A 57,671-nucleotide genomic window follows, 5' to 3' on the forward strand; every position below is an offset into this window, starting at 1 on the left:
CCAATCCTTGTGGTGCTGGTATGCGGCCGCCATCAGTTGTGTGATCTACACGCAGTTGATGTTTGGTGCGCAGTTGTACATGGAATCGGCTCTGCAACTCATATACGTGGCCTTGGCCGCGTATGGCTGGTGGCAATGGCGGTACGGCCATGGTCAGGATGATGCGACCGAGGTACAGGAGTACAGCTGGCAGTGGCACCTGCAATGGCTCGTGGGCCTGGCGGTGGTCGCTGCCGGCATTGCCTACCTGTTGCAGACTTATACGGACGCCGATGCCGTTTGGCTCGACAGTTACACCACGGTCTATTCACTCTTTGCGACCTGGCTGTTAACCCGCAAGCAGTTCGCCAACTGGTGGTACTGGCTGGTCATCGATGCTATCTATGTTTACCTGTATAGTAGTAAAGGCTTCGTGGTTACTGGAGGTCTGTACTTTGTTTATCTTATACTGGTCGTGTATGCGATGCGGCAATGGCAAACAACACAGGTGGATAGTAAACAATGCGAGAACAGTGGTTAGAAAGTTTACCCATTCGTGGTGTCATTAAAACCGAGCCGCTACTGCGCGGTGTCGCCAACAATGTCTATAAAATAACCACCACGCAAGCCAAATACATTCTCAAACAGTTTCGTTTCGACCATCCCTACGGCCTCGATCGTGAGCAGGAAGTGCGCGTTCAGCAGCAACTTGCTCAGTATCAGCTGGCGCCGGAGGTGATTCATTACGACGCGCCTCAGGGACTTGTCCTGCAGAGCTTCCTGGAAGAGCCTGATCTTGCCCATACTAAACTGCCGATGGCGGATAAATTAAGAGAGTTGGCGGATGTATCGGCACATATCCACCGCTTGTCTGTGGATGTTCCGGTCTGGTCTTTGCGCGAGCGCTTGCAGCGTTACTGTCTGCAGCTTGCCGAGTTTGATGCCGAGCGAGCACAGCACTTCAGTACGCGACTGGAGTTGTTCCGTAAGTTGTTAGACAGCTTCGCCGCGCGTCCGGTGTTTTGCCATAACGACCTGGGCATGCATCATATCTTTATAACACCTACCCTGCGAGTCATCGACTGGGAGTACGCCGGCTTGGGCGAACGTTATTTCGATCTAGCCAATACTATGGCCGTTAATGAATTGGACCTGCCGCAACGTAATGCGTTTATCAATGCCTATGAATCCGCTGCAGGCTTTGCAGTCGATCGACCAACCCTGGAGAACTGGCGCGAGCTGGTTGCTCTGGTGAATCAACTCTGGTACGAATTACATCACTATCTACAACGCATCACAGATTAGGGAGCGGGTATGAGCCGCAGCAGTTCAGAGCGTGATTTAACGGAACAAGTGTACGGTTATCTGGCAGAGGACGAAGATGCCAGAGTTTGTAAAGATATTCCGGAGGCCGCCTGCAACGATCAACCGAAGGCATTTGTTGCCCATTTGATCGCACTGAGTATGACCAAACTTGGTGACTCACTGGTCAGCGCGCGCCTGGTTCTGCCCTGGATTCTTGCGTCACTTGGAACCTCTTCTGTCTTTATCAGTGCTCTGGTGCCGTTGCGCGAGTCGTTAGCGCTGTTACCGCAGCTTATTATTGCTCAGCAAATGCGGGAAACCCCGGTACGTAAGTGGTTCTGGGTGTTTGGTAGTGTCGGCCAGGCATTATCTCTGGTGGGCATGTTACTCAGTGTCATCACGCTGCGCGGCAGTGCTTTAGGCTGGGCCATTGTCATCCTGCTAACGATTTTTAGTATTTCGCGGGGGGTCTGTTCGGTATCCATTAAAGATGTGCAGGGCAAGACCATTTCCAAAACACGCCGCGGGCGGCTCTCCGGCATCGCGGCCTCGGTTGCAGGTCTTTTATCAGTGTTGACGGCATTGGTAGTGCTCATGGCACCGACGTTGTTAGGCGGTACCTTGGAGCAGGGCAACGTGCTGATTTTCTCTGGCTTATTAGGTACAGCAGCGGTGTTATGGCTGGCTGCCGCGGCGACCTACGCACAGGTACCGGAAGTGCCCGGCGCCACTGAGGGGGGCGGCAATGCCATGATAGAGGCGCTAAAGTCGATGCGCTTGCTCTGGCAGAACAAACAGTTTGGCAGTTTTGTTCTAACGCGCGCCTTGCTCGTTTCTTCCGCATTCGCAATTCCGTTTATCGTGGTGATGATTCAACGTAGTGGGGAAGGTAGCTTGACCAGCCTGGGCGGCCTTATGCTCGCCAACGGTATTGCCGGCATGATGGCCGGGCGGTTCTGGGGGAAATGGTCGGACTCGGCGAGTCACTATGTGATGGCGGCAGCGGCTTTTCTGGCGGTGCTGATCATGGCCAGCGCCCTTGCTCTGTATAGCTTTGCTGAAGCCTGGCTGGCCCAGCAATGGCTGGCAGGACTGCTAATCTTTGCCGCGGCGGTGGCCCATCATGGCGCCCGTGTTGGTCGGAAAACCTATCTGGTGGATATGGCAACGGCGGATAATCGCGCCCAGTTGACTGCGGTGTCGAATACTGTCATTGGCGGTGTGTTGCTGCTCGGTATCCTGCTGGGGGCGCTGGACAGCTATGCCGGCGTTGAGGCCGTTATGGTGACCCTGATCGTATTGGGTAGCATCGCCGGAGTGCGCGCCTTGACCTTACCAAACGTGCAGCGCGATTAAATCAGAGACCTAAAAAAAGCCAACACCCTGGAGTGTTGGCTTAGCACTGTACCGTTCTCGTAAATTTCTACTTAACGACTTGCCTATTTTCTGCCGCGAACTGTGCCGTAAAGGCCCACAATAACTGCGACAACGCCGCCGATCAGATACCACATGGCGTCATCCGTGGTTTCGCCGGTGACGGCTTGCGAAACTTCTGAAGCTGGCGAGTTGTACGCCTGGTAGCCGAAGTAAAGCAAGATAATACCAACCACAAGTAAAATAATGCCGATAACTTTATTCATGAAATCGTCCTTAGGTTTATTGACTGTGTTTAGGTACTGCTGCTTTCAGCATAGCAAAGAAATCAATGAATTAGGAACCAAGATAGGATGTTAGCATCCACGCGGTTTTTTCCTGCTCTTTAATGTAGTCACTCATCAGTGCAGATGTACCTTCGTCGTCAGCGTCGCCGGCCAACCCCAGCAGTTCACGTTGCAGACGAATAGTGGTCCGATAGCTTTCCAGAATTTCACGTACACAAGCTTTGCCGTCGTGAATATCTTTCGCTTCCTGGATTTCACTGCTCTTGATGTAAGTTGAATAGGCGTGCAAGGGGCGCTGGCCCAACGTCAGAATGCGCTCGGCAATTTCATCAATTTTCATGAGCAAGTCGTTGTAGGTTTCTTCGAATTTGGCGTGCAGCTCAAAGAATTCCTGACCTTTCACATTCCAGTGAAAGCCGCGCACGTTCATGTAGAACACTTGATAGTTGGAAAGCAGCTGATTCAATTTCTCAGCGAGCTGTTCTGCATGTTTCTGTTCAAGACCAATAACGTTTAACTGTTGCATCTGTAAACTCCTGCCTGTGGTTCTAAATTGTTGTTTCTACAATAAGATGTAAGGGTCAGTATAGACCCTTTCAAGGCGAACAGAGAAATCGATACAAACGATTAGGGTTATCGGCTTCCTTCAACTTTTCCGTCGCGGATATGTGCTTCGCCGCGTTGTTTGGCCAGCTGAATCTGCTTTTCCCGTTCGGCAAAACGCTCTTTTTGCTCAGTTGTGGTCTGATCATAACAGTGGGGGCAACTGACGCCTTTCTGATAGTGCTCAGATTGCTTTTCAGTCTCAGTAATGGGCATGCGACAGGCATAACACTGGTCATAATCGCCCTGTTTGAGGCCGTGGCGGACAGTCACGCGCTGATCGAAAACAAAACAGTCGCCGTTCCAGGTGGTCTCTTCTTCTGGCACCTCTTCCAGGTACTTGAGGATACCGCCTTTCAGGTGATAGACGTCATTGAAGCCAAGCGACTTCAGGTAGGCTGTTGATTTCTCGCAGCGAATACCACCGGTACAAAACATGGCCACTTTTTTGTGTTGCTCAGGGTCAAGATGATCTTTCACGTAGTCAGGGAAGTCGCGGAAGCTTTCGGTTTTCGGATTCACCGCACCTGCAAAGGTACCGACTGCATACTCGTAGTCGTTACGCGTATCGATGAGCAGAACCTCAGGGTCACGGATCAGATCGTTCCAGTCTTTAGGATCCACATAGGTGCCGACCACATTTTTCGGATCGACCCAGTCGATACCCATGGTCACAATCTCTTTTTTGAGTTTGACCTTGGTGCGGTAAAACGCTTGGGTATCGCTAGGTGATTCCTTGTGCTCAATATCGGCAAATTCAGGGCGTGAGCGAATAAACGCGAGCACATTGTCAATGCCTTCACGGGTTCCGCAAATAGTACCGTTAATGCCTTCACGGGCAAGTAACAGGGTGCCTTTCACACCATTGTCGACCAGGCAGTCGTAGAGTGGGGTACGAAAGGCTTCGAAATCGTTAATTTCCACAAACTTATAGAGTGCGGCACAAATATACATGGAGCTGTCCTTCTTTTGGCGGTTCGGATCGCAAATCCGAGGTCAAAATTGCGCGCGCATTCTAGCATATATTTATTCGTTGAGCAGCTCCTCAACACGCTTGCGCAGGCTGGTCATGCCGTAACGCTCACCGATCGCCAGGGCTTCAGCGGTATCAGCACCCTGAAACCAGGCGGCGCGTAATGCCATCAGAGCTCCAACCCGATTACTACTGGCGCAATGCATAAAGATATTTTTGTCTTCATTCAGCCATAAGGTCTGATGAAACAGCTTCACATTCTCTTCCGTCAGATCGTCGGCGCCGGCGATTGGAATGTGATAATAGGCCAGGTGATTATGGGTGGCCCATTCGGCTTCATGGATGTCGGCCATCTCGGCATGACTGCGCAGGTTCACGATCATGTCGACCCCGGCATCAGCAAGCATGGCAACTTCATGTTTCTTGGGCTGTCCGCCGGTGGCATGATTTGGGGCTGGGTGAGAAAAGTTGTAAATAGTCTCAAGATTATCATTGACGGCGATACCGTCGTTGTCTGCTGGCTGACTTGCGCAACCGGCAAGGGGAATCAGCAATAGCAGGACGAGTAACAACTGTAACTTTTTCATCTTCGACTCCTCGTTTAGAGTTTCGCGCGACACTAGATGTCGTGCAGACTTGCTAGCCTAGTCGGGCATGATTGGGTAGGATGATCCTCATGCATGGAGAGGATAGCAAATGAGTGAACAAAGCGCAGGATTAATCGTCGCCCACGGGCATCGGTTAGAGGATCTTACCGAACTGGTTGTCCGGCTTACAAGGATTGCCCCTCTTGCTCCATTAGAGAGCGAATGTGTGCTGGTACAGTCGAATGGGATTGCGCAGTGGCTCAAGCTGCATCTGGCACAAGCAACTGGCATTGCGGCGATGCTGGATGTGACCTTACCGGCTCGGTTTCAGTGGCAAGCCTATCGTGCGGTGCTTGGTGAAAACCTGCCGCGCTACTCCCCTTTTGATAAAGACCGCTTAACCTGGCGTCTGCTGCGGGTGTTGCCTCGCTACCTGGGTCAACCTGAGTTTGCAGCACTGCAAAACTACATGCGTGATGACAGCGAGCAGCGCAAGTTGTATCAGCTCTGTGAACGCCTTGCCGACTTGTTTGATCAGTACCAGATGTATCGTGCCGACTGGCTTGCCGACTGGGCTGAGGGCGGTGCTACCCAAGCGGATGCAGAGAACGCCTGGCAGCCATTGCTGTGGCGTGCGTTACTTGCCGACGTCGGTAATGAACGATGGAACAACCGGGCTGAGCTACATCGCCGTTTTGTCACTGCTGCGCGCGCCCTGACACCACAACAACGGCCGCCCGGGCTGCCGCCGCGAATCATTGTGTTTGGCATTTCCAGCTTGCCGCAACAAATGATCGAGGTTTTGCATGCCTTATCATCCTGTTGTCAGGTGATTTTGTGTGTCCACAACCCCTGTAAGCATTTCTGGATGGACAGTATTGATGGTCGCGACCTGTTTAAGGAAATTAAACGCAAGCGTCAGGGGCGAAAGCCGGGGCAGGCGGAGCTTGATATTAGCAACCTGCACAGTGAAACCCATGCATTGCTGGCCTCCTGGGGGAAGCAGGGCGGCGATTACATCGGCATGCTGGACCAATTCGATGCTACTGCTGAAAAAGGCTCTCAGTTTGAGAGTGTCGCATTTGATTTGTTTGATGAGGACCTCCCGGCCCAGCCGACACAGCTGAGCCAGCTGCAGTCGGATATCTTAAATTTACGCAGCAATCAGGAAGCGCAATCGTTGTGGGGTAATTTGCCTGATAACGATGACTCGCTGCAGTTTGTCAGCTGCCATAGTCCGCAACGTGAGGTCGAGGTCTTACATGACCAACTCCTGCATTTGTTTGCCACGCACGACGATCTGAAACCCAGTGACATTATTGTCATGGTGCCTGATGTGGATGGCTATGCCCCGCACATCAGTGCTGTGTTTGGCCGTTACCAGCGTGGCGATGACCGTTCCATCCCATTTACTATTGCCGATCAGGGGATGCGTCACAGGCATCCGATACTGGTGGCATTAGAATACGTGCTGACCTTAAATCTGCAGCGCGCCACCGCCAGCGAGATCCTTGATATTTTGCAGGTCGAGGCGCTGCAACAGCGCTTTGATTTGAGCCCGCAGGATGTGGTGCAGTTACAAACCTGGTTGCAGGAAGCGGGCGTGCGCTGGGCTCTGCACGAAGAGCATCGCCAGCAACTGGGCTTGCCGCCAGCCGCGGGGCGTAATTCCTGGCTGTTTGGTTTGCGGCGTATGCTGTTGGGGTATGCCGTCGGCAGCCAGCCCGATATCGACTCGGCCTGGCAGGACGATGAACCCTATCCGGAGGTGGGGGGACTGGCTGCTAACGCTGCGGGGGCTTTACAGCAAGTGGTACAGGCCCTCAGTGACGCCTTTTCAATGACCACCGAAGCTTTGACTCCGGATGCCTGGAGTGAGCGTTTACTTACTTTGATGGGGCGTCTGTTCAAGGCAACAGATGACAGCGACGAGCTCCTACTGAATCGTTTACGTAAGCAGCTGGAAGAGTGGGTCAGTGCTGCCGATGCGGCACAATTTCACGATCAGGTGCCCCTGACGGTGGTGGTTGAAAGTTGGCTCTCACGGGTCGATGAGCATCAGCTGAACCAAAGGTTTTTGGCCGGTAGTGTGAACTTTGCGACGCTGATGCCGATGCGGGCAATCCCCTTCAAGGGGGTGTTCCTGTTGGGGATGAATGACGGTGAGTATCCACGCCAGCGCAAGCCATTTGATTTCGATCTGATGGCCAGGGACTCACGTCCCGGTGACCGTTCGCGGCGCGAGGACGATCGTTACCTGTTTCTGGAAGCCCTGTTGTCCGCGCGCAATTGGCTGTATGTCAGCTGGTGTGGGCGCAGTATTAAAGACAACACGGACAAGCCGCCATCGGTACTGGTCAGTCAATTACGTGATCACCTGCAACAGCTTGGCGCGCAGGCCCCCGTGCAACATCACTTTTTACAGCCCTTTAATCCGGCGTACTTTCGCCAGCCTCAAAGTGGTCAGAATTATTTTACCTTCGCGCGTGAGTGGCAAAGCTTACATCAACAACAACCTCAGCCTCAGCCTGTTAAAGTCCAGCCGGCTGCTGAGTCCTGGTTACCAGAAGGCGCGGTCAACCTGCGTCAGCTGTATCACTTTTACCAGGAGCCCGCTCGCTGGTTAATGAACCTGCGCTTTCAGTCCTATTTACCGACTGCCCGCGTGGAAACAAATGACGAAGAGCTTTTTACCCTCGATGGTCTGACACGCTGGGAGTTAATTACTGCCATGAGTGAGCCATTGCTGACCGCTGCCGATGAAGATGCTGACGCTGATACCTGGTTGCACTGGCTCAATGCCTATAGCGAGCGATTGCAACGAGAAGGGCGTTTAAGTGGTGGTGCAGGGGGCGAACTGCAGAAGCAGAGCCTGATACAGACCGGACAGTTACTGTGGCTGGCGGTAACTGCAGAGTGTGAGCGTTATCCCTGCGTTCTGGAGCAGGAAATGGTGCAGGCTGGCGCCAGGTTACGGGTGGCCGATACATTTACCGGTCTGCGGAAAAATGCTGCCGGCCAACGTGTGCGACTGAAGCTGTCGGCTTCCAGGCTGGTGGAAAAGTCGGGTCAGCCCAGGTACCTCAAACTGGCACAAACCTGGCTTGAGCACCTGCTGTTGAACACCAAAGCGGCCACCACCACGCAGTTGATCAGCGAGGAAAAAACGCTGAGCCTGACCGCGCTCACGCCGGAATGTGCGCAGCAACAGCTGCAGCAAATTCTGGACTGTGCCGAGCGAGGCTTACAAGAGCCGCTGCCGGTGCATCTGGAGCTGGTGCTGGAAGGCTGGAAGAAATCTCTGAGCAAAGGAGCAGCGGACTTTATTAGCGCAGGCGATTTCGCATTTTTAAACGATGCCGCCGAGCGTTTTTATGAGGAGGGGACGCGGCATAATAGTACCGGGCCGCTGCGGTTACGGGCACGATATATGAGCCGGTTCTATCCCGCGTTTACCGATTTAGCTGAGGTGGAAAATCAGTCGACGCTGCTCGCTGAGAAACTATACCTGCCCTTACTTGAATGCTTGAGCGGAGGAGCAACTAATGAATGATGTTGCCGCAAAACCTCTGGTACCACTGCATTTTCCGCTGCGTAACAGCCATTTGATTGAAGCCAGTGCGGGAACCGGAAAGACCTACACCATCGCCGCGTTGTATCTGCGGCTGGTGTTAGGACACGATGCAGCAGACCCAGGTCAGCAACATGCCGGTGCGCGGATGAGGTCGCCACGCGAGATCCTGGTCGTGACCTTTACCGAGGCCGCGACCGAGGAACTCCGGGATCGCATCCGGGCGCGCTTAACCGAAGCTGCAGCGTATTTTCGCGGTGAACTGACGGCAGTGGATAGCTTTTTACGCGAGTTGCGCAGCGAATACCCGGAGGCCGCCTGGCCATTGCAGGCGCGGGTACTCGATTTAGCGGCACAACAAATGGATGAGGCGGCGGTATCAACGATTCACGGGTGGTGCAATAGCATGCTCAGTGAGCATGCCTTCGCCAGTGGCAGTCTCTTCACGCAAACGCTGAACGCCGATAACAGTGAGCTGCGGCTGCAAGCCGCGCAGGACTACTGGCGCCACTTTATTGCTGCGACTGCAGCTCATGACCTTGCCAGCTACCAGTTAATGACGGCGACCTTTGCCAGCCCCGAAGCTATCGTGAAGCGTTGTCGCGAGCTGGTACAAACCCATGATGGTGAGTCAGGGCCAGGCGATCTTGGGGCTATTCAGCGGTATCTGGAGGCTGAGCGAGCGTTTCGCAGTGAATTTCATAATGCGGGGCTTTGGCGACAACGTCTTGCGCAATTTCGCGAGAGTTTTGTCCCTAAGCTGGGCAATAAAGCTCTTATCGATGGCCGCAAGCTGACGGCTAAGAACCTGACGAACTGGTTGGCTGATTTCGACGACTGGCTCATTGAGCTGGACAACGAAGTCGCGGACGTCGCATTATTTCCAAAACTTACGCCGGCGGCACAGCGGCGCTTGACTACCGAAGGCGTGCAAGATGCCGCTAAGGTTGAGCTGAGTACAACAGAACTGGCATTCCCGGCGCTGGTCGAAGAGGCAATGCAACGTCAACAGCAGCTGCCAGATCCTACCCCAGAATTGCTGCGCCACGCCGCCAACTGGACCCGAAGCCGCTTTCGTGAGCTGCAGCAGCAACGCGCCGAAATTGGTTTTGACGACATGCTCACGCGGCTGCGGGATGCCTTACGCGGCGAAAATGGCGAGCCGTTGGCCGCTGCCCTGCGCAAGCAGTTCCCCATCGCCATGATTGATGAATTTCAGGATACCGACCCGGTGCAGTACGAAATATTCGATCGTATTTACCGTATCGCTGAAACTGACGAAGAACAGGGTATTTTCCTGATCGGCGATCCTAAACAGGCGATCTATTCTTTTCGCAATGCGGATATTTTCACCTATCTCGCGGCGCGCCTGGCGACGCGCGGCCGTCATCATACCCTAGCGGTCAATTTTCGCTCCACGCATGCGATGGTGGGCGCGGTTAATGCCCTTTTTGCACAGGCAGAACAAGCGCCACGGGGGGCCTTTTTGTTTAAGGCCGAAGATGAAAATCCCTTGCCCTTTATTCCTGTCGCCGCCAACGGTTTAGGTTCTGATTTTGTTTGCCAGGAGCAGGTGCAGCCGGCATTGGAGTTTGATCTGGTACCTTCCACGGGCAGCACAAAAGCCAACAACCCGGAGCTCGACGCAGCTCTTGCCAACGGCTTTGCTGAGCGAATTGTAAGTCTGCTAAATGACCCGACCGCGGGTTTTCACCATCGTGAAAGCGGTGCGTTTGAGGCGCTGCAGCCGCAGCATATTGCAATTCTGGTCAGCAATGGTTTTGAAGCGCGGTTGATACGTGATGCCCTGCGGCGGCGTGCGGTGGGTAGCGTTTATCTGTCCGAGCGCGACTCAGTGTTTGGCGGCAAATTGGCGCTGGACGTTTACAGTCTTCTCGGTGCCTGCGCGAATCCGCGTGATCCAAGCCGGCTCCGGGGGGTGTTTGCCTGTGAGCTGCTGGGGCTCGACCTTGCGGAGCTGGCCAATATTACCGATCAGGAGCTGCGTTGGGACAGTTTCGCTGAACAATTTGCCAGCTATCACGATGCCTGGCAGCGCCATGGCGTGCTGGCGATGCTGCAACAATTGCTGCATGACTTTGAGGTTCCCGCACGGTTACTGGCGCAAGCCAATGGCGAGCGCCAGTTGACCGATGTGTTGCATTTAGCGGAGCTACTGCAACAGCAAGCGCAGCAGGTAGAGGGCAATCATGGTTTACTACGTTTTCTGGCCGAGCATATTGAACAGGCACAAAGCGACAATAACCGCGCCAGTAGTGCCGAGATGCAGTTGCGACTGGAAAGTGATGCCGAGCTGATTCAGGTGGTCACCATTCATAAATCAAAAGGGTTACAGTATCCATTGGTGTTTCTGCCCTTTGCGTCCCGCGCCCGCCAAGACGCCCCGGCCTACCCGCATCGCTACCATGATGCCGAAGGGAAGCTACGGGTTGCGCTGGATGGTGAGGATGCGGAAGTTGTGGAACGTATTAAGGCAGAGAACTTTGCCGAGGAGCTGCGCAAGCTTTATGTCGCGGTCACTCGCGCGCAATACGCGACGTTTATCGGGCTGGCGGATTACAAGACACGAGGCAATAGCGCCATTAACTACTTGTTTGAGCATGGCGCAGGTGGAGAGGGTGGCAAACAAGCACTACCTGAGCTGTCCGACTTTACGTTGCCTGATGTGAGCCGTACCGCAGATTTAACTGAGTTTCAGACCCTGAGCCAATTCCAGTCCGAACAGGCATCGCCTGCTGAGGTTCATGTCTGCAGGATGCCAGCAACGCACCGCTTCGAACCCTGGTGGGTAGCCAGCTACAGTGCGCTACGCTACGGCGAATGGGTGACCAGTGATGATGCTGAGGGCAGCAACGTGGTCGAAGCTATGCATGAAGATCAGACCGAGGTGGTCGAGCAACCTGTCGCAGATAGTATTCATAGCTTCCCGCGCGGCGCGACACCAGGAACCTTTTTACATAACTTGCTGGAGGATGCCGCCAACGAGGGCTTTGCCAAGGTTGTTGCTGATCCGGAAAGGTTCGGTCCGTGGGTTGCAGAACGAACGCAACTGGCGCCCTGGCATGAGCATGAAAATTTGCTCAAGGGTTGGTTGCATGAGTACCTGCACACCGATTTTGTACTGGGTGACACGGAACAGACCTGTTGTCGGCTGGTGGATCTAACGAGTTATCAGGCAGAACCGGAATTCTGGTTTCCTGCGCACCAGGTGGATGCCGAGCGTCTCGACGCGCTCGTACGTGGGTACGTGTTGCCAGAGCATGGCCGCCCGCGCGTGCTCGCGACGACCCTCAACGGCATGTTGAAAGGCTTTATCGACCTCGTGTTTGAATGGCAGGGCAAATACTATGTCGCTGATTACAAGTCGAATTACTTAGGCGCCAATGACAGTGCCTACCTACCGGCAGCAATGCGGGATAAAATTCTTGAGAGTCGCTACGACATGCAGTTTGTGATTTATACCCTGGCGCTGCACAAGTTGTTGCAGGCGCGTCTGGCTGACTATGATTATGATCGCCACGTTGGTGGCGCCTTGTACCTGTTTCTTCGGGGGCATCAGGCTCCCTCAGCGGGGGCCTTTTTCCATCGGCCCGAGCGGGCGCTTATTGAAGAGCTGGAGCAGCTGTTTGAACATCCGGAGGCGCTATGCAGTTAATCGCGAATCTAAGGGGTTGGTATGAGCAAGGCTGGTTGCGTGCTATTGATTTGAGTCTTGCCGAGTACCTGTATAGCAAGTTGGGTGCCGATGCTGAGGCTGTCGCGGTGCTGGCCGCTTTAGTCAGTCATCAGTTAGGGCATGGCCATCCATGCCTTGAGCTGAACGAGCTCTGGCAGGACCCTGAAGCCACCCTGCAAATCCCACCAGAGCACGCCTCTTATAGCAGCGTGCATCTATGTGCATCAGCCACTGAAATGGTGGCCGCGCTCGGTCCGGCCATCGTTGAACAACTGGCGCAGTCGACGGCCGTCAATACACTCAACTCGCCGCTGGTCTTGCAGGGCCAGGAGCGCTTGTACTTACGTCGTTACTGGGATTATGAGCAACAGATCAAACAGGATCTGGCGTTGCGAATGGCCCAGCAGGAGCCCATTGCGACGGACGCTCTGCGTGAGACGCTTGATGACTTATTTGGCGTTGCGACGACATTAAGCTGGCAACGGCTGGCATGCGCCATGGCAGTGCGTAGCGGCTTTACGGTAATTACCGGTGGGCCTGGAACGGGCAAAACCTATACCGTGGTGCGGTTGCTGGCCACTTTGCAAAAGCACAGAGCCGATGCCGAACCGCTTCGGATACGGCTGGCAGCGCCGACGGGGAAAGCGGCTAAGCGCATGGAGGATTCTATCAACGAAGAGCTCAAGCGCTTACCAACCGAGTACAGTGACTTGCTCACTGAGAACCAGGCGGTCACTTTGCACCGCTTGCTTGGCACCCAGTCGCGTAGTCGTGCATTTCGACACCACGCCAATAATCCCTTGCTCGCCGACGTGGTGATTATTGATGAAGCATCAATGGTTGATATTGAAATGATGGCGGCCATTACTGCAGCCCTGCCAACCACCACTAAATTAATTCTGCTGGGCGACAAAGATCAACTGGCCTCGGTTGAGGCCGGTGCAGTGCTTGGCCAACTATGCGACGAAGCTGAACAGGGGCATTATGCTGCAAATCTGGCGCAATGGCTGAATGCCACACTCACCAGCCCGGCCGTGAGCCGCGGCGATGACGTGGGTGCGCAGGAGTCAATCATGCTTGCCGACGATCTGATTGACGCCGAAGGCGCGTCACAGTGGCCTTATCTGCAGCACACCGTTATGCTCAGAGAAAGTCGCCGCTTTAAGGCCGACGAGGGCATTGGTAAGTTGGCAACAGAGATTAACCAGCAACGTACGGCCTGGTTGAGGGAATGGTTAACCCGGGCTGAAGCGCTTACCAGAGAAGATGCAAAACTGGCCAATATTCAGTTGTTACAGGTCAGCAAAAACTCAGCAGCAAGCTTCAAAGCGCTGGTGCAGCAAGGCTATCAACCCTTACAACAGCTGGTCAGCGCCGGAGCTGAAGGCTTTCATGATGATGCTGCCTGGGGCGAAGCTTTATTAGAGCAGCTTGAGCAATTTCAGATGCTGGCTGCGTTACGTCGCGGCGACTGGGGTATGCAGCGTTTAAATGAACTTGCTACGCTATGGTTGAACGGCGATCGCGTGACCAGTGAGCAATGGTTTGTTGGCCGCCCGGTGATGATTACGCAGAATGATTACAGCCTGGATCTGCGTAACGGTGATATCGGCATTGTGGTCCAGCGCCGTCCGGATGAACCCCCGCGGGTCCTTTTCCGGGGCCACAAGAAAGGCAGTTTACGCTGGCTGTTGCCGTCACGGCTGACGCATGTAGAAACAGCGTACGTAATGACCATCCATAAATCGCAAGGCTCTGAGTTTACCCATACCGTGGTGGTGGTTCCAGAACACGATACGCCATTGTTAACGAAAGAGCTTCTCTATACCGGGATCACTCGGGCACGGAAGCAGCTGACACTGGTCTGCGCTAATCCCAGGCTGGTGCTGCAGGCAACTCAGCGGCGAATTCTTCGAGGCGGGGGTTTGACATGAATACGATAAAAATCTCGCAACGTGTAGCTGTGCCGGAGAGTGAGCTAGAGTGGCAGTTCATCCGCTCCAGTGGCGCCGGTGGGCAGAACGTGAATAAGGTGGCCACTGCCGCTCAGCTGATTTTTGATATTCAGTCTTCCTCGCTGCCGGATTTCTATAAGCAGCGTTTGCTCAGTAAAAGTGACCACCGAATTACCCAAAGCGGAAAAATTATAATCAAGAGCCAGGCGACTCGCAGTCAGGCCCACAATCGCGAGCTGGCGCTGGAGCAGTTTATTGAGCTGGTGGCGAGTGCCGGCAAGGTACAGAAACGCCGAATTGCCACCAAGCCCAGCAAAGCGAGTAAGAAGCGCCGAATTGAAAAGAAGAAAAAGCGTGGTGATACCAAAAGCTTGCGACAAAAGCCATTGGTCTGATCCCACTTGCGACTCCGCGCGGGAGTGGCCATACTCTGACCGGCTAAAACAAAAAACTAACAGGTATTAAAAAAATGGCAAACTATTCTAAAAATGGCGTTTGGCGCCCATTACTGACAGCGGTGTGTGTTGCTGTACTGGCCGGTTGTGGCAGTAGCGATTCAGAGCCTGATGATAACGTCGGCACCCCGGATCCAGAACCTACAGGACTGGTCGCATTTGCACCTGATGGACAGGTCGAAGCGGATATCACCTGGACCAATTACGGCGTGCCTTACATCACCGCAGATAATCTCGAAAGTCTGGGTTATGGCGTTGGCTACGCATTTGCTCGGGATAATATTTGTATTCTTGCCGATCAGGTCGTCAAGTTTAATTCAGAACGGGCGCGTTATTTTGGCCCGGATCGTATCCCTGGTAGCGGCGACTCTGACAATATCTTAAATGACTTTGGCTATCTGGCGCTTGGTATCAGAGAAAACGCCGAACAGGGTTTTGAGCAAATCAGCGAACGTGCGCAAGCTCTGATCACCGGTTATGCAACGGGTTACAATCGCTATCTTGCAGATACCGGGGTCGATAACATTGCCCCAGCTTGTGCCGGCCAGCCGTGGGTGAAACCCATCACTCCGATCGACATCATGACCTATGCACAAGGCGTGGCTTTGTTACCGGGTGCGGCAAACTTCACCGGGCCTCTGTTCTTAGCCATTCCGCCGAATCAGGCCAGTGGCGCCACCAATAAAGAAACTGGCGAAGCCATGTCAACAGCGACCATTGCTGATTTACATGCCGATGTTCCGGATACCAACCCCACTGAGTCAGGATCCAATGGCTGGGCCATCGGTAACGATTTAAGTGCCAGCGGTCAGGGTATGCTGATTGCCAATCCGCACTTTCCGCATACGGGTAATCAACGTTTCTGGCAGTTCGGTATTGAAGTCCCGGGTGAATTGAAAGTCGTTGGCGGCTCGTTATCTGGTATGCCTGGTATTGTAAATATCGGCTTCAACGAGAATGTGGCCTGGACGCATACCTTCTCGACGGCATCGCGCTTCACCATCCACCGGCTGACTTTGGATAGCAACGATTCAGAAGGTAAAACCTACCTGCTGGATGGCGAACCTGTGGAGATGAGCAGCAAGTTCCATGAAATCGAAGTCGCTACCGGTCCGGGTACCTTTATGACGCTGCAGCGTAGCAGCTACCACAGCGAGTTTGGTCCGGTTATCGTTATTCCCAATGCTTTGCCGTGGGGAACAGATCCGGTGACGGGTCAACAAGTCGCTTATGCGCTGCATGATGCCAATTTGCCAAACTACGATTTGTTTGATCATTGGTTAGGTATGAACCTTGCGGATAGCATCGAAAGTTATAAGCAGACCTTTGTTGACTACACCGGCACGGTATTTAATAACGCCATGGCGGTTGATAAAGAGGGTAATGCCTTTTTCACCGACGGTTCTTCGGTACCTAATATTGTGCCCGAAGCGCTTGCTGCCTGGTCACAAAACCCGCTTTATCAGGGGCTAACGCAACAAGCGGGTTTGTTTATTTTCCCTGGCGACGATAGTCTTTATTTGCCACAGGGAACCATTCCTTTTGCCCAGGCACCGCAGTTAGAGCGTAGTGACTTCGTGCAAAACTCAAATAACAGTTATTGGCTAACCAATCCTGAAGCGCCTATCACCGGGGTCTCGCCACTCTGGGGGCCGGTCGGTGACCAGCAATCGTTCCGCTCACGCTTGGGGCAGAAAATGCTCGCGGAAGGCGGTTCAGTCGACGGTAAATTCAACCGCGCAGATCTGGTTGACCGACTGATAAATAATCGTACCTGGTTATCCGAAGAGGTGCTGGCGGATTTGGTGGCGCATTGTCAGGCACAGGGAACCACACCAGTAACTAGCAGCAGCGGTGCGAGTGTGGATATTTCCAGCGGCTGTGCGGCGCTGGCGCAATTTGACGGGCGCATGAATCTAAGCAGTGTGGGTGCCATGATGTTCCGTGAATTCGCATCACAGTTCCGCCGCAATCCGCAATGGCAGGTCGCTTTTGATCCGGCCCAGCCAGTGACCACGCCAAACACCCTGGCGGCGAACGCGACCGTGTTGCAACAGTTGGCTGATGCGCAGGAGCGTATTCAACAGGCAGGCCTGCAGGTGGATGCTACGCTTGCAGAAGTGCAGTTTGTTGAGCGCAGCTTGCCTGATGGCACACCATCTGGCGTTAAGTTGCCATGGGGTGGCGCGAATAATATTGAAGGTGGGTTTAACGTCTTCAGTAGCAACACCGGTAACGATGGTACCTTGTTGCCACGGCATATTTACCCGGTTCTGCCTGGCTCAGACTTGAGCGCTGCCGCTGGTGGTTATCATGTCACTTATGGTTCGAGCTGGATGTTTGCGCTGGAGTTTACTGATCAGGGACCGGTTGCAGAAGGCTTGTTGACCTATTCACAGGCGTCGGACAGTGATTCTGATCACTATCTAGATCAGACCCTGTTGTATTCGTCACAGCCGCAATTACGTCCACTGCACTTTAGCAACGATGATATCGCAAGTGCAGCGGCTGAACAGCTTACTCTGACTGAAGAGTAAAACTTCCCTCGAGGCGCTGCAGGTGATCCTCAGCGCCGCAAATCTGATAGTCTCCGGCCGTATTGTCTGCTGATGGCTTTTGCCAAAGAGCAATGTCAGCAGGCAAGGGCACGGGACGTTTGAAGGTCACATCGATACGTTGCACGGGTTTTTGATGCGCCCGCTCGAGCTCAGCCTGCGCGCGACCCGCCATGTACATGCCGTGAATGATCGGCTTTTCGAAACCAAACCACCGCGACAGCAAAGGATGCAAATGGATAGGGTTAAAATCGCCCGATAAACGCGCGTAAGAACGTCCTGCGGTCGTATCCAGCTGCCAGTGTTTCAGCTGCTGCCAATCTTCCCCTGGCGCTACTGAGACTTTTTGCTCGCGCGGTTTGCTGGATTTAGGTCCTTGCTTGGGCATCACCTGATACTGACTGACGCAAGTCACAACCTTGCTGTCGTGTTGCCAAAACTCAACAGTAAATACCGGACGTAACCGACGCGGAGAGACTTTTGGACCTCGCGCCGGTAAATCGATGGTGGCGCGAATATAAAACTCTTCCCCAAGAGTAATGGGGGCGTGTAATTCGAGCTCGTTACTGACATGCACCAAGCCGGGAGCTGGCCATGGGAAGGCTTCATCCAGCATTTGCGCAAGGTGGACGCGCTGGGCGAGACAGTACATCAGCGTCAAGGGCACATCACTGACGAAACCATCGAATGCATCTTTGTAGCGGCCAACCTGGGCCTGACTAAGCGCTGGCGCATTGAATTCATTGCATACCTGAGTTGCAGAAGCTTCGGCCTGATCATTACGCGCGACAGTAAATAGCGAGCGAAAGAACATACCGGGTAGTTTCGGTAATTGAGATGGATGCGTCATAGGCCCCTGCAAGTCCTGCATAGTCATTCCTTACGTTTGATGCTGCTACTATAACATAATTTTGACTTTTGTAGCCATGCGTCCGTAGCATCGACGTCTATGCTTAGTATACACGCAATCGAAGAAGGGAAGGACAAACCACTGCTGCAGCCCCCGCAGAAGCGAGCACAAAAAAAGCGCCTGAAGTGAAGAACACCGCAGGCGCTTGCTTGGTTAGTGGTCCGCGCGGACTTGGTCTATTTAAATACCAAAATCATCGAAGCGGATACGGTCGCGTGGCACTTTGGCGTCGGCGAGCATTTGCATGGTCGCTTTCAGCATCGGTGGTGGCCCGCAAACGTAGACATCAAGGGCGTTGACATCCTGTTCAGCCAGCCATTTGGCAACAGTTTCGTGCACGAAACCCGTTTCACCTTGCCAGTTATCCTCAGCGTCGGCTTCAGACAGAACCGGCGTGTACTCAATGCCAGATGGTTGCTCGAACTCTTCGCGATAGCACAGTTCACTGCTATGCCGGGCGCCATAAAAGAATACGCACGGACGCGGTTCGCTGGCCGCCTGCTCAGTCTGCAACAGCGCACGTAGTGGTGCGACACCAGCTCCGCCGCCGATAAATAACTGCGTGCGGGCTGAGGCTTCGGTCAAGACAAAGTCACCGAATGGACCAATGGCTTCAACCTCATCACCTACTGCCAGATTGCACAGATAGGTTGAGCCCACCCCCGGCGGAACACCTTCGCTGGGCGACGGCATCTGCCGGACGGTGAAGACAAATTGGTGCGGGTCGGGCCGCGTCGCAACTGAATAGTGACGTGACAGTACTTGTTCCTGATGTGGGATCATGAACTGCATAAACTGACCAGCGCGGTAGTCAATCGATTCTTGGCTGACGAAAGTCAGCTCCACGATAGATGGCGTCAGCTGGCGCTTGCTCTTAAGCTCAAGCGCAACGGTCGCCACCTGCTCATTGGGTAGTTCAATCTCGATCTTCTCATCAACTCGGTGCTGGCAGGAAAGTCGCAGCCCGGCACTCAGCTCAGCAGGACTGAGCATAGCTTTTTCGGCTGCCGTCGGCGCAGGTAGCTGGTCACCATGCAGGGTTACTTTGCACAAGCCACAGGTACCGCCGCCACCACAACTACTGGCAACCGGCTGATTATTTTGCTGCAAATGCTCAAGCATGGTTGGCTTACGGCGCGGATTAAAATCTCCTTGAGCCAGGTTACGGCCTAACAGAATGAGTCCCGATAATGAGAACCACAATGCCAGCAGTCCCGCACTCCAAATCAGCAGATGATTGAAGCTGCGCTCGCCGCTATAATCCATAAAGTGCAGTTTGAAGGCCCAGTCGGCCAGCGTCCATGGAGTATTACGATGCTCAACGACTTGTCCGGAGGCGGCATCAACATAAATACGAGTATTTAAATCGTCCGCCATGTCGATGCGGAAACCGGCACTGTTCCAGCCCACCACTTCATCGCTACCGCTGACAGTGGTTACCTCAGTAACGTCACCGGGGCCACTGTAGCTGGCTAACGCAATCTCGGTTGCCAACGCAGCGTCTGTGGTCCAGAGGTTGCCGTCTGCGGCATTGATATAAAGGGTACTATCCGCTGTGGTGACGACGTACTGGCCGATCCCCATGACACTGTTCAGCTGGATCGATTTCGCCGACGGGTACCGCTCATAGATAGTTTCAATACCTACCCGCGTTTCCGTATCGACCAGCATTGGCGGGTGTTGGTGCTCCATGTACTGGTGACCCGACATGCCGTGGTGACCGGTGAAGGCGAAAAAGAGGCCACTGGCTAACCAAAGCAGTACCTGAACAATCAGAATAAGGCTTACCCAACGGTGCAGCCATTGCATAAAGCGCATCATTGGTCACCTCCATGTTTCTTCTTCTTAAAGCTGATGGTGTAAACCAACAATACCGCACCGGTGATCATCAAAATAAAGGTGCCGATAATAAAGGCTTTCAGCCACCAGGTTTCGATATCAACGCGTTCGTTGTAATCCATGATGTGGGTCATCCACATAATGTCAAAGCCGCGCCAGAAGGTGTGACGCTTGACCAACATCTCACCGGTGACTTCGGAAAGGTAAAGGCTGGTATTTCCGAAATCATCGTAGTTTACTTGCCAAATCGGCAGCAACGCAGGGTTAAGTTCGGTCGGTGGGTTTTCCGTAAGATAAACCACAGACTCGATTTGTGGTGTTTCCAGCGCATAATAGCGATTCGCGAGCTCGCGAATATGTTGCTCTTCAAGAACAATAGAGTTCAGCGATTGTGCATCAACAAGCATTTCGCCTTGGTGACCATCGAGCTGATAAACAGCGGTAAGCTCGTCGTTTAACCAGCGTGTCTCAAGCGAAATGCTTGTCGTGTGCGGGTAACGCTCAAGAATTTGGTCTAGCGCGCTGGGCTTGGTCGTTGCTGGAACAGCGGTCGCTGTGTCCTGAACTAAATGGTCGCCGTGAATAAAATCGAGTTGGAAAAATACCATATAGCCACCGCTAATGGTCCAAATCACCATCTGGACACCAAATATTAACGATAGCCAGCGATGCCAAACTCGCCATTGACTGGAACGCTGATGTTGCGCCATGTCCTACCTCAAGATGTGTTTAAAAAAAAGCTGCCGCTCGACGGAGCGAGCGGCAGAAGCGCAGATTATCAGAAACTGTAACGAACTTTTAGATACAGCTGACGGCCTAGCAAGTTGTAGGTCATGGTGTCAGTGTTTGCATCGGTCCAGCTTTGGATGAAAGGTGGCTCTTTATCGAACAAGTTGTTCACGCCAGCGGTGAGGCTGAGGTTGTTGTCCATAAAGTAGGTCCCTTGCACGTTGTGGTAGAACACGCTCGGTGCGTGGTCACCAATATCGCCAGGTGAGGCGTTAATATCATCAGCACTACCAATGTATTGGATGCTGTAATGAACGCGCCAGTCGTCACGCACGAAGGTTGCGTTAGCGTTTGAGCGCCAGTGCGTGTAACTACCACGGCCACCTGTGATGTAACCCGCGTATTCGATCTCACTTGCACCTTCAAACGGCGCGAAGGTGTACTCGTCCAAGTAGCTTACATTCCAGCTGAAGTCACTTGCCCAGCCCGCCAGGTCAGTCTTATAAAAGACGGACGCATCAACACCTGAAACATTTTCTGTGGCGGCGTTGGTCGGTTGTGCTGACAAGAAGTTGATGTCGCCTGTCAGAGAGTCGCGAGTGAAATGTTCTGCGCTACAGAACGGGTGCGAAAGGTTCTCTGAGTTATAGCAAACGGACAACTTGGTTGAGCCAGGAATGGTCTGAATCGCATTCTTGATATCGATATTGTAATAATCGAATGTGAATTGCAGGTTCTCCACAAAATCGACATCCCAAACGACGCCCGCAGTAAAGGTTTCTGCATCTTCCGGCTTCAGGTTTGGGTTACCGCCGACAGTAGTAAGAACGGTCGCACCGAACTGGGTGTAGCCTGTAGGTACGCCATCTGCCTGACAGTTGGCAGCCACTGTTGGATCTGCGCCAGCTTGATCCCAGCCATCACATGGATCGGTCGTGGTTAAGTTGCCTTCAGCAACACCACCAAACAGCTCTGGGATGTTAGGGATGCGGAAGGCGGTCGATTGCGTTGCACGCAGCTTCAAAGAATCGGATACCTGCCAGTGCAGACTTGCTTTGTAGTTACCATCGCTACCGAACGTATCGTAGTCGCTGTAACGGTAAGCCAGGTCCAGACTCAGTGATTTTGCGAAATCATGATCTGCCAGCAATGGCAGTGAGGTTTCAACGTAAACTTCGTCGACCGTATAGCTACCTTCGATCGGCTCGGCCTGGTTGGTATTCATGATACCGGCCACAATCGAAGAGTCTGGGTTACGCCAACCTCTTTCTTTACGGTGCTCTACGCCAAACGCTACCGGGACCCAGCCTGCAGGGAGATCAAACAGGTCTCCGGTAATGTTTGCCGTAAGTGAACGCTGCTCATTACCACCATTATCGGTAGTGCGGAACATGATGTGATCCAAAGCTTCTTGCGATAGATCACCATAGCCAAGTAAATCGATACACGGAATACCGTTGCTACCACAAGTATTTGGATCCAAACCTTGGTTCAGACGTTGCATATTGACGATATTGGTCATGCCATCAATCGCAGTGTTGCGGCCATAGTTGTACGCGACTTCCCAGTTCCAACCCTCACCGACATAGCCACTTGCACCAACTACGGTACGGAACGTATTAACGTCCTGGAAGAAAATCCGTGGGCCGCCTTCCAATAAACGGCGACCATCTAAGCGAATGGTCTCGCCGGTTGGGTTGGTCGGATGATCGGCTTCAAACTCGATACCGCGCAATGTACCCGGTGTCGCCAGCTGCTCAGAGGTACGGTTATTGTATAGAATTTCGGTAAATACCGTGGTGTCAGCAGAAAGCTGATAATCGCCAAATACCGACATGTTCCAGTTGGTGACCGGGTTGACGGAGTTTAGGTAAGGGAAAAATGCAAAGTTATGTTTGGCGCTACTGTACGGCTCGTATGAGTCACCATCACCATTAGGATCTTGATTAAAGTTGATGCGGTCGCCAGCATTAGGGCCGGACAGAATCGTCGCACGTCCACCAATAGTGCTTGAACTACCGAAGCAATCGAGCTGACCTGTCGTCATTTCAGCTAAAGCACAGCCAGCCTGGTCGGCCATATTGATTTCATCAGAAGAGCGATAGCCTAAAGTGGCCATGATCCGACCTTTGTCACCGCTGGTACCAAAAATCATGTTGACGTTACGGTCTTGACCCTCGCCGTCATCAGTTGCGCCAACGCGTGCCTCGACAGTGAAACCATCGTAACTCTTACGGGTAATAATATTCACTACACCAGCCACGGCATCGGCGCCGTAAATTGCGGAAGCGCCATCTTTTAATACCTCGATGCGCTGAATCATCTCGACTGGAATCATGTTCAGGTCGACGGAGCTATTTGCACCGGTACCGCCGTTGACGATACGACGGCCATTCAGCAGTACTAGCGTCCGGTTAATGCCGAGGCCGCGCAAGTTGACTTGCGTGGTGCCGTAACCGTTGCCGGTCCAGTAAGCATTGCCTTGACCACCAGCTGCGCCTGCAGAAGCAGACATTCTTTGCAGAATCATCTCTACTGAGGTCATGCCTGAGACTTCGATATCTTCAGCGTCGAAGACCTGGATAGGCGCAGCACTTTCGGCTTCTGCCCGCTTCAACCGGGAACCGGTAACAGTAATGCGTTCTGCATCGGCCTGAGCATCGCTTTCATTGCTTTGCGCCAAAGCAGCTGGTGAGCTGAAAAGGGCTGCAGATACGCTTAGTGCTACTGAGGAGAAGAGTAATTTTTTCATTATGTCACCCTGAATAATTTATCGTTTTAATAGGTTTTGGATTTAAGCTTGAGTCTACCTGAACAACTTGTTTATACAACTCCTACAATAGAAGTTTTTAACTCAGAGTAAAGGGGGGAGCTTCTGAAAGTTGTATAAAGAATACTCGATATCCACTGGCTTTTAGGGGTTGTATAGGCAACCTTGAAGGGTGCTTTAAGCAACAGTTGCGCTCCCTACCTATTCTGAGGGGTAAGAGAGCGATCTATTAAAAAAAGTTGTTCAGGAAAAACCTCAAAGGCGGAGGAGATGCTAATAAATATTCGCTAAGAGCGCAATTAAATTCATCTATGCAGGATTTTTATCGCCAAACACCAGTTTTTTCTGTAATCGGTAGCTGAGCAAAAATACAAGGACTTCGGCAACGGGCTTACCGATAAAGGGAGAAACCCCAATCAATAAGAGACCTTTGGTGAGTATGTAATTGGTGCCCACGAGCACCGCGGCCAGCAGGGTGTAATGGGTAGCGTCACGGGATAGCGAACCGCCACGGCCAAATACCCACTGCCGGTTCATGCTGAAGTTAAAGATCCCCGAGCATAGACGGGCGCTGGCGATAGCTGCGAGTATCTCGCCAGTGAAGCCATAGATGAGTGCGAATAGACCATAATCGATGGCCGCTGATGCAATACCAACCCCTGAGAACTTGAGGAACTTGCTGTAGATCCGAATCGAGTCCTGCACCGGCTTGAAATGGCTGCTCTTGTTGCCTTTTTCGTAAACCGTGGTGATTTCATGGCTACGAAAGGCGAGCTCTTCGCGTTTGGCGAGGATCAGCATGTCGAGCTCAAATTCATAGCGGTCGCTAGGAGACTCCAGCAGCTGCGGCAACAGGCTGGCTGGAATACCGCGCAAACCGGTTTGGGTATCTGGAATATTGACTCTTAAGCCCAACCGAAATGTATATCTGGCAAAGGTATTTCCGAGCCATGAACGAAACGGAATATCCGGAGCTTTAAAATTGCGACTGCCCAGCCAGAGAGCTTCAGGCTCGGCCGCAAACGCTTGTGTGACCGCCATAATATCGTGCGGCAAGTGCTGGCCATCGGCGTCTGCAGTGATCACGCCTTTGCTGTCAGGGACGTGTTTCAGCACCCACTGAAACCCCGTTTTTAGTGCCGCCCCTTTGCCTTGATTATTGTCATGCTCAAGCACCACAACCTGGGAAAAGTCGCTTAGCCGTGAAAAAATTGAGGATGGCTCGCTGCCGTCATTAACAACCACAATCGTCTGATAACTGTCAGAACTCTCGTTGAGCTGTGTTACCAGCTGTAATAGCTGCTCATCAGGGTTGTAAGCGGGGATTACAATTACAGGTCGGGAGTCAGCCAAAACATCCTCGTTAAGCGGTTAAAATTCCAATAAATAGCATGATAACAAAAGCAAAGGATAATAAGACAGCATAAACTAAAGCGCAGACCATGAATTTTAGGATAGTTAATAGCCAGCCCTGATTATAAAAAAGCTTCTGAGTGAACAACATATAACTGACCATCCAGGCGAGCAATATGTTCTCTGCCCAGTCCACAACATCTTCAATCAGCGGAGAGCCAGTAAGTTCTGTGGCCCAGGTAGAGCCTTTACTAATTACCGTTAGCAACATGAGTGAGAGCAGTAAAAAAGCATGCGTATGTAACGCAGCACTGAGGTGCTCTAGGTAGTAGCGCCCAGAAAAAGCGTAGATAAGCTTAAGAAATAAGGCCCAAAATGGCAGCATGATAAGCATCATCTGCGGGGCTAATGAAACCAACCTCTTAATTAGAATTTTGGGCTCTTTTGCCAACTCCTGAATTCTTTCTTCGATTTGTTGTTCTTGCTCTTCAGTAGCCCCGGGAAGACTCACTCTAAACTTTTCGACGACTTCTTCGGTTGTTGTTGGGGCGCTGACAATATCTTGTCGATTGAGTTGCGCTTCAACGGAAGCGAGTGTTTCATCAACTTGTTGTTGCTCTGCCGGAGTGGGTTCCTCCGAGGGGGCTCGAATCGCGTCAAAGTCGATTAAGCTGGTGAGTACCAAGAACGAAATGAGTGAGATGAAAAAATAAAGCCGCAAGGGTGGTACGTAGGATGCGTGTCGCCCCCGAACGAACTCTTGAGTAAGAAAAGCTGGTCGAGTAAAAAGGTTGACCAAGGTACGGTAAAAACGCGAATCCCAGTGACTAATTTCTCCCATCAAGTCAGCGACCACCGCAAATACACTGCGAATGTAATGGCGATCTTGCTGACCGCAGACATGGCAAAATTCACCTAAGAGTTCGCTGTCACAGTTTTTGCAGCGATGATCTTGTTTGTTCTTTAATTTTTCGTTTGCAGCGTCGACTGAATCAGTTGGCTGAGTAACGATCAAACTGGAATCTTGGCTAGTCATAAGTGCGATTATTGTTTTTATAGTAGTAGAAGTGTAGCTCAAGTTTAATCAGTCACACAAAAAAAAGGCGACTCCACAAAGGAATCACCTTTTTCATCTTTCATTTGAGCTGTCTTCAACGAGTACTACGCGGCGGTTCTACCGGTTGCCGCCATTATCATGATCGCCATTATCTTTTTTCTTTTTGTCTTTGTCTTTGTCTTTGGCGTCTTTCTTCTTCCCTTGGGCATCAGCTTTCAATGCTTCACGTTGGGCTTCACGCTCGGCCTTCATCGCTTCGTGCTCAGCCTTCATTTTTTCGCGTAAATCCTGTTTGCGCTGTTCAGCTTTATCTTTGGCATCGTCGGCTTGCTGCTGGCCTTTATCTGCCTTTTGGCTTTGTGCTTCAGCGCCAAACGGAAGCACCATCACGAGACCAGCCATGATTAAAGTCAATAAACGTTTCATCGTGAACTCCTCAATGCAGCCTTTTCCAGAGAACGGGATTTCCTGACTACACTATAGTGTACTCGAGTTCCGAATAAATTGCTTAGTAACCCGTCAGGCATGAAATTACTTTGCGACGAATTTACAAAAATCGCAGGCTGCGTCATAGCATGTCGCAGTCGCAGTTTAATCTTTACATTCGCCGACACTGGATCAGAAAAGGAGTTCAGCCATGCAAACGGTTCTACGTTATCTACTGATGTTGCGTCATATCCCCAGACAGCCGCAAAAAATCGATGTAAACACCTTACGTGAACGTCTGATTGAGCAAGGCATTGATGTCAGTATCCGCACCATTCAACGCAATTTAATTGAGCTTTCCGAAGTTTTCCCTCTGACCACCGACGAACGCGGCAAGCCCTACGGTTGGAGTCTGCTGCCAGACGCACCTCTATTGCCTTTGCTTGCGCCGACGCAAGTTCATCGTGTTGCCAGTGCTGGCGATAAGATCCTGGCTGGGATGGCACAGATCGAGTTGCGTTGTGCCCCGGAAATCAGAAAACAGCTGGAAGCCTATCCGCTGAATGGCACGCAGCAACTGAACAGTGAAGATGAGCGTCTGTTACTGACGGCAAAAACCGAGTTAACCGATGAGCTCATCGTCTGGATCCTGAGTTACGGCGCCAAGGTCGAGGTATTGGCTCCACAAGAACTACGTGACAAAGTCGCAGAACAGGCCGCCGCCATGCATCAGTACTACCAGCAGCAGTAAGGTTAATCCTGCGCTGGCCAGCAACCTTCGTGACGGAGTAACCAGGCTTTTTTATCCAGCCCTCCGGCGTAGCCCGTTAAGGTGCCATTGGCACCAATGACACGATGACAGGGTACGACAATACCAATAGGATTTTTGCTGTTGGCCAATCCGACGGCGCGCACGCCTTTAGGATTATTGATGGCCATGGCAATGTCGCCATAGCTTGCTAGCTTGCCGTAGGGGATATGCTGCAGCTTCTCCCAGACGCTTTGCTGAAAGCTTGTTCCCCGCGGTTTTAACGGAAGGTCGAAGACCCGCAATCGGCCGGCAAAGTAATCTTCTAATTGTCTTGCGGTTTCGCGTAGCACGGGACACCAGCTCGGTTCACTCACCGGCTTTTCAATAAATGAAACCTGCTGTAGAGTTTCGCCATCGCTATAGATAGCGACGGGGCCTAATTCGGTGTCGATACTTGCTTGATAAATTGTGTTCATGGTATTGATTTAGCATATCTTGCCAGTCCGTACCAGAGAGAGTTAAAAATGATAACAAAGCTAAAGCAACTCAGTTTTGGCCCGGCCACCCTTGTCGCCGCTGCTTTTATTGGCCCCGGTACAGTAGTTACGGCCAGTCTTGCCGGTGCCAACTTTGGTTATGCGCTGCTGTGGGCTCTGGTGTTTTCAGTGTTGGCGACTATGGTGTTACAAGAGATGGCGGCACGTTTAGGTGTTGTGACTCAGCAGGGACTGGGTGAGGCCATCCGTTCGCAGCTGCAGAATCCGCTGCTGAAATGGTTTTCCATTGCGCTGGTATTGGCTGCAGTGGTCATTGGTAATAGTGTTTATCAGGGCGGTAACCTGACCGGCGCCAGCCTGGGGATGGCCGATCTCATTGGCACGTATGCCGGCTGGCTGCCACTGGTACTCGGGGTATTGGCCGCAGCCTTACTTTGGAGTGGCAGTTACCGCTTGCTGGAGCGAGTGCTTATTAGCCTGGTCATGGTGATGAGTATTGCCTTTATCGCGACGTTTCTCATCGCTCGTCCGGATTGGTCTGAGTTTTTCAGCGGCCTGCTCATTCCCAGCCTGCCGACAGGTTCACTGTTAACGGTGATTGCACTGATTGGTACCACTGTGGTTCCTTACAACCTCTTCCTGCATGCAGCCAGCTCCGCGCAAAAATGGAAAAGCCCAGATCAGTTACCCCAAGCACGTGGTGATTTGCTGCTATCCATTCCGCTGGGTGGGTTAATCTCCATCGCTATTGTCTCCACTGCCGCCGCAGCATTTTTTGGCCAGGCAGTGACTTTGGAAGGTGCAGCAGATTTGAGTGGCTCACTCCGGCCTTTAGCGGGAGATGGCGCGACTTGGTTGATGGCAATAGGCCTATTTGCGGCAGGGCTGTCATCCTCGCTTACGGCACCTTTAGCGTCGGCGTATGCATTAAGTGGGATCCTGGGTTACGGTGGCGATTTGCGTAGCTGGCCGTTTCGGCTGACCTGGCTGGCGATTATAGCGATTGGGGTGGTGATTGCGTCACTGGGACTACGTCCGGTCAGTGTGATTTGGTTTGCACAGGTTGCCAACGGACTGCTGTTACCTATTATGGCTCTCTTTCTGGTGTGGGCATGCAATCACAAGATGATGGGCCGCTACCGCAACTCCTCACGGCAAAACCTGTTTGCCGCCATCGTCGTGCTGATTGCGGTTGGTTTGGGCTTGCGTAGCATCGGTGCTGCATTGCAATGGTGGTAAGTTATTGACCAAACAACAGTTCGAACTCGACACCAACTATCCACCTGGGGCGCCGGTGTTCATTCAGCTGTTCGCGCGGCCAATGCAGGCCGACCCAGCCTTCCAGATACAGCCAGTCGCGTAAAAAGCGTGCGCGATGCAAGGCGCGCAAACCATAGTCCTGCATCGGGACCGGATGCTCAGTCTCACCGTACCACCAGAGCTCAGCGCCTACCGCTCTCTCGTGATGGTAAATGTAGTACAGCTTTTCTGAGGCATGCCAGCGAACACCTTGGGTGCGCTCGGCGAATGTGCCGCGCGCCCAGAACTTGTTAAACCAGCGCTCACTTAACGCAAAGTCATGCTCTACGGTTTGGGCGATGCCAAAGCCGTCACTGTCGCGCCAAAAGCCCACTGTCTGCAAATGAATTTCGCTTCGCTCGTTGATAATGCCTTCGTAGCGGTAGCGGGCGCGCACATAGGGATCAAAATCGATGCCACCGCGAAAACCAGCACCAAAAGACACATTATGGTTGGCATGCACCACAGGGTCAAAACCAAGCCCTACCATCCATTCTTCGTCGGCCTGATCACGACGAATGACTGTCGGCCGGGTCGTTTGTTGAGCGTTGATAAAATCATCAAAATCGCCGCGGCCGATAATCGCTGAGAGTTTGCGCTCAGCGTGGGGCAGAATCACTTTCGCCCGGAAGCTCGAGTCGACTTTCCAGCCATCGTATTCGTCCCATTCCGGGCGCAGGGTTAAACTGCCGTAGGCATCATTGTACGCGTCAGCATCAATGCCTTCGGCGAAAAAAGAGTCGAGCCAGGCAGCGGTGCTGGCGACGGTAGTCTTTAAGCCAGAGCGGAAATCATCGAGAAGCGCTTGCTCATCCGGGTCGTCATCGGTTTCGCTTTGTTGCGCGAACAGAGGCTTGCAGAGCGTCAGGCCAGCAAGTGTGACCATCACCAAACACAATGACTGAACGGGACGTGGGCAAGCTTGCATACGCTGACTCCTTGTTGATGATGTCTTTGAACATACAAGGAATCAGCGTCTTTCGCCAGTTCAGAAGGGTTAAATACTGACCCGCTTGTAGTGCCGATACTCGGGCGACCAGAAGTGCGAGTCGATACGCTGCTGCAAGGTCTCATCGCTGATCTCCAGAGCGTGACCCTGTGCTTGCGCAGTCTTACCTACGGCGAAGGCGATTTGCTTACTCAACTCAGCAATATGTGTGAGCGGCGGTAGCAGTTGCTCGTCTTTATTCAAAGCTCTGGGCGAGGCTTCCGCAAGGGTATTACTGGCCGCCATGAGCATCGCATCAGTGATAACTTTAGCCTTAACAGCAAGCACACCCAGGCCTATGCCAGGGAAAATGTAACTGTTGTTGCACTGCGCGATGGGATACAACCCACCGTTATACTTAATGGGCTCATAAGGACTACCAGTGGCCACGATGGCATCACCTTCGGTCCATTCGATCACATGTGCCGGGTGTGCTTCAATTTGTCGGGACGGATTCGACAATGGGAAAATAATGGGTTGTCTGGTGTACTGATGCATGGCCCGGATGACTTGCTCAGTGAAGAGGCCGGGCTGGCCGGAAACGCCGATAAGGATAGTCGGTTTCGCACAATGCATCACATCCAGCAGTGAAGGGTAATCGCCACTGTGTTGCCAGTCGCTGAGCTGCTCGCGAGGCTGCATCAACGCCTGCTGGAATTCACGAAGACCTTCCATCCCCTCGGTCAAAAGACCAAAGCGGTCGACCATAAAGATACGCTGTCGCGCTTCGCTGTCGGTCAGTCCCTCAGCAACCATTTGTGCAATAATTTGCTCGGCGATGCCGCAACCTGCAGAACCTGCGCCGACAAAGGCGACACGCTGATCCTTGAGCTCTACGCCTTTGGCTTTACAGGCAGCAAGCAAGGTACCGACGGTGACCGCTGCGGTGCCCTGAATATCGTCATTAAAACAGCAGAACTCGTCACGATAACGCTGCAAAATCGGCATGGCGTTGGGCTGTGCAAAGTCTTCAAATTGAATCATGGCTTCTGGCCAGCGGCGGCGCACAGCATGCATAAATTTATCAATAAACTTGTCGTAGCTTTCCTGATCAATACGTTTATGTCGCGCGCCCATGTACATCGGGTCATTAAGGAGTTTTTCGTTATTGGTGCCGACATCGAGACATACCGGCAAGGTATAAGCTGGACTGATGCCGCCGCAGGCGGTGTACAGACTCAGTTTGCCGATGGGAATCCCCATGCCGCCAATGCCCTGATCGCCCAGGCCAAGAATGCGTTCACCGTCGGTGACCACGATAACTTTAACTTTGCGCTTCGTCGCATTTCGGAGGATATCGTCAATCTGGTCGCGCTCTTCATACGAGATAAACAATCCGCGAGAGCTACGATAAATATCGGAAAATTGCTCGCACGCATCCCCCACCGTCGGGGTGTAGATAATCGGCATCATTTCCGCCAGGTTATCCTGCAGCAGCCGATAAAATAAGGTTTCATTGTTGTCCTGGATGGCACGAAGATAGATGTGCTTGTTCAGTGCCGTGTCGAAACTCGAGTACTGCATATAACAGCGCTGCACTTGCTCCTCGATGGTTTCATAGCGCGGCGGCAATAAGCCTGTCAAATTAAACATTGCGCGCTCTTCGCGAGTAAATGCACTACCTTTATTGAGTAATGGTGTTTCTAACAGATTCGGGCCTGCATAGGGAATATACAGCGGATTCTTCATGGAATCATTCTCCTGGCGCGTACGAATGGAACAACGTTTAGCTCGTTATTATGGCAAAAAAATAAGGGAAACACATGGAAAATCCGAGCTTTGTGGTGCTGTCATCGCCCGAATAGCTGTTGGCCTGAATTCATCAGGATCCAACTGGTGAGAATATACTTATCGTTGGAAACCGGAACCGTACCCCGGTGGGTATGGGTAAAGTAACCCGGGGCAATGACCATGCGTCCCTGACGGGGCTGAATGCTGCGTTCCTGATAATAGAAATCAGTGCTGCCACCTACTTCAACATCGTTCAGGTAGAACATAAACAATAAGGTTCGATGCAGCGCCTCAGTGCTGTGTTGCTCTGGGAATACCTCGCAGTGCCAGTAGTTATAATTGCCTTGACCACGTTCATATTTTTGCGCTTGAATCGCGCCTAATCGGTACAAAAGTTCCATGTAGCCGGCTTCGTTTCCTGCGGCGACTTCATCGAAATTTTCATGGGTTAGTGCGACGGGTTCTCCAGTTCGGGGATGGCGGACTTGCAGTGCTAGTGGAGCAATCAAGGCAAAGCGGTATTTTTTAAAATAGGCCAGTGCGCAGCGCCGTGTCGCTTCGGTAATCGTTTGCAGCTGTTGCTGATATTCCGGGTGCTGATTCAAGTAGAGATCAGTACTTAATTTCTTGCTGGTATCCACCCCCCCGCCGGTTCGGCCTTGCTGCCGGTGAGGGCTGCCGTCAAAGGTCTCTATAAAGCTCTGGCAGAAGTCAGCACTTAAGGCATTGTCATAGATTTCAATAAAGTCGTTTGCCATCGTTATTCTCTTTAAAGGTCGTTCTGACGGGTGCTTTCAGCATACGGATCCAAACGGTTGAGTTCCAGCCTGAAGTTGTCATGCACCTGTAATAAAAAGTCATTAAATTGTTAATGGATTTACGCTATAGTGTTCCGCGAAAACAACAAGTGGAACACACAACAATAAGAGAACGGACTATGAAACGCCATAACTTAGCCCTTGCGGTTTCTGCACTACTGGTTAGTAGTGCGGCGTCTGCAGATATTATTATTTCTGAGCATATCGAAGGCAGCAGTAACAATAAAGCTATCGAATTTTTCAATGCTGGTGCCACAGAAATTGACCTTAGCACCTACGTGTTAGAGATCTATTCGAACGGCAGTACTGAAGCTGGAAATACCGTGCCATTAGTTGGCACACTGCCTGCGAATGGTATTTACGTTGTTGCGCACCCCTCAGCAAGCGCTGAAATTCAAGCCATCGCAGATAAGACAGGGAACCTTTATTACAATGGTAACGACGCGCTGGTGTTACGCAGCGGAGATGCTGTTGTTGATTCAATGGGGCAAATTGGTGTTGATGAAGTCTGGGAGTCTGATGGTGTCTCGATGCAGAATCAGACCATCCGCCGCAAAGACTCCATCACGTCTGGTGACACAGATCCAAGCGATGTTTACGCGCCGGGCGATGAATTTAACAGTTTTGCAATCGATGACATTAGCGACCTGGGCCAGCACTTAGGCTTCGGTAGCGCGCAACCGGAACCTGAGCCTGAGCCGGCGCCTGAATTCGGCGCTTGTGGCGACGCTGCGACCTTGGTTTCAGAAGTGCAGGGCAGTGGCTTATCAAGCCCGTTATTTGAGTCAGAGGTAGTGGTCGAAGCTGTGGTAACTGCCGTTTATCTTGATGGCGAGCGGCCGTTGAACGGTTTCTTTATTCAGGAGGAAGATGCGGATCAGGATACGGATCCAGCGACCTCAGAAGGTGTGTTCGTTTACCATCGGGACACTGCCGTGGCTGCTGGCGACAAGGTTCGCCTCGCGGGTGCGGTCGGTGAATATTATGATTCCACGCAAATTAGCGGTCTCACGGCCATCACTGTTTGTGCATCGGGCGAAAGTGTTACTCCCGCTTCTTTTAGCGTTCCTGTTGACTCGCTGAATGCGTTCGAAGCCATTGAAGGCATGCTGGTACAACTGGAACATCCGGTCGTGGTGACTGACACGGAGACTCTGGGTCAGTACGGCGAGTTCTGGGTGGCCCGTGATCGGCTCTATACGCCAACACAGGTCGCTGCGCCGGCGGAAGATAACACTATCAACTTCCGTTTAAATGCCTTTCTGGTCGATGATGCCCGCGGCGTTACTAACGCGGAAGATGTACCTTTCCCTGCAGGTGGTTTAAGTGCAGTGAACACCCTTCGCTTAGGCACAGAAATCACCAATCCGGTGGGCGTGATTAATTACTCGTTCAGTGAGTACCGTTTATTACCGACTTCAGCGCTGCAATACATTGATGCGAATCCACGCACCGAAGCTCCGCAGCTCACTGACGAAGGCGATTTACGCATTGCTTCGTTCAACGTTCAGAACTTCTTCAACGGTGACGGCGCCGGTGGCGGCTTCCCGACCGAACGCGGTGCTGGAACTTTGGTTGAGTATGAGCGTCAACTGGCGAAATTAGTGGCTGCCATTACGGCCATGAATGCCGACATCATTGGTCTTAACGAAATTGAGAATGATGGCTTTGCTGAGACCAGCGCGATCGCTCAACTGGTCGCGGAAGTCAACGCACAAAGCGATGCTGAGTGGGCCTTCGTGAGCTTCGGCGATGCAGAGTACGTCGGTAGCGACGCCATTACCAACGCATTGATTTACCGTACCGACCGCGCAGCTGAAACCGGTACCGCGGTATTCACCACCGAAGTGCCTTTTGACTTTGGTAACCGCCCGCCGATTGCGCAAACCTTCCACGATCTGGTCAACGAAGATGAAGTGACCGTGGTAGTGAACCATTTCCGTTCTAAAGGTGGCTGTAACAGCAGCGCAGCGGAAGGCGATAAGGACAGCGGTGACGGTCAGGGATGCTGGAATGCAACTCGTGTGCAAGCAGCGGAGAAAGTGCTTGAGTGGATAGCTAACGATCCAACCGGCCGCGATGTAGAGGATGTGATTCTGGTCGGTGACTTCAATGCGTATGGCATGGAAGATCCGGTACAGGCAATCATTGATGCAGGCTACACTGATTTACAATTCGCTGCGTTGGGTGCGGAAAATCACACCTACGTCTACGATGGCCTATCGGGTTCGCTTGATCATGCCTTCGCCTCAACAAGCTTGAATGACAAAGTGGTAGCTACTGTCAACTGGAACATCAATGCAGATGAGCCACAGGTCTTTAGCTACAACACCGAGTACAAAAGCGAAGTGAATCTGGCGAACTACTACAATGAAGACCCTTACCGTAGTTCAGATCACGATCCAGTGGTGGTCGCCATGACTACTGAAGCGAATGACTCTGGTGATAACGATGGCGGTGATGCTGACGTTGATGACGGCAACTCTGCGCCACCGGTAGAAGAAATGCCCAACATTGACCATGCGACCACCAGCGGTTCATTCCCGGTATGGATGGGGCTGAGTCTGCTGTTACTTGGTTTGCTACGTCGCCGCGTATAAACACGCGACCCGACAAAAAGCTTAAACGCCGGTCTCTTGACCGGCGTTTTTTATGAGAAACTGACAACCTCGCAAAAACTCCATCCACACAGCCGTTTATTATTTGCCTTTTTGGTCTACTATTGATGAAAACAAAAAGGAGCAAATCATGCGCGCATCTCTTTCTTATTTCATCATTTTTTGTTGTGCGGGTTTAACCGCGTGCTCGCCGGCATCGGATTCTCAAGAAACTCCGGCACCGGCAATTACCGTCGACCCGCTGGTTGAGCATGTCGAGCAGGTACTGACCGAAGTCTATTCTGATGAGCTGCCCGGGGCGACTGTGGTTATTTCACAAAAGGGTGACCTCATTGTTGAAACCGCTCGCGGTATGGCAGATATGGAACTGGATGTAGCGCTGCAGCCACACCATATTTTGCGGCTGGCATCAGTGACCAAGCAGTATACGGCAGCAACCATTCTCAAATTAGTTGAACAGGGCAAGCTCGCTTTGGATGCTCCTGTGGGCGATGTCTTACCGAACTTCCACGTCCCCGAAATTACTATCCACCAGTTGCTGAATCACACCTCGGGTTTACCGAGCTATACCGATGTGCCGGGCTATGTGACCGGCGATGACATGCGCGCAGACTTATCCACCGCAGAAATCATTGCACTAACCAGCGATTTGCCTTTGGAGTTCACTCCCGGAAGCCAGTGGCGTTATAACAATTCTGCCTATGTCGTGTTAGGGGCGGTCATTGAAGAAGTGACCGGCAAGAGCTGGCATGAAGCTATGCAGGAATTGCTTTTTGAACCCTTAGGCTTAGGCACAACAGGGTACTACAGTGCCGCTGAAATTACGCCCGGCCGGGTTGAGGGTTACATGCAGCAAGAGCAGCTGGTTAACGCTCCCTTTATCAGTATGACGCAGCCGCATGCCGCGGGGGCTTTGTCGGGAACTGCTGCTGACGTCGATAAATGGCAACGCGCGCTGCATGGCGGTAAGGTACTTAGCGACGCGCTCTACAGCCGCATGATCGACACTTCACAAGGCCTGCAAAACTACGCTTATGGTCTCTCGGTCACTTCCTTACGTGGCGAACAAATGATCAGTCATTCCGGTGGCATCCATGGTTTCAATACCTATGCGCTGTGGTTGCCGGAGCAGGAGGTTTCGGTTGTGGTGTTAAGTAACTATGCTGGTCATACGCCTGCCGTGGGGGAAGTTGCTTTGCGTCTGGCAGGTCAGGTGATTGGCAAACCTTTTCCTATCGAAAAGCCGACCATCGAACTGCCAGCAAGTGAGCTGCAAGCGCTGGTCGGAACCTATCAGATTAGCGACGATGAGCAGCGCAGCTTAAGCTTAAACGACGGCGTACTTTACAGTCAGCGTGATGGCGGCCGGAAATTGGCGGTCGCAGCTGTAGGGAATGATCAATTCGTGCTGGAGGACTCACTGGTTTATTTCGAAGCGTTGCGCAACGAAGCCGGGCAGGTCACGGGCTTGAATTTTTATCAAATCGCAACCACTGAACCTGAGTATGCGGAGAAAGTCAGCGATAAGGCACCGCAGCGCAGCGTCATTAACCTGAGTGATAGTCAGGTGCAGCGTCTTGTTGGTAACTATGAGCTGATGCCAGGCTTTGTCATCAGTATTCGTCATACTGAGGCAGGGATGGTTGCCCAAGCCACCGGACAGTCGGCATTTGTGGTGCAGGCGGAAAGCCCCTCTGTGCTATTTAATGATGAGTTTGGTATCGTCATGGAGTTTGAATTGCCAGAACAGGGACCCGCCAGCCAATTAATGCTTCTGCAAGGTGGTCAAAAATCCCCTGCTCCGCGTATGCAAGACCAAAAGGAGGGCGAATGACCTATATACACGACAGTATTGAACAACTTAAACAATCAAGTCCGGCACAGACTGAATTTTATCAGGCCGTTGAAGAGATCCTAGAATCATTGGCGCCGCTACTGGAACAAAATCCAAGGTATCGCCAACACTCGATCATCGAGCGTTTACTTGAACCTGAACGTCAGATCATGTTCCGCGTTCCCTGGGTTGACGACGACGGCAAAATTCAGGTCAACAAGGGCTATCGGGTTGAGTTCAATTCTGCGTTGGGGCCCTACAAAGGTGGCTTGCGCTTCCATCCCAGCGTGAATGCCAGCATTGTCAAATTTCTGGGCTTCGAACAAATTTTCAAAAACGCCCTGACCGGTTTGCCTATTGGCGGTGGTAAAGGCGGTGCTAACTTTGACCCTAAAGGCAAATCCGATGCGGAAATCATGCGCTTTTGCCAGTCTTTTATGACCGAGCTTTATCGGCATATTGGTCCTCATACGGACGTTCCCGCCGGTGATATTGGTGTAGGGACACGAGAAATTGGTTATATGTTTGGTCAGTACAAGCGACTGGTGAATCGCTTTGAGGGCGTATTAACTGGCAAAAGTACCTTATGGGGCGGCTCTGCGCTGCGCAAAGAGGCAACCGGCTTTGGCTGTGTGTATTTTGCAAAATCATTATTAGAGAGTCGCGAGGAGCAATTAACGGGTAAAACCTGCTTGGTCTCGGGCTCAGGGAACGTTGCTATTTATACCATGGAGAAGCTTTATGAGCTGGGCGCTAAACCGGTAGCCTGTTCAGACTCCAGTGGTACAATTTACCATCAAAGCGGTATTGATTTAGATTTAGTTAAAGAAATCAAAGAAGTAAGGAATTCGCGCCTAAGCGAATATTGCGATACCCATAACGAAGCCTATTACACCCCACGCAGTGATTATCCTGAGCATGGTGAGCAAATCTGGACCTATCAGGCGGACCTGGCGTTTCCTTGCGCAACCCAAAATGAAATAAACGAAAGCGATGCACAATGCCTGGTGGAGCACGGCATCCAGGCGGTGGTTGAAGGCGCCAATATGCCCTGCACGCAAGCCGCCATTGACTTGTTTCAGGAGCAACACGTACTTTACGGACCAGGTAAAGCAGCCAACGCTGGCGGTGTTGCCACCAGTCAGCTGGAAATGGCGCAAAACGCCAGTCTTACGCGCTGGACGCGAGAAGAAGTAGATGAGCAACTGAAATGCATCATGGAGCGTATTTACCGGGATGCGAAACGCACCGCCGAAGAGTTTGACGACCCGGATAATCTGGTGCTTGGTGCAAATATCGCCGGCTTCCGCCGAGTGGCGGATGCGATGATTGATCAGGGTGTGGTTTAACCACCCTGATCGCGCTTCAGCACAGGCAAAGATTGACTTTCAGACCGGTAACGGCAATGATGACTGCAGCAAATAACCTTCTGGTATTTATCTAAAAAAACGAGAAAAAGAATGAAAAAGTCACTTATTGCATTGGCTCTGGTGAGCTCAGTGGCCGTTGCTGATGAAGGCATGTGGATGCCGCAGCAGCTGCCAGAAATCGCGGATAAACTTAAAGCAGCGGGTCTTGAACTGGATCCAAATGAGCTGACCCAATTAACCGAGTTCCCTATGGGAGCCGTCGTCAGCTTAGGCGGGTGTTCCGCCTCCTTTGTCTCACCGCAAGGGCTGGTTGTTACTAATCACCACTGTGTTTACAACAGCATTGCTTACAACTCCACGCCCGAGAATGATTTATTAGCGAACGGCTTTTTGGCCGCGACTATGGATGAGGAAGTGGCAGCGGCACCCGGCTCACGTATTTACGTCACCAAAGCTGTGGAGAATGTCACCACTCAGGTCATTGATGCTGAAACTGCAAAGCTGACTGGCAAAGACCGCGTCGATGCCATTGAAGAGAACTACAAGCGTATTGTGGCGCAATGCGAAGAAGACGCAGGGCACCGTTGCTCGGTGTCGTCATTCTATGGTGGTCTTGAGTACTATCTGATCAAGCAGTTAGAAATCAAAGACGTGCGTCTGGTTCACGCACCAGCTGAAGGTGTAGGTAAGTTCGGCGGCGATACTGACAACTGGATGTGGCCGCGTCACACCGGTGACTACTCGTTCTATCGGGCTTATGTAAGCCCGGCAGGAGAGTCTGCTGAATTTGCTGAAGAGAACGTGCCTTATCAGCCGGAACATCACCTAACTATTGCCAGCGAAGCATTGGATGAAGGTGACTTCGTCATGGCCCTAGGGTATCCGGGCCGAACCAACCGTCACCGCCTGCCAAGTGAAGTCGAAAATACCTTTACCTGGAGTTATCCCAATACCGTGGAACGTTTCCGCGATAACCTGGACATCATTGCGGCACAGACCGAAGACAATAAAGACGCTGAGCTTAAATATGCAAGCCGCGTTGCGGGATTAAATAATTACCTGAAAAATCGTCAGGGCATGCTCGACAGTTTTGCCAACTCTGACCTTTTACAGCGTAAACAAGCCGAACATCAAGCCTTAAAAGAGTGGGTCAGCAGCAGCGCTGAAAACGGTGCTGCCTATGCAGAGGATCTGCAAGCGATTGAGCAGCTGCTTGCCGAACGCCATGCCGGTGAACGTGACGACTATTACCGTTCATTGGCGACACCGCGCTTATTGGGAATGGCCTCAGTACTCTATAAATTAAGCCAGGAACAAGTGAAACCTGATGCCGAGCGTGAGGCGGGCTATCAGGAACGTGACTTGCCGCGCTTTGAAGCTTATGTGGCTGGCTTTGACCGGAGTTATGACGCGAGTGTGGAAATGGCGCTCGATTTTTACAACCTGAAAAATTATTTGCAGACGCCGGCCGAGCAACGTGATGCGATCTTCGATAATGCGCTGGGATTGCAAGCGGAAATGTCTGACGCAGAGCTGCGAGATCTGATTGCGCGCTGGTATGCAGAGACAGATCTGAGCGAGCTCGATGTTCGTAACGCGCTGCTGGAAGCAACGCCGAGCCAGTTTGCCGATAGTAATGACGTTTTCGTGCAGGCGGCTGTGGCATTGTATCCACAGCAGCAAGCCGAGCAGGATAAAGCGGAAGAGTTAGCAGGTCAGATCCAGGCTGCTTACGCGAACTACATGCGGGCCAAGATTGCGTTCATGCGTCAACAAGGTGAAGCTGTCTACCCTGATGCTAATAGTACGCTTCGGGTCACTTATGGCACAGTCACCGGCCGTGATCACGGTACTTATGATGGTACTGCCTGGACGGCCTTTACGACGTTGCGCGGTATCCAGCAAAAAGCGACAGGTGAAGGTGAGTTTAACGCCCCACAAGCTCAGTTGGATGCGATCAAGAATGAAAACTACGCCGACTACTATGTTGAAAGTCTGGACTCGGTACCGGTGAACTACCTGGCTACTCTTGATATTACCGGAGGCAACTCAGGTTCTGCTGTGCTCAACGGTAAAGCAGAACTTGTCGGTTTGGCTTTTGACGGGACGCTGGATTCCATTATCTCTGACTGGGATTTCAATATTGATAATACCCGTTCAATCCAGGTCGACAGTCGCTTCATGTTATGGCAGATGGAAGTCGTAGACGGTGCCGATAACCTGCTGAAAGAGCTCGGTATTAAGTAATTAGTTGCCACTCTTAAGAAACACCGCTCACTCGAGCGGTGTTTTTCTTTGTACATTCTTTACATTGCTCCTGTCACTTATTCACGCCACGACTCGTCTATACTCTTACTGACAGTCTAAAACCTGTCTGCCAAACGGAGGTGTTACGATGTTTAAATTCAATCCGGCGAAATTGCCTTTATTAAAATTCAGTGTGCTTTCTATAGCACTGGCAACCTCGGTTGGCTGTACAGCAATTTCCACTGCGCATGCTGAATCACAAAGCTATTCGGTAAGCACGACCAATGGCGTCTATACACAAGCGGATCTTGACCGCATGCTGGCGCCTGTCGCCCTATACCCGGACAGCTTACTGTCGCATATCTTAATTGCTGCGACCTACCCACTGGAAGTGGTCCAGGCCGAGCGCTGGGTTAGCCGCCATGATCATCTGGCACCCGAGCAAGCGCTCGCCCGCGCAGATGAAGAAAACTGGGACCCCAGCGTCAAGGCGCTGGTTGCAACCCCTGATGTGCTCAAACAGATGAGTGAAAATTTGGAGTGGACCCAGGCGCTGGGCGAAGCTTTTATTGCGCAGCAAGAAGAAGTTCTGGCCAGCATTCAGGTGCTGCGTGATCGCGCCTATATCGCCGGTAACCTTCGTAGCGACGAACATGTCTCGGTGGCACGAGAAGCGCGCACCATTCGCATCGAAACCGTGCGCCGTGAGTATATTTATGTGCCGGTTTACGATACTCGTTACGTTTACGGTCCCTGGTGGCATAGAACTCCGCCGGTGTACTGGGGTCGCCCGGGCGTTACATTTCGCGTGGGCAGCGGTGTTCACTGGTCGCTCTCGTACCATGTACCGCACTGGTATTTCTTTAGTGATTTCTACTGGCCAAGTCGCTACGTAGTGGTGCATCACCACCATTACCATGAGCGCGAGCGCAATCACCGCCGAGATGATCGTTACCGGCCAAGACCAGGTGACGGTGATCGCTGGCGTCATGATCCGCGCCATCGCCGCAATGTTGAATATCGCCACGCCGAGCTGGTCGAAAACCCGCCGCTACGACATCATAAAGAAGAGCCTGGCAGGGTTGTTGGCACGCCAGTAAAAGATAAGCGTCCGCCGCAAGTGGAGGTACGCCGTCGTCTGCTCGAAGCTGAAGCTCAGCCAAGGATGCGTCGAATTGAAGAGCGTGGCCCGATTGCCAAGCAACCAGGACGCGTGGAGCAAAAGCCAAGCGAGCCTGTTATGCGTCAGCAGCCGATCTTTGAGCGTAAGGCCAACCAACCTGTGGTCAGGCAGCAGCCGCGCTTTGAGCCGAAGCCAAGTCAGCCGGTCGTACGTCAGCAGCCGCGCTTTGAGCCGAAGCCAAGTCAGCCGGTCGTTCGCCAGCAGCCGCGCTTTGAGCCGAAGCCAAGTCAGCCGGTCGTTCGTCAGCAGCCACGCTTTGAGCCGAAGCCGCGCCCGGAGCCGAAACCGATGCGTCAACCCGTCGAAGTTAAAGATGGCAAGAGTCGTAAACATATCGACTAAGCACGCAAAAAAAAAGCGCGAAGGCTGGCATTTGCCACCCCTCGCGCTTGTATTAAACAAGCAGTAGTCGGTTTATCGGGCTACTGCTTTTTCATTTGCGCATGAAAGTCAGAGAGCTCTTTCACCAGAGTTTGCGTGTCAAAGTCAGCGAAAGGCTGGTCGGCAAACTTAGTGCCTCGCATTTGCACGCTGACGCGAGCCGCTGCTTCGTTCTGCATGGTGTCCTGGTAGAAAGCTTTGATATCTGCCAGCGTCACTTCTTCAACAGCATCAATCAATTGCTGCTTGCTGTCAAAACTGTAATCTTCGCGGTACCAGTCCGATAAGAGTGGCCCCAGTTCTTCCTGCAGGTTTTTCGGTGGCTCATTCAGGCTTAGCAGGAGACTGCTTTTCAATTGCTCAAACTCCGCCTGAGTCATTTTCTCCAGCTCAGCCGCATACTCTGTTTTAAAGGCATCGAAGCGTTCCTGCATTGCTGCGACGTCTTTAACAGGCGTTTGAATGTACATCGCAAAGCCGGTGTAATCGTCAATGCGCACTGCAGTACCGCCCACAGCATAAGCCAGCTGCTCTTCTGTGCGTAACCGGTCAAAGGCAATATTGCTGAAATGATCTTTGAGTACCGACGCTGCAGCATAGGTCGCATAGCCTGGTGTCAAATTCACATGCACATCAATTAGGCCCACGTCAGCGACAGCGATATCTTCCTGCCATACCAGATGCTTCTCAGCTTCAGGTTGCCAGAAAGCTGCCATAGTGTAAGACGTGTCAGCGCTTGCTGCCGGCAACGCAGAATCCAGCGTGGCGACGACAGTGTCGAGCGCCGCGGTATCGTAATTACCAAAGGCGAAGACGCGTAACTCATGCTGAGTGAGAAACTCGTTCATGAAGACTTGCAGATCGGTGGCGGTCAACGACTTCGCTGTTTCGATCAAGGTACTGGTGTTGTAATTACCTTCACGAATCAATTTATTGTAGGCACCGAAGGCCTGATAAAACGGGAATTGTTGACCCTGGTTGTTCAGTCCCCGAACATAGCGGTCGACAGCCTGAGCAAAGCTCTGTGGCTCAACATCAACGATGAGTCCGTTCAGCGCGCGCTCCAGCAGCAGGGGCTGTTTATCGGTAAAACCCCCGATGCGCATGGTCAAGCCGGTACCTGCGGACAGGCGAAGCTGCATTCCGGCAATGCCAGCTTCGGTTGCTAGGGCACTTTGTTCCAGTGCATACAGACTGCTCCACAGCGACAACAGCACATCAGCTTTTGCGGATTGCAAGGGTGCTGCACTGTTCATATTAATTTCGAGTAAGCCGCGCGGCTGGTCCGCGAAATCCTGGCTCGGGTAATGCCAGACGGTTACCTTTTCGTTGTCGATGACAACTTCGGGTTTCTCGCGTTTTTGCTCGGCGACAACGGCAAAGTTTTCGGGCAACATGCGATTGACCGCAGGCAGTTCAAGATCGACCATCGGCTCCGCCTGCCAGCGCATTTTCTCGTCTGCTGAAATGGTTACGACCTGGTATTTCCCGTCGTAATAATACAGCTCACTATCATGAGGCTCCTGCTTGCTCACATACCATACCCGCAGTCGCTCGGGGGTCAGCTGCGCTAGCACGTCACGAATCGCTTCTGCATCGAAGCGTTCATAATGGAAGGGGGCTGCGATCGCCATTTCAGCGGGCACTTCTTGCATGGCCGCAGCAAGGTTAGAGACGTAACCGAATTCGTCAGTCTTTTCCAGAAAACGGAATTGATTGGCAAGACTGGTTTTGATCTCACTGTAGTATTTTTTGTCGACACCATCGCGCTTGATAAGGTCGATGTAATTCATTAACACAGCAGTGATTTCGTCGCGTTTTTGCATACCTGTATCGGTCAGGTTGACGTCAATTTGCAGAACACCGTAATTACCATAGTAGGTGGGGCTGGCAGACGCATTCAGACTCGAAATAAGACCAAGCTTTTTCAGCTCATAAGCAGGGGCACCGGGCATTTCCGAACCCAGCAGGTAGGTAATAAAGCGATTAGGTTTAACGGCAAACTGGTCGCTGTTATCGTCAATAATGAACTCGAGACGTAATTGTTTTACGTCCTGATTAGGCACGTAGTGAATGCGTTTACCGCCGACTTCTGAAAAATCAATTTTAGCGGTGACTTCTGGCTCTGGAATGGCATCATTCTCTATCGAACTAAAGTGCTGGACCGCCATCTTTTCAAGCTCAGCCAGAGATTTATTCCCCAGCAGGGCAACTTTCATAATATTGGCGGAGTAATACTGCTCATAGAAAGCAACGGTTTCTGCGTGCAGGTTGCTCCCTTCTTTATCACCTAAAGACTCCAGATTACCAATTAAGAAACGGTTTGCGGGGTGATCGCCAAGCAGGTTACGGGCCAGTTTGAATTGACCGAAAAAGTCCATCTCGCGACGCATGGACCACTCAGCGTTGACCGCGTTCTTTTCTTTATCGGTGTACTCCGGGTAAAGCATCGGCGCTTTAAAGAAATCTGAGAACCGATCCAAGGCTTCATTCACTGCATCATTATTAATGCTAAACATGTAGTTGGTGATATCGAGCCAGGTGGACGCGTTGCGGCTACCGCCATTGGCGGTCATAAAAGAGGAGTAACCTTTGGTGTCAGGGTAACGTTCTGTGCCCAGAAACAGCATGTGCTCCAGGTAGTGAGCCATACCCTGCTGGGTCATTGGGTCGTGCAACAACCCGACGCCAACACTAAGCGCGGCGGCTGATTTTTCCGTACCTGGGTCGGATATCAACATCACCTCAAGCTGATTGGGCAGGACAATGGTTTTATAAGCACGGTCATCATTAGGAGATTTGATGACCTCGGCTGCTGTTTGCTGATGCACGGCGGTTGTGGTTTCTGCCGTGGTGTTGGTCTGGCTACCACAACCGGCAAGCAGTGCCAGGCTGATGGCACTGGTCAGAACGATACGCTTCATAAAATGTTCTCTCTTAAGAATGGCGAGTTTAGAAAACTAATCACACCAGTGTAGAACGGCTGAGGCTCGTTTGGCAGTATTCCTTGCTAAGAAAGGCAATAGCTTTGTAACAAAATCTAATCGTTACTCACACGGACACAATTGCGGCCCTCTTCTTTGGCACGGTAGAGCGCACGATCAGCCTCAATAAAGGTGTGCTCGAATGACTTTTTGGGATGCAGCGCGGCAACGCCAAAGCTCATGGTCAGGGTTTGCCCAAAAGCGGTCTCATTATCGGCAATATACTGGCGTAACCGCTCACTGTAGAGCTTCGCTTGCTCCAGAGTATAGCCTGGCAGTATCAGCATGAACTCTTCGCCCCCCCAGCGGCCGACGAGGCCATCATTACGGGTAAAGTCGCGCAACAATTGCGCAGCATGGCGCAGAACTTCATCGCCTTTAATGTGGCCGAGACTGTCATTGATCGCTTTAAAGTTATCGATATCGGCGATGACCACGGTTGAATGCGAAACTTGCCCGGTTCCCAGCTGACGGTGTTGCATTGCCACCACTGAGTCTAACTTGATGCGGTTGTACAGGCCGGTCAATTTATCGGTCACAGACTGAATTTCTAATTCACGATAGGCAGACTCACGCGAGCCTTCATAAAACCGGAACAAGAACCAGAGCGCGACACAGACCTCAATAATATTAAGCAGGGCGCCCAGACCGAGTGCGCGGGGCATGGGCTGCTGAATTTGGATGGCCATAAAGGCGATGACATAAAGGAATAGCAGGCCGGTAATCCAGGCGCCTAGCTTCCGGCCGAGCAGGAAAAAGACAATGGGGGGGATGATCATGACCCAGAGGATGGCGTAGTTCTGGCCATTTGCCAGATGAATGAACACCATCACATTAAAAATGACTGCGGCGCAGGCTAACCACGAGGTGAGTATTAGCTGCCGATGATTACGAAAATAGAGCAGTAATCCGGATGCGACCGCAAAGCTCACATAATTAAACAGGGCGGTATCGTAGCTGGCAAAAACGAAGACGTTAATGCTACCGATAATGACCGAGAACAGCGCGATAATCTTCAGCACAGCGCGCAATAACTGTGACTGGTGATGGGCAGACTGATCCGTATAAGTTAAAAGTGAATGGGGCATCGTTTCTCTATCATAACTACTCAGGCTTTACCCGTTTCCCCCAGCGCTGCTTGGCATAGCGCCGCAGGCTTGGAATGGTATCGGTTTCATCCATAATGGGCTGCCCCAGGATGGTTTCAATAATGTCCTCTAAAGTGATGAGACCGAGCCAGGTACCATGCTCATCAAACACCACCGCCATATGCTTCCTGGCCTCTAAAAACCGTGTCAGCGCAGTTTCTAAATCAATGCTGGGGCTCAGTACTTCGACCTCACGCGCCAGATTGCTGACTTTCTCGTCCCGGTGCGATTGCAAAGCTTCATTACGCAAAATAATACCGTGCGGTATTTCGTCATCATCAATCACCGGAAACCGCGAGTAAGGCATGGCTTTCACTTGCTCGAGGAACTCGCCGACGGTGCTGTCGGGACGGACGGCTTCGCAAACCATGCGTGGGGTCATTGCCTTGCTGACCTTTATCGCATGCAGATCGAGGATATTACTGATGACGCGTTTTTCATCGGCATCAATTGCTTTTTGCTCGTGGCCGACAATCGCCAATGCTTTTATTTCAGCGCGGATATCGATGTCGTGGGCATTACCGCCGATACGTTTAGTGATCTGATCCGACGCCCAGATAAAAGGCTTGAGCGCGATAATCATGGTGTTGAGCATGGGCGGTAACGCAGGGGCCAGGCCGCGCCAGAACTTAGCGCCGATGGTCTTCGGGATGATCTCAGAAAGCACCAGGATGACCAGAGTCATTACCGCCGAGGCGATGGCAAGATAGCCGTCGCCAAATACCACGCCGACTTGCGCACCAACACCGGCGGCACCGACGGTGTGAGCAATAGTGTTTAATGTTAAAATTGCCGCCAGCGGGCGATCAATTGTCGACTTCAGTTGTTGCAACTGATCATGCAGCCGCGGGCGGTCGGTCCGCAGCTGAGCGATGTAACTTGGTGTGATCGAGAGTAACGCTGCCTCCAGTATCGAGCACAGAAATGAAATTCCGACAGCGACAAAGGCGAAAACAATCAGTAAAAACATTGCGGCCTGCAGTATGAATGAGAAATAAAAGCGCTATTGTGAAACTAGCACAGAGATGGTTAGCTAAGCTAGTGAGTATACGACAATTGACTGAGCAAATCCGATGAAATTTGATTACTTTCAAGAGCGTGCACGAGCGCGCAAGGGCGCGACTGAGCTAGAGCAACGACTGCCACAGGTGCATCCCAAACAGCGCCTCACCGAATACGATGATGCTTTCTACCTGGCGGAGATGACCCGGGGGATTTTTCGGGCAGGCTTTGTGTGGCGAATTATTGATAACAAGTGGGCGGATTTCCAGGCAGCATTTAGCGGCTTTGTGCCGCTTTACTGGCAACAGGTGCCGCCAGAGCGTCTGGAGCAGCTTGCCGATGATCCACGCATCGTACGTAACTGGCAGAAAATTGAAACGGTGCCGGTGAACGCGCGCATGATTGTAGAGGTGGCAGAAGAGCATGGCAGCTTCGGCAATTTTCTTGCCCACTGGCCTTCATCCGATCAGGCTGGCTTACTTGACTACTTCAAGGTCAACGGCGCGCGCCTTGCTGGCGCAACTGCACAACACTTTCTAAGGCGCGTTGGCTGGGATGGCTTTGTGCTATCGGCGGATGTGGTGACGGCATTAAAAAACCATAATCTGATGGACGCCTCGCCAACCAGCAAGCGCGGTATGCGGCAGGCACAACAGGCTTTTAATCAATGGCATGAAGAAACCGGATTGCCGTACAGTCATCTGTCGCGGATTGTCTCGATGACGGTCGATGCCGCAGCCGCTGAGCGTAAGCCGCGCCGCCGGTCCTAGCCGAGTTTACCGCGTATCCTGCAGCGCAGCCTTGATGGCGGCCGCGGCATGGATCTCGGTGGTGTCGTAAAGTTTGATCAAGGTATCGTTTTGATTCAGCAGCAGACCGATTTCGGTACAGCCCAGAATCACTCCCTCGGCACCGCGTTCGGCCAGTTCTTCGCAGACGGCGAGAAAACGCTGTTTGGCGGCGACGTTAAACTTGCCCTGACAGAGTTCGTCAAAGATACACGCGTGAATAAACTGCCGTGCGGCGGAGGGGGGCGTCAACACAGTGATACCGTGCTGTTCCAGACGCTGCCGATAAAAGTCCTGCTCCATGGTAAAGCGCGTGCCTAACAGCCCGACTGTCCCATGATTGTTGCTTCGAATTGCCTCGGCCAGAGCGTCGATAATGTGCAAAAGTGGAACACCGATGCCTGCCTGAACTTCATCAGCTACTTTATGCATGGTATTGGTTGCGATCAGGACCATGTCAGCACCCGCGGCTTCCAGAGCTTGCGCCGCCTGGCGGAGAATAATGGCTGTTTGCGTCCAGTCCCCCGCCCGTTGCAGTGCTTCAATTTCGGCGAAATCGACGCTGAACAGCACGAGTTTAGCCGAGTGGTGGCCGCCACAGCTGTTGCGGGTGTATTGGTTAAGCAGACGGTAGTAGACCGCAGTCGACTCCCAGCTCATGCCTCCAATAACTCCGATTGTTTTCATCTGCGGCGCCCCTGAACTCGTTGCTTATTCTGGCTGTGTCATTAACGCAGGGTAACAAATTCCTCTGCACTGGTTGGGTGTAAGGCCACGGTGGCATCGAAATCTGCCTTGGTTGCACCCATTTTCAGTGCCACGGCAAACCCCTGTAATATTTCGTCCATGCCCTCACCGATACCATGAATGCCGACCACCTTTTCTTCCTCACCGGTGCACACTAGCTTGAAGGTGCTCAGCGCCCGGTGTGGGGTCACGGCGTTATACATGGCGGCGAACTTGGAGCGATAGACCTTAACGTTCCCTTCACCATATTTGGCTACGGCTTCGACTTCGGTCAGGCCCACGGTGCCGATCGGCGGGTGGCTGAACACAATTGTTGGGATCTGGGTGTAATCCATATGAGCATCGGCAAGCTCAGGGTTGAACAGACGCTCAGCAAGCAGACGCCCGGCTTTAATTGCTACCGGCGTAAGTTGTGCTTCACCGGTGATGTCGCCCACCGCATATATACCCTCAACATTGGTGTTCTGGTATTTGTCGGTGCGCACAAACCCGACCGGATCCACCTCAACACCTGCAGCCTCCAGATTAATCTTGTCAGTAGCTGGCTCACGGCCGATTGCCCAGACCAGACAATCCACATCTTCGATAACGTCACCGGACTCGGTATGGACGTTCAACAAACCCTTGTCGGTCTTGACCACTTTGGCTACGACAGTGTTGGTATGCAGGCTGGGGCCATCAAGCTCAAGACGTTCGAGCAAAGCCTCAGTAATATCTTCATCAAAATAACGCAACGGACGGTCGCGCCGGACCAACAGATGACTATCACTACCTAAAGCATGCAAAACACCAGCAATTTCTACGGCGATATAACCGGCACCGACTACCACAGCTTTATTCGGACGCTCTTCCAGGGCAAAGAAACCGTCGGAATCGATACCGTACTCGGCGCCTTCACAAGAGGGCACGATGGCCCGGCCGCCAACGGCAATGGTGATGTGTTTAGCAGTGATCTGTTCGCCGTTCACTTCGACGGTATTTTTGTCAACGAAGCGCGCGAAGCCTTCGATGTATTCCACGCCGTTGCTCTCAAAACCGCGTTTGTAGCCACCATGGATGCGTTCAATGTAGGCTTCGCGGTTACGTACTAAGGTTTTCCAATCGAAGCCGTTTTGCTGAATATCGAAACCATAGGCTTCGCTGTACTTCAGTGCTTCAGCAATATGGGCACCGTACCACATGACTTTTTTCGGCACGCAACCAACATTCACGCAGGTTCCACCAACGGCTTTCGCTTCGATAACGGCAGCCTTTGCACCGCGAATCGCTGCGCGGTTGGCTGAGGCAATACCACCACTTCCTGCGCCAATGGCTAGATAATCGTAATGTCGGGTCATGCGTTGTGCTCCTGTTACGTGCTAATCTGTGATTCAATTGAAGGCGGTATGATCGCCCAAAAAGAACGAGTGTGCAACGCAAGCGGCAGTGAAAGCGAGATGAAAAAAACGATGAGCTTAATCTATCCCATCCATCGCAGTAAGAATCGCCGCTCGGTCGCGATTAAAGTTCGCGATGGCCAGGTGCAGATCCATGCGCCCTGGAGACTCTCAGCGGCTAAAATACAGCAGTTCGTCGCCAGTAAAGAAGATTGGATACAAAAGCACTTGCAGCGGCAACAACAACAGCTGGCGAATTTGCAGCCGCGTCTCTGGCAAACGGGAGAACGACTGCGCTGGTTGGGCCGTCCGTTAGAGTTACAGATAGTGACAGCGACCCGCAAAAATTGCGACTGCGAAGAGAACGCGCTGATTGCGACCGTGACAGCTCGCTCCAATCCGGCCAAAGAGCCGAAAGGTATGATTCGTGCCTGGTACCAGCAGCAGGCTAAAGCCTGGTTGGATGACTTTTTCCGAGACTGGCCCGCTGACCATCCATTGCAGCCTAGCAGTTGGGAGGTGGGCAATTTCTCCAGCAAGTGGGGCCATTGCAGCCGGAAGGGGGAGTTGAAGTTTTCCTGGAAGTTATGGCTGGCGCCCGAGTGGGTCGTGCGCAACGTGGTGATTCATGAGCTTTGCCACCTGGCTGAATTTAACCACAGTAAAAGTTTCTGGACGCTGGTGGCAAGGTATTCAGACGACTATGAAGCTGCTGAGCAGTGGCTTCGTCAACACGGCATGACCGTGTTGAACGAAGCTTATCTTGATTACCCCGACTAACGGGCACCTGCAGGTAGGTGCTCACGCAGGAAATCGGTCATCATGGTACGCAGGTGCAACGTAGTTCCTTCCCCTTCACGAATGCCGTGGGTACGGTTCGGATAGGCAAAAAACTCGAACTGTTTACCATGCTTGATCAGTTCATTTACTAACCGTTCTGATCCCTGAAAATGGACATTGTCGTCGCCGGTGCCGTGCACCAGCAACAAGTCGCCCTGCAGGTTGTCCGCATGGGTGATGGCTGAAGTTTCACGGTAGCGTTCAGCGGCTTCAGGTAACAGTCCTGAATAGCGCTCCTGATAGATGGTGTCGTACAACGTCAAGTCAGGTACTGGTGCCAGTGCTATGCCAACATCGTAGGCGTCCGGGTAGCGGAACAAGGCGTTCAGCGTTTGCGACCCGCCACCACTGTGACCCCAGATGCCGACCCGTTCTTCATCAATAAATGACCAGCGGTCCAGCATGGCCTGGAGGGCATCGTGTTGATCGCGCACAGTCACTACCCCAAGGTTTTTATAAATGGAACGACGCCAGTCGAACCCGCGCGGCGACTTGGTACCACGGTTATCGATGGAAGCAACGATATACCCCTGTTGAGTTAAATAGGTGTGCCACAAAAAGCGCTCACCGCCCCAACTGTTGCTGACGGTTTGTCCCCAGGGTTCGCCGTACACATAGAACAGAATCGGGTAGTTTTTGTTCGGATCAAAATTAACCGGCTTCATAATAAAACCGTCAAGCTGCAGCCCATCCTGAGCGCGAACCTGGAAAAACTCAAAGCTACCACGGGCCAGCTCGTTCAACGCCGACTGCGCTTCGCCGTTGTCTTTGATCAAGCGGATACGCTGGTGCTGGGGCAGACTGATCATATCGACTTGTGGCATCTGAGTGACACTCGAATAAGTGTGTACTGCATAGTCAGCATTAGCGGAAAGCTGGTAGCTGTGAGTGCCGGCCTGGGCAGGCGTAAGACGCTCCAGTTTGCTGCTGCCATCGAGCGCGGCACGGAACAGATAGCGCTCCAGAGGCGTCTCGGGTGAAGCAATAAAGTAGACCCAGCCCTGCTGTTCATTGATCTGCAGCACTTCGACAACATCCCAGTTGCCGCGGGTGATTGCCGTCAGGCGACCGGTATCCCGATCCACCCGGTAAATGTGGCGATAGCCACTGCGTTCGCTCAACCAGGTAAAGCTGTCGCCACCATCAAGGAACATAACGTCATCAACGTACTCAGCCCAGCTGTCGGTGGTTTCACGGACCACTTCGGTGACGGCCCCAGAATCGGCATCGGCTAAAAACGCGCGATTGACCGCCTGCGAGCGGGTCAGTTGCTGGATAAATAATTGCTCAGAGTTACCTGCCCATTGCATGCGTACCAGATAATGCTGACGCGGGTCACCCGGCACCTTCATCCAGGTGGTTTCGCCGGTATCAGCTGACATAACGCCGATCCGCATGGACGCATTGATTTCACCGACTTTCGGGTAAGGGAAGGTCTTTAACGTCGGATAAAGCTCGTCGGTGTTGTTGATCATGGTGAACACTGGGGTACCTGAGGTATCCAATTGCCAATAGGCGATCTCTTTACCGTCCGGGCTCCAGCGGAAGCCATCCCGTAAGAAAAACTCTTCTTCGTTGACCCAGTCAAAGGTGCCGTTAACAATAGTGTCACTGCCATCGTGGGTCAGTTGGGTAATGCGGCCATCACGCAGACGTTCAACGTAGATATTATTCTGCATTACGTAGGCGACACGTTCTGCTGCGGGATCGAACTTAGCGAACTGCAAGGTGGACGCATCAGCAAAGGTACCGAGCTGAGTCAGCGAGCGCGCTTGCAGATCGAAAACCCAGTAATCGCCCAGCGTGTGGGTCCGCCATGAACGCTTGGTATTAGTGAAGATCAACAGCTTGTCGCCGGCATTCGACCAATGGTAATCGGCCACATGCAAGGGAGTATCCATGCCGGTTGGCGTTAGCTCAGTGGCGCTGATTAAAACAGTGCGCTCTTGTGTACCCGGATGGTAACGGACTAACTCACGACCTTCGCCTTCGGCGCTGTTTTCCAGTGTGGTATAACCGCTGCCATCGGCAAGCCAGCGCGTAGGAGGCACGCCACGCGCCTGATAGGTGTCAGTGTTGTAGAGTGCCTCGAGGCTTAAGCGTTCGCCATCGACCGCGGTCTGCTGTGTCACTGCTGGCGCTTCGCCCGGCAAACTGCTGCAAGCAGACAGGCCGGTAACAAGTATGGCTGCGGCCATTCCATGACGCATCTTGCGTGACCACATGTAAGCTAAATTCATGATGATTTCCCATTGTTATTTAAACTGCGACCTTGAAAAACTACGCTTTGGCCTAAGATCTACATTAAAGTAGTTACACAGCGCATTATTCAAGAGGAAGCCGAATGAGTCAAAACCCTTTATTGAGCGAGTATCGACTACCGCCGTTTGAAGAGATCAAACCCGAGCACATTGTACCTGCAATCGAAGCGCGCATTGCTGCGTGTAAAGCGACCATCGAAAAGGTTCTCGAGCAAAAGGATTTCAGCTGGAAAGGCTTGGTAGCGCCTTTAGAAGATCAAGACGATCTATTGGAGCGCAGTTGGTCTCCGGTGGCGCATCTTAATGCCGTGGTGAGTTCTGTTGAGCTCCGTGAAGCGCACGATACGTGCCTGCCTATGCTCAGCGACTACGGCACCTTTGTCGGACAGCATCAGGGTTTGTTTAAAGCTTTTCAGGCGCTCAAAGCAAGTGACGACTACGCGACCTTGTCGGAAGCTCAGCGCAAAGTGATTGACGATACCCTGCGCGATTTTGAACTGTCCGGTATTGCTCTGCCAGAGGACAAAAAAAAGCGCTATGCAGAAATCCAGACGCGCTTATCGGACCTTGCCTCCACGTTCAGTAACCACTTACTCGATGCCACCGATGGTTGGCACTATCTGGTGACCGATGAGCAACGTTTGAGCGGTTTACCCGAAAGTGCCGTCGACGCGGCCGCGAGTGCCGCTGCGGAAAATGACCAGCAAGGCTGGCGTTTTACACTGGCCATGCCCAGCTACCTGCCGGTGATGATGTACGCCGATGATGCAGAATTACGCAAAGTCATGTACCAGGCGTTTACTACGCGTGCGTCCGATCAGGGCCCGCAAGCAGGGGAGTTTGATAATACAGCTGTTATGGCTGAAACACTGGCGCTGCGACACGAACTCGCGCAACTGTTAGGTTTCCGCGACTATGCTGAACTCAGCCTGGCGACCAAGATGGCGGAATCGGCCGACCAGGTAGAGCAATTTCTCATGGATCTGGCCGAGCGGTCTTTGCCGCAGGCTCACGCAGATTATCAGGAAGTTCTCGACTTTGCGCAGAGTGACTATGGCATCAACCAGCTGGAAGCCTGGGATGTGGCCTACTTCAGTGAGAAGCTCAAGCAGCAGAAGTATGCAATCTCGGACGAAGAGTTGCGTCCCTACTTTCCCGAAGAGCAAGTATTAAAAGGCTTGTTCACTGTGGTCGAGCGTTTGTTTGGAATTAACGTTGAGGAGCAGACGCCACCGTCGCGTTATCACGATAACCTGCGTTATTTTGTCATTGGCGACAGCAAGGGCGAGCTCCGCGGTAGCTTTTATCTTGATCTCTATGCCCGCAATGGTAAACGTGGTGGCGCCTGGATGGCTGAATGTGCGGTGCGTCGTGTCGACAGTGCCAACAAACTGCAATTTCCGATTGCTTACCTGACCTGTAACTTCAATAAACCTGTAGGTGACAAGCCAGCGCTGTTCACCCACGATGAAGTATTGACCCTGTTCCATGAGTTTGGTCACGGCCTGCACCACATGCTCACCAAAGTTGATGTTGCAGGAGTATCGGGCATCAACGGGGTAGCCTGGGATGCGGTCGAGTTGCCGTCACAGTTTTTGGAAAACTGGTGCTGGGAACCGGAAGCTCTGGCTGTGATATCAGGCCATTACGAAACCGGTGACCCGTTACCTGAAGATCTGCTTAATAAGATGCTCGCAGCACGCAATTTCCAGTCGGCGATGCAAATGGTTCGTCAGTTGGAGTTTAGCCTGTTTGATCTGCGCATCCACCGCGATTACGATCCCGCGCAAGGTGATCAGATACAAGCGGTGCTGGACACCGTGCGCGATCAGGTCGCAGTAAGGAAACCACCGGCATACAATCGTTTTCAACATGGTTTTGGCCATATTTTTGCCGGCGGCTATGCCGCGGGATATTACAGTTACAAGTGGGCTGAAGTGCTGTCGGCAGATGCTTTTAGTCGTTTTGAAGAGGAAGGTATTTTTAATTACGACGTCGGCAGGGATTTCCTGGAGGCGATTCTGGAGCGCGGTGGTTCGCGTGAGGCAATGCAGCTGTTTAAAGAGTTTCGCGGTCGCGAGCCGCAAGTTGAAGCCTTATTGAGTCATTCAGGGATCACGTCCCTGGAACATGCTGGTACTCCCCTTTAAGGGAGTACCCAGTTGACGATTAGCAATAAGGTCACCACGAATAGCACAATAAAGAACACGCCAATGCCGATAAAGAGGCCGGGATGCCCCTTGCTGAAGTCGCGTTGGCGGTTTTCTTCGCTTTGCACACCAAAAAGCGCCGCGAGAACGCTGAACACCACTGTGAACACGCTCGGTTTGGAGTCTTTCATCTTCGGCATGGTTAGCTCAGGCTTACTTTCTTATTACTGCTGTAGTCGCTTTGGTCTTGCCTGGAGTCACTGAAAAGAAGTTCGAAGAGATCGAGAAAGTGGAACTGAGTAGAGCGGCTGTGGCCAGAAAACCATGAGCTCCAGGATAATTCATTTTGCATGATGCGGTTGGCGCACTGCTGCATAACTTCAGGTTGTTCTGAATTCTGTAACAATTTCTGACAGTCTTTCTCGGATGCAGTTAACGCCGACTGACCCACATCAGTAAAGAGTACGGCACCCAGCATCAGGCTAGCGACAACAAAGCCACTGGCAACCCGTTTACGCTGGCGCTGTAATTGCAGACGTAACTGCATTTGGAAACTCCTGACTTGCGGACGTCGTCGTTGTTTGCATGAATATCGTACAATCTACCAGCTTTAAGCCTGCCTTGCCAAGCGATTTGGCTCATTTTTTTAACTGGCAAGCGCGGGTCTCTCTGGTACACTAGTGCACTTTCTAAGCATGCATACACGCAACTTTAAAGCTAACGGGAATCAGCATGACAGACTTTCTTATTGCCCCATCAATCTTATCGGCTAATTTTGCCCGGCTGGGCGATGAAGTGGACGCAGTTTTGAAGGCTGGCGCAGATGTCGTTCACTTTGATGTGATGGATAATCATTTTGTGCCGAATCTGACCATTGGTCCTATGGTTTGTAAGGCTTTGCGTGAGCATGGCGTCACTGCGCCAATCGACGTGCATCTGATGGTGCAGCCGGTTGAACGTATGATTGACGAGTTCGCTGCCGCCGGCGCTTCAATTATTAGCTTTCATCCCGAGGCCGCAACCCATGTCGACCGCTGCCTGCAACAGATTCGTGACCATGGCTGCCAGGCGGGGTTGGTATTTAACCCGGCGACGCCATTACATTATCTCGACTATGTCATGGACAAGGTTGACGTGATTTTGTTGATGTCGGTGAACCCCGGCTTCGGTGGCCAGAAGTTTATCCCGGCAACCCTGGATAAGCTGCGCGAAGCACGGCAACGCATCGATGCCAGTGGCATGCCGATCCGCCTGGAAATCGACGGTGGCGTGAAAACAGAGAATATCGCAGAGATCGCGGCTGCGGGCGCCGATATGTTCGTCGCCGGATCTGCGATTTTTAATCAGCCAGATTACGCGCAAGTGATCAGTGCGATGCGGGCCGAGCTCGCAACAGTCGCAAAGTAGTCACGGGTTCAGTATTGCAAGGAAGGTAACGGACGTATTTATGAGCAAACCTATTGTATTAAGTGGCTGTCAGCCATCAGGACAACTTTCGATTGGTAACTACATTGGCGCGTTGCGGCAGTGGGTGAAAATGCAGGCGACCCACGACTGCCGGTTTATGCTGGTTGACTTGCACGCCATAACGGTGCGACAAGAGCCGCAAGAGCTGCGCGAGGCGACCCTGGATGGCCTGGCGTTGTACATGGCCTGTGGTCTTGACCCTGAGCAGAGCACGATTTTCGTGCAGTCTCACGTCCCGCAGCATGCCCAGCTGGCCTGGATTCTGAATTGCTACACGCAAATGGGCGAGCTGAATCGCATGACCCAGTTCAAGGATAAATCCGACCGTCACGCGCACAATATTAATGCCGGTTTGTTTACCTATCCGGCGTTGATGGCCGCTGATATTTTACTGTATCAGGCCAACGAAGTACCGGTAGGGAACGACCAGAAGCAGCACCTGGAACTGGCGCGCGATGTTGCGACCCGTTTCAACAACATCTATGGCGATGTCTTTACCATTCCGGATCCTTTTATTCCGGAAGTCGGCGCGCGGGTCATGAGCCTGCAAGACCCGACCAAAAAAATGTCAAAGTCAGATGATAATCCGAATAATTTCATCGGTTTGCTGGAAGAGCCCAAGAAAATTAGTAAGAAACTGAAACGCGCGGTCACTGATTCTGACGAACAAGCGCGCATTTTCTTTGACCCGGAAGAGAAACCTGGCGTCTCCAATTTACTTTCTATTTTGTCAGCAGCAACGGGACGCACCATTGCTGAGCTGGTT

At 52.3% G+C, this 57,671-nt stretch carries 43 protein-coding genes (2 of these 43 only partly in view); 20 read left to right on the plus strand and 23 right to left on the minus strand.

Features of this window, described 5'->3' with window-relative positions; genetic code table 11:
• The 3 genes in view from pnuC to J6J34_RS08210 are tightly spaced (at most 9 nt apart) and all read left to right on the plus strand, a layout consistent with a single transcriptional unit that may run on beyond the window.
• Positions 1-520, plus strand: the 3' portion of a protein-coding gene (gene pnuC, locus J6J34_RS08200) for a nicotinamide riboside transporter PnuC (protein WP_301835356.1). 101 nt of this gene lie to the left of the window's left edge; 520 of the gene's 621 nt are visible here — the last part of the coding sequence; its start codon lies beyond the left edge, outside the window; it ends in the stop codon at positions 518-520.
• A complete protein-coding gene (locus J6J34_RS08205) occupies positions 502-1,284 on the plus strand; it encodes a phosphotransferase (protein ID WP_301721216.1) in 783 nt (260 codons plus the stop codon). Before pnuC ends, J6J34_RS08205 begins: the two co-directional genes overlap by 19 nt.
• 9 nt (positions 1,285-1,293) lie before the next feature.
• Complete coding sequence (locus J6J34_RS08210; RefSeq protein WP_301721215.1) at positions 1,294-2,640, plus strand: MFS transporter; 1,347 nt, start codon at positions 1,294-1,296, stop codon at positions 2,638-2,640.
• An 83-nt stretch (positions 2,641-2,723) separates the two neighbouring features.
• Here the strand turns inward: J6J34_RS08210 and J6J34_RS08215 are convergent, their stop codons facing one another.
• The 4 genes from J6J34_RS08215 to J6J34_RS08230 all read right to left on the minus strand — a co-directional run bounded on the left by J6J34_RS08215 (position 2,724) and on the right by J6J34_RS08230 (position 5,108).
• The gene (locus tag J6J34_RS08215; protein WP_301721214.1) at positions 2,724-2,924 is read right to left on the minus strand and encodes a DUF3185 family protein; all 201 of its coding nucleotides are present in this window, start codon (positions 2,922-2,924) and stop codon (positions 2,724-2,726) included.
• Positions 2,925-2,994: 70 nt separating this feature from the next.
• Positions 2,995-3,471, minus strand: coding sequence for a Dps family protein (locus J6J34_RS08220; protein WP_301721212.1), 477 nt, complete (start codon positions 3,469-3,471; stop codon positions 2,995-2,997).
• A gap of 107 nt (positions 3,472-3,578) precedes the next feature.
• A complete protein-coding gene (gene trhO, locus J6J34_RS08225) occupies positions 3,579-4,502 on the minus strand; it encodes an oxygen-dependent tRNA uridine(34) hydroxylase TrhO (RefSeq protein ID WP_301721211.1) in 924 nt (307 codons plus the stop codon).
• A gap of 72 nt (positions 4,503-4,574) precedes the next feature.
• Positions 4,575-5,108 carry a protein tyrosine phosphatase family protein gene (locus J6J34_RS08230; protein WP_301721209.1) on the minus strand — a complete coding sequence of 178 codons (534 nt, stop codon included), beginning with the start codon at positions 5,106-5,108 and terminating at the stop codon, positions 4,575-4,577.
• 109 nt (positions 5,109-5,217) lie between these two features.
• Between J6J34_RS08230 and recC the strand changes: the two genes are divergently transcribed.
• From recC to J6J34_RS08255, 5 genes are all read left to right on the plus strand, one after another.
• Positions 5,218-8,661, plus strand: a complete 3,444-nt coding sequence (gene recC / locus J6J34_RS08235; protein WP_301721208.1) for an exodeoxyribonuclease V subunit gamma — start codon at positions 5,218-5,220, stop codon at positions 8,659-8,661.
• Complete coding sequence (gene recB, locus J6J34_RS08240; protein ID WP_301898852.1) at positions 8,654-12,355, plus strand: exodeoxyribonuclease V subunit beta; 3,702 nt, start codon at positions 8,654-8,656, stop codon at positions 12,353-12,355. The genes recC and recB overlap by 8 nt, the downstream gene beginning before the upstream one ends.
• Entirely contained in the window at positions 12,346-14,310 is a 1,965-nt protein-coding gene (recD, locus tag J6J34_RS08245) for an exodeoxyribonuclease V subunit alpha (RefSeq protein ID WP_301774727.1), read from the plus strand. Before recB ends, recD begins: the two co-directional genes overlap by 10 nt.
• The gene (gene arfB, locus J6J34_RS08250; protein WP_301721205.1) at positions 14,307-14,726 is read left to right on the plus strand and encodes an alternative ribosome rescue aminoacyl-tRNA hydrolase ArfB; all 420 of its coding nucleotides are present in this window, start codon (positions 14,307-14,309) and stop codon (positions 14,724-14,726) included. The genes recD and arfB overlap by 4 nt, the downstream gene beginning before the upstream one ends.
• Before the next feature lie 74 nt (positions 14,727-14,800).
• Positions 14,801-17,323, plus strand: coding sequence for a penicillin acylase family protein (locus J6J34_RS08255; protein ID WP_301774728.1), 2,523 nt, complete (start codon positions 14,801-14,803; stop codon positions 17,321-17,323).
• Here J6J34_RS08255 and J6J34_RS08260 read toward each other — a convergent pair.
• The 7 genes from J6J34_RS08260 to J6J34_RS08290 form a co-directional block, all read right to left on the minus strand.
• Positions 17,304-18,212: a MaoC/PaaZ C-terminal domain-containing protein gene (locus J6J34_RS08260; RefSeq protein WP_301774729.1), complete on the minus strand. Its 909-nt coding sequence runs from the start codon at positions 18,210-18,212 to the stop codon at positions 17,304-17,306. The genes J6J34_RS08255 and J6J34_RS08260 overlap by 20 nt on opposite strands.
• 219 nt (positions 18,213-18,431) lie before the next feature.
• On the minus strand, positions 18,432-20,072 hold the full coding sequence (locus tag J6J34_RS08265) for a PepSY domain-containing protein (RefSeq protein WP_301721199.1): 1,641 nt from the start codon (positions 20,070-20,072) through the stop codon (positions 18,432-18,434).
• Entirely contained in the window at positions 20,069-20,800 is a 732-nt protein-coding gene (locus tag J6J34_RS08270; protein WP_301721198.1) for a hypothetical protein, read from the minus strand. The genes J6J34_RS08265 and J6J34_RS08270 overlap by 4 nt, the downstream gene beginning before the upstream one ends.
• A 68-nt stretch (positions 20,801-20,868) precedes the next feature.
• Positions 20,869-23,571 (minus strand): TonB-dependent receptor, encoded by a 2,703-nt coding sequence (locus tag J6J34_RS08275; RefSeq protein WP_301774730.1) that lies wholly within the window; start codon positions 23,569-23,571, stop codon positions 20,869-20,871.
• 327 nt (positions 23,572-23,898) lie between these two features.
• The gene (locus J6J34_RS08280; RefSeq protein ID WP_301898853.1) at positions 23,899-24,942 is read right to left on the minus strand and encodes a bifunctional glycosyltransferase family 2/GtrA family protein; all 1,044 of its coding nucleotides are present in this window, start codon (positions 24,940-24,942) and stop codon (positions 23,899-23,901) included.
• A gap of 10 nt (positions 24,943-24,952) precedes the next feature.
• Positions 24,953-25,978, minus strand: a complete 1,026-nt coding sequence (locus J6J34_RS08285; protein ID WP_301898854.1) for a DUF3667 domain-containing protein — start codon at positions 25,976-25,978, stop codon at positions 24,953-24,955.
• A gap of 138 nt (positions 25,979-26,116) precedes the next feature.
• Positions 26,117-26,425, minus strand: a complete 309-nt coding sequence (locus J6J34_RS08290) for a hypothetical protein (protein ID WP_301898855.1) — start codon at positions 26,423-26,425, stop codon at positions 26,117-26,119.
• A 211-nt stretch (positions 26,426-26,636) separates the two neighbouring features.
• On the opposite strand from J6J34_RS08290, the gene J6J34_RS08295 reads away from it, so the two are divergent.
• On the plus strand, positions 26,637-27,176 hold the full coding sequence (locus J6J34_RS08295) for a WYL domain-containing protein (protein ID WP_301721193.1): 540 nt from the start codon (positions 26,637-26,639) through the stop codon (positions 27,174-27,176).
• A 2-nt stretch (positions 27,177-27,178) separates the two neighbouring features.
• On the opposite strand, the gene J6J34_RS08300 is transcribed toward J6J34_RS08295, so the two are convergent.
• Complete coding sequence (locus J6J34_RS08300) at positions 27,179-27,643, minus strand: methylated-DNA--[protein]-cysteine S-methyltransferase (protein ID WP_301721366.1); 465 nt, start codon at positions 27,641-27,643, stop codon at positions 27,179-27,181.
• A gap of 57 nt (positions 27,644-27,700) precedes the next feature.
• Between J6J34_RS08300 and J6J34_RS08305 the strand changes: the two genes are divergently transcribed.
• Entirely contained in the window at positions 27,701-28,912 is a 1,212-nt protein-coding gene (locus J6J34_RS08305; protein WP_301898856.1) for an Nramp family divalent metal transporter, read from the plus strand.
• A 1-nt stretch (position 28,913) separates the two neighbouring features.
• Here J6J34_RS08305 and J6J34_RS08310 read toward each other — a convergent pair whose 3' ends face one another.
• The 3 genes from J6J34_RS08310 to J6J34_RS08320 all read right to left on the minus strand — a co-directional run bounded on the left by J6J34_RS08310 (position 28,914) and on the right by J6J34_RS08320 (position 32,449).
• Entirely contained in the window at positions 28,914-29,900 is a 987-nt protein-coding gene (locus J6J34_RS08310) for a hypothetical protein (RefSeq protein WP_301721191.1), read from the minus strand.
• Positions 29,901-29,969: 69 nt separating this feature from the next.
• Complete coding sequence (locus tag J6J34_RS08315; RefSeq protein WP_301835375.1) at positions 29,970-31,649, minus strand: NAD-dependent malic enzyme; 1,680 nt, start codon at positions 31,647-31,649, stop codon at positions 29,970-29,972.
• Between the two features lie 101 nt (positions 31,650-31,750).
• Entirely contained in the window at positions 31,751-32,449 is a 699-nt protein-coding gene (locus J6J34_RS08320; RefSeq protein ID WP_301898857.1) for a 2OG-Fe(II) oxygenase, read from the minus strand.
• Between the two features lie 179 nt (positions 32,450-32,628).
• On the opposite strand from J6J34_RS08320, the gene J6J34_RS08325 reads away from it, so the two are divergent.
• The 5 genes from J6J34_RS08325 (at position 32,629) to J6J34_RS08345 (ending at position 42,103) form a co-directional block, all read left to right on the plus strand.
• Positions 32,629-35,109: an ExeM/NucH family extracellular endonuclease gene (locus tag J6J34_RS08325; RefSeq protein WP_301898858.1), complete on the plus strand. Its 2,481-nt coding sequence runs from the start codon at positions 32,629-32,631 to the stop codon at positions 35,107-35,109.
• Positions 35,110-35,257: 148 nt separating this feature from the next.
• The gene (locus tag J6J34_RS08330) at positions 35,258-36,961 is read left to right on the plus strand and encodes a serine hydrolase domain-containing protein (protein WP_301898859.1); all 1,704 of its coding nucleotides are present in this window, start codon (positions 35,258-35,260) and stop codon (positions 36,959-36,961) included.
• Positions 36,958-38,310 (plus strand): NADP-specific glutamate dehydrogenase, encoded by a 1,353-nt coding sequence (gene gdhA / locus J6J34_RS08335; protein WP_301898860.1) that lies wholly within the window; start codon positions 36,958-36,960, stop codon positions 38,308-38,310. Before J6J34_RS08330 ends, gdhA begins: the two co-directional genes overlap by 4 nt.
• Positions 38,311-38,421: 111 nt before the next feature.
• Complete coding sequence (locus J6J34_RS08340; protein ID WP_301774735.1) at positions 38,422-40,578, plus strand: S46 family peptidase; 2,157 nt, start codon at positions 38,422-38,424, stop codon at positions 40,576-40,578.
• A 148-nt stretch (positions 40,579-40,726) separates the two neighbouring features.
• Entirely contained in the window at positions 40,727-42,103 is a 1,377-nt protein-coding gene (locus J6J34_RS08345; RefSeq protein ID WP_301721183.1) for a DUF3300 domain-containing protein, read from the plus strand.
• Between the two features lie 80 nt (positions 42,104-42,183).
• On the opposite strand, the gene J6J34_RS08350 is transcribed toward J6J34_RS08345, so the two are convergent.
• The 3 genes from J6J34_RS08350 to J6J34_RS08360 all read right to left on the minus strand — a co-directional run bounded on the left by J6J34_RS08350 (position 42,184) and on the right by J6J34_RS08360 (position 47,244).
• Positions 42,184-45,066, minus strand: coding sequence for an insulinase family protein (locus J6J34_RS08350; RefSeq protein WP_301774736.1), 2,883 nt, complete (start codon positions 45,064-45,066; stop codon positions 42,184-42,186).
• Between the two features lie 116 nt (positions 45,067-45,182).
• A complete protein-coding gene (locus J6J34_RS08355) occupies positions 45,183-46,214 on the minus strand; it encodes a GGDEF domain-containing protein (RefSeq protein ID WP_301898861.1) in 1,032 nt (343 codons plus the stop codon).
• Between the two features lie 16 nt (positions 46,215-46,230).
• Positions 46,231-47,244, minus strand: a complete 1,014-nt coding sequence (locus J6J34_RS08360; protein WP_301774738.1) for a CNNM domain-containing protein — start codon at positions 47,242-47,244, stop codon at positions 46,231-46,233.
• 103 nt (positions 47,245-47,347) lie between these two features.
• On the opposite strand from J6J34_RS08360, the gene J6J34_RS08365 reads away from it, so the two are divergent.
• On the plus strand, positions 47,348-48,046 hold the full coding sequence (locus J6J34_RS08365) for a DNA-3-methyladenine glycosylase I (protein WP_301774739.1): 699 nt from the start codon (positions 47,348-47,350) through the stop codon (positions 48,044-48,046).
• A 6-nt stretch (positions 48,047-48,052) separates the two neighbouring features.
• On the opposite strand, the gene J6J34_RS08370 is transcribed toward J6J34_RS08365, so the two are convergent.
• Together J6J34_RS08370 and gorA are read right to left on the minus strand one after the other, a co-directional pair.
• Complete coding sequence (locus tag J6J34_RS08370; RefSeq protein WP_301774740.1) at positions 48,053-48,751, minus strand: aspartate/glutamate racemase family protein; 699 nt, start codon at positions 48,749-48,751, stop codon at positions 48,053-48,055.
• A gap of 41 nt (positions 48,752-48,792) precedes the next feature.
• Positions 48,793-50,148 carry a glutathione-disulfide reductase gene (gene gorA / locus J6J34_RS08375; RefSeq protein ID WP_301721177.1) on the minus strand — a complete coding sequence of 452 codons (1,356 nt, stop codon included), beginning with the start codon at positions 50,146-50,148 and terminating at the stop codon, positions 48,793-48,795.
• A 111-nt stretch (positions 50,149-50,259) separates the two neighbouring features.
• Between gorA and J6J34_RS08380 the strand changes: the two genes are divergently transcribed.
• Positions 50,260-50,967 (plus strand): M48 family metallopeptidase, encoded by a 708-nt coding sequence (locus J6J34_RS08380; protein ID WP_301721176.1) that lies wholly within the window; start codon positions 50,260-50,262, stop codon positions 50,965-50,967.
• On the opposite strand, the gene J6J34_RS08385 is transcribed toward J6J34_RS08380, so the two are convergent.
• The gene (locus J6J34_RS08385; RefSeq protein WP_301898862.1) at positions 50,964-53,267 is read right to left on the minus strand and encodes a S9 family peptidase; all 2,304 of its coding nucleotides are present in this window, start codon (positions 53,265-53,267) and stop codon (positions 50,964-50,966) included. The genes J6J34_RS08380 and J6J34_RS08385 overlap by 4 nt on opposite strands.
• Before the next feature lie 104 nt (positions 53,268-53,371).
• On the opposite strand from J6J34_RS08385, the gene prlC reads away from it, so the two are divergent.
• Positions 53,372-55,438 (plus strand): oligopeptidase A, encoded by a 2,067-nt coding sequence (prlC, locus tag J6J34_RS08390; RefSeq protein WP_301898863.1) that lies wholly within the window; start codon positions 53,372-53,374, stop codon positions 55,436-55,438.
• Here the strand turns inward: prlC and J6J34_RS08395 are convergent.
• Entirely contained in the window at positions 55,435-55,629 is a 195-nt protein-coding gene (locus J6J34_RS08395; protein WP_301898864.1) for a DUF2970 domain-containing protein, read from the minus strand. The two genes, prlC and J6J34_RS08395, sit on opposite strands and share 4 nt — an antisense overlap.
• A gap of 11 nt (positions 55,630-55,640) precedes the next feature.
• Complete coding sequence (locus J6J34_RS08400) at positions 55,641-55,985, minus strand: hypothetical protein (RefSeq protein ID WP_301835400.1); 345 nt, start codon at positions 55,983-55,985, stop codon at positions 55,641-55,643.
• Positions 55,986-56,170: 185 nt separating this feature from the next.
• On the opposite strand from J6J34_RS08400, the gene rpe reads away from it, so the two are divergent.
• Together rpe and trpS are read left to right on the plus strand one after the other, a co-directional pair.
• The gene (gene rpe, locus J6J34_RS08405) at positions 56,171-56,845 is read left to right on the plus strand and encodes a ribulose-phosphate 3-epimerase (RefSeq protein WP_301898865.1); all 675 of its coding nucleotides are present in this window, start codon (positions 56,171-56,173) and stop codon (positions 56,843-56,845) included.
• A 40-nt stretch (positions 56,846-56,885) separates the two neighbouring features.
• A protein-coding gene (gene trpS, locus J6J34_RS08410; protein ID WP_301721170.1) for a tryptophan--tRNA ligase crosses the window boundary here: on the plus strand, positions 56,886-57,671 show its 5' portion. Its footprint extends 219 nt past the window's final position; 786 of the gene's 1,005 nt are visible here — the first part of the coding sequence; its start codon is at positions 56,886-56,888; its stop codon lies off the right edge, out of view.

The sequence above is a fragment of the Pseudidiomarina terrestris genome, assembly GCF_030466405.1.
GTDB lineage: Bacteria > Pseudomonadota > Gammaproteobacteria > Enterobacterales > Alteromonadaceae > Pseudidiomarina > Pseudidiomarina terrestris.

Coding starts and splice junctions, on each gene's coding strand:
- J6J34_RS08205 (WP_301721216.1), top strand. CDS start 502: ATGCGAGAACAGTGGTTAGAAAGTTTACCCATTCGTGGTGTCATTAAA.
- J6J34_RS08210 (WP_301721215.1), top strand. CDS start 1,294: ATGAGCCGCAGCAGTTCAGAGCGTGATTTAACGGAACAAGTGTACGGT.
- J6J34_RS08215 (WP_301721214.1), bottom strand. CDS start 2,924: ATGAATAAAGTTATCGGCATTATTTTACTTGTGGTTGGTATTATCTTG.
- J6J34_RS08220 (WP_301721212.1), bottom strand. CDS start 3,471: ATGCAACAGTTAAACGTTATTGGTCTTGAACAGAAACATGCAGAACAG.
- trhO (WP_301721211.1), bottom strand. CDS start 4,502: ATGTATATTTGTGCCGCACTCTATAAGTTTGTGGAAATTAACGATTTC.
- J6J34_RS08230 (WP_301721209.1), bottom strand. CDS start 5,108: ATGAAAAAGTTACAGTTGTTACTCGTCCTGCTATTGCTGATTCCCCTT.
- recC (WP_301721208.1), top strand. CDS start 5,218: ATGAGTGAACAAAGCGCAGGATTAATCGTCGCCCACGGGCATCGGTTA.
- recB (WP_301898852.1), top strand. CDS start 8,654: ATGAATGATGTTGCCGCAAAACCTCTGGTACCACTGCATTTTCCGCTG.
- recD (WP_301774727.1), top strand. CDS start 12,346: ATGCAGTTAATCGCGAATCTAAGGGGTTGGTATGAGCAAGGCTGGTTG.
- arfB (WP_301721205.1), top strand. CDS start 14,307: ATGAATACGATAAAAATCTCGCAACGTGTAGCTGTGCCGGAGAGTGAG.
- J6J34_RS08255 (WP_301774728.1), top strand. CDS start 14,801: ATGGCAAACTATTCTAAAAATGGCGTTTGGCGCCCATTACTGACAGCG.
- J6J34_RS08260 (WP_301774729.1), bottom strand. CDS start 18,212: ATGCAGGACTTGCAGGGGCCTATGACGCATCCATCTCAATTACCGAAA.
- J6J34_RS08265 (WP_301721199.1), bottom strand. CDS start 20,072: ATGATGCGCTTTATGCAATGGCTGCACCGTTGGGTAAGCCTTATTCTG.
- J6J34_RS08270 (WP_301721198.1), bottom strand. CDS start 20,800: ATGGCGCAACATCAGCGTTCCAGTCAATGGCGAGTTTGGCATCGCTGG.
- J6J34_RS08275 (WP_301774730.1), bottom strand. CDS start 23,571: ATGAAAAAATTACTCTTCTCCTCAGTAGCACTAAGCGTATCTGCAGCC.
- J6J34_RS08285 (WP_301898854.1), bottom strand. CDS start 25,978: ATGACTAGCCAAGATTCCAGTTTGATCGTTACTCAGCCAACTGATTCA.
- J6J34_RS08290 (WP_301898855.1), bottom strand. CDS start 26,425: ATGAAACGTTTATTGACTTTAATCATGGCTGGTCTCGTGATGGTGCTT.
- J6J34_RS08295 (WP_301721193.1), top strand. CDS start 26,637: ATGCAAACGGTTCTACGTTATCTACTGATGTTGCGTCATATCCCCAGA.
- J6J34_RS08305 (WP_301898856.1), top strand. CDS start 27,701: ATGATAACAAAGCTAAAGCAACTCAGTTTTGGCCCGGCCACCCTTGTC.
- J6J34_RS08310 (WP_301721191.1), bottom strand. CDS start 29,900: ATGCAAGCTTGCCCACGTCCCGTTCAGTCATTGTGTTTGGTGATGGTC.
- J6J34_RS08315 (WP_301835375.1), bottom strand. CDS start 31,649: ATGAAGAATCCGCTGTATATTCCCTATGCAGGCCCGAATCTGTTAGAA.
- J6J34_RS08320 (WP_301898857.1), bottom strand. CDS start 32,449: ATGGCAAACGACTTTATTGAAATCTATGACAATGCCTTAAGTGCTGAC.
- J6J34_RS08325 (WP_301898858.1), top strand. CDS start 32,629: ATGAAACGCCATAACTTAGCCCTTGCGGTTTCTGCACTACTGGTTAGT.
- J6J34_RS08330 (WP_301898859.1), top strand. CDS start 35,258: ATGCGCGCATCTCTTTCTTATTTCATCATTTTTTGTTGTGCGGGTTTA.
- gdhA (WP_301898860.1), top strand. CDS start 36,958: ATGACCTATATACACGACAGTATTGAACAACTTAAACAATCAAGTCCG.
- J6J34_RS08340 (WP_301774735.1), top strand. CDS start 38,422: ATGAAAAAGTCACTTATTGCATTGGCTCTGGTGAGCTCAGTGGCCGTT.
- J6J34_RS08345 (WP_301721183.1), top strand. CDS start 40,727: ATGTTTAAATTCAATCCGGCGAAATTGCCTTTATTAAAATTCAGTGTG.
- J6J34_RS08350 (WP_301774736.1), bottom strand. CDS start 45,066: ATGAAGCGTATCGTTCTGACCAGTGCCATCAGCCTGGCACTGCTTGCC.
- J6J34_RS08355 (WP_301898861.1), bottom strand. CDS start 46,214: ATGCCCCATTCACTTTTAACTTATACGGATCAGTCTGCCCATCACCAG.
- J6J34_RS08360 (WP_301774738.1), bottom strand. CDS start 47,244: ATGTTTTTACTGATTGTTTTCGCCTTTGTCGCTGTCGGAATTTCATTT.
- J6J34_RS08365 (WP_301774739.1), top strand. CDS start 47,348: ATGAAATTTGATTACTTTCAAGAGCGTGCACGAGCGCGCAAGGGCGCG.
- J6J34_RS08370 (WP_301774740.1), bottom strand. CDS start 48,751: ATGAAAACAATCGGAGTTATTGGAGGCATGAGCTGGGAGTCGACTGCG.
- gorA (WP_301721177.1), bottom strand. CDS start 50,148: ATGACCCGACATTACGATTATCTAGCCATTGGCGCAGGAAGTGGTGGT.
- J6J34_RS08380 (WP_301721176.1), top strand. CDS start 50,260: ATGAGCTTAATCTATCCCATCCATCGCAGTAAGAATCGCCGCTCGGTC.
- J6J34_RS08385 (WP_301898862.1), bottom strand. CDS start 53,267: ATGAATTTAGCTTACATGTGGTCACGCAAGATGCGTCATGGAATGGCC.
- prlC (WP_301898863.1), top strand. CDS start 53,372: ATGAGTCAAAACCCTTTATTGAGCGAGTATCGACTACCGCCGTTTGAA.
- J6J34_RS08395 (WP_301898864.1), bottom strand. CDS start 55,629: ATGAAAGACTCCAAACCGAGCGTGTTCACAGTGGTGTTCAGCGTTCTC.
- J6J34_RS08400 (WP_301835400.1), bottom strand. CDS start 55,985: ATGCAGTTACGTCTGCAATTACAGCGCCAGCGTAAACGGGTTGCCAGT.
- rpe (WP_301898865.1), top strand. CDS start 56,171: ATGACAGACTTTCTTATTGCCCCATCAATCTTATCGGCTAATTTTGCC.